This window comes from Halomonas sp. KO116 (assembly GCF_000734975.2).
GTDB classification, from domain to species: Bacteria; Pseudomonadota; Gammaproteobacteria; order Pseudomonadales; family Halomonadaceae; genus Vreelandella; species Vreelandella glaciei.
Genome location: NZ_CP011052.1, coordinates 1,035,113 through 1,091,810, shown reverse-complemented (window position 1 = coordinate 1,091,810; position 56,698 = coordinate 1,035,113). Strand labels below are relative to the sequence as shown.

54 protein-coding genes and 1 pseudogene (2 of these 55 cut by a window edge) are annotated in these 56,698 nt (G+C 55.8%); 23 read left to right on the top strand and 32 right to left on the bottom strand.

The annotated features are described in order from the left end of the window. The 4 genes from KO116_RS05110 to KO116_RS05100 all read right to left on the bottom strand — a co-directional run. Positions 1-211 carry the 5' portion of a retropepsin-like aspartic protease family protein gene (locus KO116_RS05110; protein WP_035562048.1) on the bottom strand. 314 nt of this gene lie to the left of the window's left edge, so the window shows 211 of its 525 coding nt (coding positions 1-211); the start codon lies at positions 209-211; its stop codon lies beyond the left edge, outside the window. A gap of 44 nt (positions 212-255) precedes the next feature. Next, positions 256-1,605 (bottom strand): MFS transporter, encoded by a 1,350-nt coding sequence (locus KO116_RS05105; RefSeq protein ID WP_035562045.1) that lies wholly within the window; start codon positions 1,603-1,605, stop codon positions 256-258. Positions 1,606-1,823: 218 nt separating this feature from the next. Beyond that, positions 1,824-1,970 (bottom strand): hypothetical protein, encoded by a 147-nt coding sequence (locus tag KO116_RS25435; protein WP_179916551.1) that lies wholly within the window; start codon positions 1,968-1,970, stop codon positions 1,824-1,826. A gap of 78 nt (positions 1,971-2,048) precedes the next feature. Continuing rightward, a complete protein-coding gene (locus tag KO116_RS05100; RefSeq protein WP_008957567.1) occupies positions 2,049-3,674 on the bottom strand; it encodes a BCCT family transporter in 1,626 nt (541 codons plus the stop codon). A 225-nt stretch (positions 3,675-3,899) separates the two neighbouring features. On the opposite strand from KO116_RS05100, the gene KO116_RS05095 reads away from it, so the two are divergent. Continuing rightward, a complete protein-coding gene (locus KO116_RS05095; RefSeq protein ID WP_035562043.1) occupies positions 3,900-4,274 on the top strand; it encodes a hypothetical protein in 375 nt (124 codons plus the stop codon). Between the two features lie 27 nt (positions 4,275-4,301). Here KO116_RS05095 and KO116_RS05090 read toward each other — a convergent pair whose 3' ends face one another. From KO116_RS05090 to trmB, 6 genes are all read right to left on the bottom strand, one after another. Continuing rightward, positions 4,302-5,195, bottom strand: a complete 894-nt coding sequence (locus tag KO116_RS05090) for an AEC family transporter (RefSeq protein ID WP_035562475.1) — start codon at positions 5,193-5,195, stop codon at positions 4,302-4,304. A gap of 67 nt (positions 5,196-5,262) precedes the next feature. Then, a complete protein-coding gene (gene glnE, locus KO116_RS05085) occupies positions 5,263-8,235 on the bottom strand; it encodes a bifunctional [glutamate--ammonia ligase]-adenylyl-L-tyrosine phosphorylase/[glutamate--ammonia-ligase] adenylyltransferase (RefSeq protein WP_035562040.1) in 2,973 nt (990 codons plus the stop codon). A 49-nt stretch (positions 8,236-8,284) separates the two neighbouring features. Further along, the gene (locus KO116_RS05080; protein ID WP_008957571.1) at positions 8,285-8,656 is read right to left on the bottom strand and encodes a diacylglycerol kinase; all 372 of its coding nucleotides are present in this window, start codon (positions 8,654-8,656) and stop codon (positions 8,285-8,287) included. 34 nt (positions 8,657-8,690) lie between these two features. Beyond that, the gene (gene dacB / locus KO116_RS05075; RefSeq protein ID WP_035562035.1) at positions 8,691-10,178 is read right to left on the bottom strand and encodes a D-alanyl-D-alanine carboxypeptidase/D-alanyl-D-alanine endopeptidase; all 1,488 of its coding nucleotides are present in this window, start codon (positions 10,176-10,178) and stop codon (positions 8,691-8,693) included. Between the two features lie 9 nt (positions 10,179-10,187). Continuing rightward, a complete protein-coding gene (locus KO116_RS05070; protein ID WP_035562033.1) occupies positions 10,188-10,514 on the bottom strand; it encodes a DMT family transporter in 327 nt (108 codons plus the stop codon). Then, on the bottom strand, positions 10,511-11,176 hold the full coding sequence (gene trmB / locus KO116_RS05065) for a tRNA (guanine(46)-N(7))-methyltransferase TrmB (RefSeq protein ID WP_035562031.1): 666 nt from the start codon (positions 11,174-11,176) through the stop codon (positions 10,511-10,513). The genes KO116_RS05070 and trmB overlap by 4 nt, the downstream gene beginning before the upstream one ends. Positions 11,177-11,429: 253 nt before the next feature. On the opposite strand from trmB, the gene KO116_RS05060 reads away from it, so the two are divergent. From KO116_RS05060 to KO116_RS05030, 7 genes are all read left to right on the top strand, one after another. Further along, positions 11,430-13,310, top strand: a complete 1,881-nt coding sequence (locus KO116_RS05060) for a beta-ketoacyl synthase (RefSeq protein WP_035562474.1) — start codon at positions 11,430-11,432, stop codon at positions 13,308-13,310. Continuing rightward, entirely contained in the window at positions 13,310-13,804 is a 495-nt protein-coding gene (coaD, locus tag KO116_RS05055; RefSeq protein ID WP_035562027.1) for a pantetheine-phosphate adenylyltransferase, read from the top strand. The genes KO116_RS05060 and coaD overlap by 1 nt, the downstream gene beginning before the upstream one ends. Positions 13,805-13,882: 78 nt before the next feature. Continuing rightward, a complete protein-coding gene (locus tag KO116_RS05050) occupies positions 13,883-14,131 on the top strand; it encodes a YfhL family 4Fe-4S dicluster ferredoxin (protein ID WP_008957577.1) in 249 nt (82 codons plus the stop codon). Between the two features lie 5 nt (positions 14,132-14,136). Then, on the top strand, positions 14,137-15,426 hold the full coding sequence (locus tag KO116_RS05045) for an MATE family efflux transporter (RefSeq protein ID WP_035562024.1): 1,290 nt from the start codon (positions 14,137-14,139) through the stop codon (positions 15,424-15,426). Positions 15,427-15,572: 146 nt separating this feature from the next. Then, positions 15,573-16,883 carry a short-chain fatty acid transporter gene (locus tag KO116_RS05040; protein WP_035562022.1) on the top strand — a complete coding sequence of 437 codons (1,311 nt, stop codon included), beginning with the start codon at positions 15,573-15,575 and terminating at the stop codon, positions 16,881-16,883. 77 nt (positions 16,884-16,960) lie between these two features. Beyond that, positions 16,961-17,500, top strand: a complete 540-nt coding sequence (locus tag KO116_RS05035; protein WP_035562020.1) for an acyl-CoA thioesterase — start codon at positions 16,961-16,963, stop codon at positions 17,498-17,500. Positions 17,501-17,534: 34 nt separating this feature from the next. Further along, positions 17,535-18,539: a hypothetical protein gene (locus KO116_RS05030; protein WP_035562017.1), complete on the top strand. Its 1,005-nt coding sequence runs from the start codon at positions 17,535-17,537 to the stop codon at positions 18,537-18,539. 1 nt (position 18,540) lies between these two features. On the opposite strand, the gene KO116_RS26180 is transcribed toward KO116_RS05030, so the two are convergent. Together KO116_RS26180 and KO116_RS05025 are read right to left on the bottom strand one after the other, a co-directional pair. Next, positions 18,541-18,975 carry a hypothetical protein gene (locus KO116_RS26180; protein WP_327050448.1) on the bottom strand — a complete coding sequence of 145 codons (435 nt, stop codon included), beginning with the start codon at positions 18,973-18,975 and terminating at the stop codon, positions 18,541-18,543. Then, positions 18,960-19,934 carry an aminotransferase-like domain-containing protein gene (locus tag KO116_RS05025; protein ID WP_327050447.1) on the bottom strand — a complete coding sequence of 325 codons (975 nt, stop codon included), beginning with the start codon at positions 19,932-19,934 and terminating at the stop codon, positions 18,960-18,962. The genes KO116_RS26180 and KO116_RS05025 overlap by 16 nt, the downstream gene beginning before the upstream one ends. A gap of 98 nt (positions 19,935-20,032) precedes the next feature. On the opposite strand from KO116_RS05025, the gene KO116_RS05020 reads away from it, so the two are divergent. Beyond that, entirely contained in the window at positions 20,033-20,638 is a 606-nt protein-coding gene (locus KO116_RS05020; RefSeq protein WP_035562010.1) for a LysE family translocator, read from the top strand. Here the strand turns inward: KO116_RS05020 and KO116_RS05015 are convergent. Continuing rightward, entirely contained in the window at positions 20,635-21,006 is a 372-nt protein-coding gene (locus tag KO116_RS05015) for an I78 family peptidase inhibitor (RefSeq protein WP_035562007.1), read from the bottom strand. The two genes, KO116_RS05020 and KO116_RS05015, sit on opposite strands and share 4 nt — an antisense overlap. Before the next feature lie 103 nt (positions 21,007-21,109). Beyond that, positions 21,110-21,241, bottom strand: a complete 132-nt coding sequence (locus tag KO116_RS05010) for an entericidin A/B family lipoprotein (RefSeq protein ID WP_027958626.1) — start codon at positions 21,239-21,241, stop codon at positions 21,110-21,112. Between the two features lie 173 nt (positions 21,242-21,414). On the opposite strand from KO116_RS05010, the gene KO116_RS05005 reads away from it, so the two are divergent. Then, entirely contained in the window at positions 21,415-21,834 is a 420-nt protein-coding gene (locus KO116_RS05005) for an HIT domain-containing protein (protein WP_035562004.1), read from the top strand. An 8-nt stretch (positions 21,835-21,842) separates the two neighbouring features. Here the strand turns inward: KO116_RS05005 and KO116_RS05000 are convergent. From KO116_RS05000 to KO116_RS04985, 4 genes and pseudogenes are all read right to left on the bottom strand, one after another. Further along, positions 21,843-22,880: pseudogene (locus KO116_RS05000) on the bottom strand (nickel/cobalt transporter). Positions 22,881-22,959: 79 nt separating this feature from the next. Next, positions 22,960-23,619 carry a DUF1007 family protein gene (locus KO116_RS04995; RefSeq protein WP_035562002.1) on the bottom strand — a complete coding sequence of 220 codons (660 nt, stop codon included), beginning with the start codon at positions 23,617-23,619 and terminating at the stop codon, positions 22,960-22,962. Continuing rightward, positions 23,616-23,975, bottom strand: coding sequence for a hypothetical protein (locus KO116_RS04990; protein WP_035562000.1), 360 nt, complete (start codon positions 23,973-23,975; stop codon positions 23,616-23,618). The genes KO116_RS04995 and KO116_RS04990 overlap by 4 nt, the downstream gene beginning before the upstream one ends. Next, positions 23,972-24,526, bottom strand: a complete 555-nt coding sequence (locus KO116_RS04985; protein ID WP_035561998.1) for a hypothetical protein — start codon at positions 24,524-24,526, stop codon at positions 23,972-23,974. Before KO116_RS04985 ends, KO116_RS04990 begins: the two co-directional genes overlap by 4 nt. A 106-nt stretch (positions 24,527-24,632) precedes the next feature. On the opposite strand from KO116_RS04985, the gene KO116_RS04980 reads away from it, so the two are divergent. After that, positions 24,633-25,766: a glycerate kinase gene (locus tag KO116_RS04980; protein WP_035561997.1), complete on the top strand. Its 1,134-nt coding sequence runs from the start codon at positions 24,633-24,635 to the stop codon at positions 25,764-25,766. Between the two features lie 231 nt (positions 25,767-25,997). Beyond that, entirely contained in the window at positions 25,998-26,474 is a 477-nt protein-coding gene (locus KO116_RS04975; RefSeq protein WP_035561994.1) for a Dps family protein, read from the top strand. Between the two features lie 92 nt (positions 26,475-26,566). Here the strand turns inward: KO116_RS04975 and KO116_RS04970 are convergent, their stop codons facing one another. Both KO116_RS04970 and KO116_RS04965 read right to left on the bottom strand, forming a co-directional pair. Continuing rightward, complete coding sequence (locus KO116_RS04970) at positions 26,567-28,033, bottom strand: aminoacyl-histidine dipeptidase (protein ID WP_035561992.1); 1,467 nt, start codon at positions 28,031-28,033, stop codon at positions 26,567-26,569. A gap of 28 nt (positions 28,034-28,061) precedes the next feature. Then, positions 28,062-30,260 (bottom strand): tRNA(Met) cytidine acetyltransferase TmcA, encoded by a 2,199-nt coding sequence (locus tag KO116_RS04965; protein ID WP_442905819.1) that lies wholly within the window; start codon positions 30,258-30,260, stop codon positions 28,062-28,064. Between the two features lie 352 nt (positions 30,261-30,612). Between KO116_RS04965 and dctP the strand changes: the two genes are divergently transcribed. The 4 genes from dctP to KO116_RS04945 all read left to right on the top strand — a co-directional run bounded on the left by dctP (position 30,613) and on the right by KO116_RS04945 (position 35,497). Next, positions 30,613-31,716, top strand: coding sequence for a TRAP transporter substrate-binding protein DctP (gene dctP, locus KO116_RS04960; RefSeq protein WP_035561979.1), 1,104 nt, complete (start codon positions 30,613-30,615; stop codon positions 31,714-31,716). Between the two features lie 64 nt (positions 31,717-31,780). After that, complete coding sequence (locus KO116_RS04955) at positions 31,781-32,284, top strand: TRAP transporter small permease subunit (RefSeq protein WP_008957595.1); 504 nt, start codon at positions 31,781-31,783, stop codon at positions 32,282-32,284. After that, complete coding sequence (locus KO116_RS04950) at positions 32,281-33,615, top strand: TRAP transporter large permease (protein WP_035561976.1); 1,335 nt, start codon at positions 32,281-32,283, stop codon at positions 33,613-33,615. The genes KO116_RS04955 and KO116_RS04950 overlap by 4 nt, the downstream gene beginning before the upstream one ends. A gap of 196 nt (positions 33,616-33,811) precedes the next feature. Continuing rightward, complete coding sequence (locus tag KO116_RS04945) at positions 33,812-35,497, top strand: ABC transporter permease (RefSeq protein WP_035561973.1); 1,686 nt, start codon at positions 33,812-33,814, stop codon at positions 35,495-35,497. 7 nt (positions 35,498-35,504) lie between these two features. Here the strand turns inward: KO116_RS04945 and KO116_RS04940 are convergent, their stop codons facing one another. Continuing rightward, on the bottom strand, positions 35,505-36,608 hold the full coding sequence (locus KO116_RS04940) for an ABC transporter ATP-binding protein (RefSeq protein WP_035561970.1): 1,104 nt from the start codon (positions 36,606-36,608) through the stop codon (positions 35,505-35,507). Between the two features lie 229 nt (positions 36,609-36,837). Here KO116_RS04940 and KO116_RS04935 point away from each other — a divergent pair, with 229 nt between their 5' ends. Continuing rightward, positions 36,838-37,863 (top strand): Fe(3+) ABC transporter substrate-binding protein, encoded by a 1,026-nt coding sequence (locus KO116_RS04935; protein WP_035561967.1) that lies wholly within the window; start codon positions 36,838-36,840, stop codon positions 37,861-37,863. A 52-nt stretch (positions 37,864-37,915) separates the two neighbouring features. Here KO116_RS04935 and cydC read toward each other — a convergent pair whose 3' ends face one another. The 6 genes from cydC to polA all read right to left on the bottom strand — a co-directional run bounded on the left by cydC (position 37,916) and on the right by polA (position 47,150). Continuing rightward, on the bottom strand, positions 37,916-39,655 hold the full coding sequence (cydC, locus tag KO116_RS04930; RefSeq protein ID WP_035561964.1) for a thiol reductant ABC exporter subunit CydC: 1,740 nt from the start codon (positions 39,653-39,655) through the stop codon (positions 37,916-37,918). Beyond that, a complete protein-coding gene (cydD, locus tag KO116_RS04925) occupies positions 39,643-41,358 on the bottom strand; it encodes a thiol reductant ABC exporter subunit CydD (protein WP_082072551.1) in 1,716 nt (571 codons plus the stop codon). Before cydD ends, cydC begins: the two co-directional genes overlap by 13 nt. Next, positions 41,342-41,461, bottom strand: a complete 120-nt coding sequence (gene cydX / locus KO116_RS04920; RefSeq protein WP_035561958.1) for a cytochrome bd-I oxidase subunit CydX — start codon at positions 41,459-41,461, stop codon at positions 41,342-41,344. The genes cydD and cydX overlap by 17 nt, the downstream gene beginning before the upstream one ends. Positions 41,462-41,473: 12 nt before the next feature. Then, the gene (cydB, locus tag KO116_RS04915) at positions 41,474-42,616 is read right to left on the bottom strand and encodes a cytochrome d ubiquinol oxidase subunit II (RefSeq protein WP_082072550.1); all 1,143 of its coding nucleotides are present in this window, start codon (positions 42,614-42,616) and stop codon (positions 41,474-41,476) included. Beyond that, a complete protein-coding gene (locus KO116_RS04910; protein ID WP_035561952.1) occupies positions 42,613-44,184 on the bottom strand; it encodes a cytochrome ubiquinol oxidase subunit I in 1,572 nt (523 codons plus the stop codon). Before KO116_RS04910 ends, cydB begins: the two co-directional genes overlap by 4 nt. 182 nt (positions 44,185-44,366) lie before the next feature. After that, positions 44,367-47,150, bottom strand: a complete 2,784-nt coding sequence (polA, locus tag KO116_RS04905) for a DNA polymerase I (protein ID WP_035561949.1) — start codon at positions 47,148-47,150, stop codon at positions 44,367-44,369. Between the two features lie 175 nt (positions 47,151-47,325). Between polA and KO116_RS04900 the strand changes: the two genes are divergently transcribed. Further along, positions 47,326-48,285: a homoserine kinase gene (locus KO116_RS04900; protein WP_035562468.1), complete on the top strand. Its 960-nt coding sequence runs from the start codon at positions 47,326-47,328 to the stop codon at positions 48,283-48,285. Next, positions 48,282-50,222, top strand: coding sequence for a biosynthetic arginine decarboxylase (speA, locus tag KO116_RS04895; RefSeq protein WP_035561946.1), 1,941 nt, complete (start codon positions 48,282-48,284; stop codon positions 50,220-50,222). The genes KO116_RS04900 and speA overlap by 4 nt, the downstream gene beginning before the upstream one ends. A 160-nt stretch (positions 50,223-50,382) precedes the next feature. Here the strand turns inward: speA and KO116_RS04890 are convergent, their stop codons facing one another. The 4 genes from KO116_RS04890 to KO116_RS04875 all read right to left on the bottom strand — a co-directional run bounded on the left by KO116_RS04890 (position 50,383) and on the right by KO116_RS04875 (position 53,835). After that, positions 50,383-51,048, bottom strand: coding sequence for a fumarylacetoacetate hydrolase family protein (locus KO116_RS04890; RefSeq protein WP_035561943.1), 666 nt, complete (start codon positions 51,046-51,048; stop codon positions 50,383-50,385). A 106-nt stretch (positions 51,049-51,154) separates the two neighbouring features. After that, positions 51,155-52,186: an ectoine hydroxylase gene (thpD, locus tag KO116_RS04885; protein WP_035561940.1), complete on the bottom strand. Its 1,032-nt coding sequence runs from the start codon at positions 52,184-52,186 to the stop codon at positions 51,155-51,157. 171 nt (positions 52,187-52,357) lie between these two features. Then, positions 52,358-52,999: a hypothetical protein gene (locus KO116_RS04880; RefSeq protein WP_035561938.1), complete on the bottom strand. Its 642-nt coding sequence runs from the start codon at positions 52,997-52,999 to the stop codon at positions 52,358-52,360. Positions 53,000-53,028: 29 nt separating this feature from the next. Next, entirely contained in the window at positions 53,029-53,835 is an 807-nt protein-coding gene (locus KO116_RS04875) for a Crp/Fnr family transcriptional regulator (RefSeq protein WP_035561935.1), read from the bottom strand. A 408-nt stretch (positions 53,836-54,243) separates the two neighbouring features. On the opposite strand from KO116_RS04875, the gene KO116_RS04870 reads away from it, so the two are divergent. The 3 genes from KO116_RS04870 to KO116_RS04860 all read left to right on the top strand — a co-directional run bounded on the left by KO116_RS04870 (position 54,244) and on the right by KO116_RS04860 (position 56,025). Beyond that, a complete protein-coding gene (locus KO116_RS04870) occupies positions 54,244-54,558 on the top strand; it encodes a hypothetical protein (protein WP_035561933.1) in 315 nt (104 codons plus the stop codon). Between the two features lie 24 nt (positions 54,559-54,582). Further along, positions 54,583-55,599 (top strand): IS30 family transposase, encoded by a 1,017-nt coding sequence (locus KO116_RS04865; RefSeq protein ID WP_035565389.1) that lies wholly within the window; start codon positions 54,583-54,585, stop codon positions 55,597-55,599. Between the two features lie 66 nt (positions 55,600-55,665). After that, positions 55,666-56,025, top strand: coding sequence for a hypothetical protein (locus KO116_RS04860; RefSeq protein WP_035565242.1), 360 nt, complete (start codon positions 55,666-55,668; stop codon positions 56,023-56,025). Between the two features lie 94 nt (positions 56,026-56,119). On the opposite strand, the gene KO116_RS04855 is transcribed toward KO116_RS04860, so the two are convergent. Further along, entirely contained in the window at positions 56,120-56,506 is a 387-nt protein-coding gene (locus tag KO116_RS04855; protein WP_052703728.1) for a c-type cytochrome, read from the bottom strand. A gap of 123 nt (positions 56,507-56,629) precedes the next feature. Between KO116_RS04855 and KO116_RS04850 the strand changes: the two genes are divergently transcribed. Then, positions 56,630-56,698, top strand: the beginning of a protein-coding gene (locus KO116_RS04850; RefSeq protein ID WP_035565241.1) for a cytochrome c oxidase assembly protein. 771 nt of this gene lie beyond the right edge of the window; 69 of the gene's 840 nt are visible here — the first part of the coding sequence; its start codon is at positions 56,630-56,632; its stop codon lies beyond the right edge, outside the window.

Here is a 56,698-nt window from a genome sequence, read left to right as displayed (position 1 = left end):
CGGGCGCCTCAAAATGACCAGCACGATTACGCTTTAAGGTAATCGGCTCACCCGCAGGCAAGGTATGCACGATGTTGGCGTTGGGGCGCATCATCTCCTCCAGGCCACCGTGTATCCACCACGTCCCAACGGCCATTAACAGCACCCAAAACAACAGCATCATGACGATGCCACCACGCTGTGCTATTGGCGTTGCTGTCTGCGTCACCATCGTTCACCTCGCAGAGGTAGGGGCGTAGGGGCACCCAGCTATCCCTATTGTGTGTTTTCCCAGGCAAGCGCAGCCTCCCGGCCGCGGCGCTCGTTGACCTTAGCGCAAATTAGCATCGCGATAACGAACAAGGCCACACATAATAGAATAGACGCTTGCAAGCCAATGAGCGTTTGCAACACACCCAGCATGACGATACCAAACACCCCCGCCAACTTATTGGCCAACCCCCAGAAACCGAAAAACTCAGCTGATTTTTCCAGCGGTGAAAATAGACCAACCAGTGCCCGGCTGGCAGATTGGCTAGAACCAAGGCTCAGCCCCGCCAAGCAACCCACAACCAAGAATACGTACTGGGCCTGCCACTGCACCTCAAACTGTTCGTTGATCCACTGGGTAAGCTCCGGGGTTGCCCAGATGGCAATAATCGCCAGCACCCAGAGCGCCAGCGTCATTTGGTAAGTGTGCTTGGCACCTAGCCGATCCTGTAACCAACCAAACCCCAGCGCCCCCGCCGCCGCGGTAACTTGAACAATAATAAACATGATATTGCGTACACTCTCGTCCCAGCCAATCACTTGGGCACCATAGATAAATGCAAACGCGATAATGATGTAAACACCGGCCATTGAGAACAACAGCGATATTAAAAACACGGCCAGGTCTTTGAAATAACGCAGTTCATGCAGCGTGGATGTCACCCGCTTCAAGGCAATATGACGGTACGAGACGCCACGAGGCTGAGGCGTACCACGCTCTTTTAGCCATAAAAAAGTGGGAATGGCGGTAATCAAGAAAAAGCCGGCGGCAAAGGGACCCACCCAGCGTATACGTTCAAAATTATCCGCGCTTGCCTCACCTAGCACCACCAGAGTAAAGCCTGCTGCAAATAGTCCGCCAATGTAGCCTAACGCCCAGCCAAAGCCGGAAATTTTACCTAGCGACTCTGGCGGCCCCAGTTCAGGTAAAAAGGCGGCTATAAACGACTCCCCCATGGAATAAGCGTAATTAGACAGCACAATTAATAGCAGGCCAATAATGACGTAGCCGGGTTCAACAAAGTACAGCATGGCCGTCGTGACCACGGTGGCAAGATAGCTGATGAGCAGAAAACGCTTTTTCTCAGCCCGGTAGTCCATCACCGCGCCACACAAGGGGGCCGTGATCACTACCATCAGATAGCTGATAGCCAGACCAAGGCTCCATAAGAAGTTGGCAAGTCGGAAGTTATCACCCCGATCCCCGACGATGACCGTGGTAAATAGCTCGCCAAAGACCACGGTAATTATCAGTAGCGTGTAAGCCTGGTTGGCAAAATCAAACATCGCCCAGCCGAAAATCTCTCGACGCGATGCGTAGCCATTCATCGCCTTAGCAGTAGTAGCAGGCAGCATTAGTTTACTCTCACAGAGGAAGTCGTAAGCCTAGCAGGTGGAGCCAGCAATATGCCACGGCTTGCGTTGGCATATTAGAGAAGGTGAAGATTAGCCTAGTTAGCTTACCAAACGCCGGGGCCGGAACCGGGTAGAGACACGCAAATGCCCGGCTTAAAAAAGCCGGGCGTTGTGATACGACCAGTGCGAAGAACTAACTTTGCAAAGAGCTAGCAGCGTTAGAGCAACCAGTGGGCAGCCACCGCGGTCAAGCCAATGACCATGGCCGTCAGTACGGCTACGGTCACCACCCGGTCGAGCCAACGATCAAAGGCAACCCCTTTGGGCTGCCTTCGCGTTGCGCCATGGCGTCCTTGCCGAGCCATTAGCCTGTTCGCTCCATGTATCGTGCTCCTGAAATAGCAAGCTCCCGCAACAAAAAAGCTTGCCTGTCCCTAGCGATGCTAGCTATTAATTCGCCGGTTGACCACATTGGGGGCACGACGAAGACGCTCTTCTTCCCCTAATAGCTCGGCTTCAAAGGCGTCAGCCCCCACTGGTGTTTCCCCATGGCGACGATAAAGCTGCGTCAGCATCGCCTTGCGGTCTGCGCGCAGTTCCTGCACTAAAACAAACACCATCATATACAGAATAAAGGTGAAAGGTAGTGCCGACAGCACCGATGCGGATTGCAGCCCCGTTAAACCACCGGATGCAATCAGTGTCAGGCAGATGGCGGCGATCAGCACACCCCAAATGACGCGCTTATAGAGCGGCGGATTGATCGAACCATTATCGGTCATTTGCGCCACGATATACGAGGCTGAGTCAGCGGACGTGACCAAGAAAATAAAGATCAACATCATCGCGACAACCGACAGCGCGCCCGTAAAGGGCATCAGTTCAAACATCTCAAACAGGGCGACCGTTATATTATCCTGAGTCGCGGCAGCTAGGCCGATATCGGTACCATTCAACTCCATATGTAATGCCGCGCCACCAAACACGCCAATCCACAAACAGGCGAGCAGCGGCGGTACGAACAGCACCCCAAACACATACTCTTGAATGGTACGTCCGCGGGATACGCGGGCAATAAATGTACCCACAAACGGCGACCAGGCAATTACCCAGGCCCAGTAGAAAATCGTCCAGCTGCTTGCCCACTCGTTATCGCTATAGGGGGAAATACGCAGGCTCATACCGATAAAGTTCTGCAGGTAATCGCCAATGCCCACCGTAATGGTTTCTAATATCGCCACGGTAGGTCCAGTGAACAATACATACAGCATCAACCCAATACACAAAATCATATTGAGGTTAGAAAGACGTTTAATGCCTTTATCCAAGCCCGACCAGGTCGATGCCATATAAGCGCAGAACATGACGAACAGAATCACAAACTGCCAAAAACCATTTTCTGGCAGGCCAAACACGGCGTTTAAGCCGCCATTCATCTGCAGCACCCCTAATCCAAGCGACGTAGCGACCCCCATGACCGTGGCAACCACCGCAAAGACATCCAACCAGGAAGCATAAGGGCGAATTTTAGGGTTTTTAGCCGTTATCGACGACAACACCGAAGATACCAGCCCGGCCTGCCCTTTGCGGAACTGAAAATAGGCAATGATCAACCCCACAATCGAGAAGGCTGCCCACTGATGAATGCCCCAGTTAAAATAGCTGTATTGAATCGCGTAACGGGCGGCTGCTTCCGTTTCAGCGGTTCTGTCACCATAGGGGGGCTCTATAAAGTGAAACATGGGTTCAGCCATGCCATAGAACACCAGTCCGACACCAAAACCAGCGGCCAGTAGCATGCTGATCCATGAGAAAAACGTATAGTTGGGGCGGCTGTCCTGAGGACCTAAACGAACTTTGCCGTATTTACTCAGTGCCAAACCAAAAAGAAAAATCACAAAGCCAAAGACAGAAAATAGATAAAACCACCCAAATAGCTCGGTAACGGTCGTCAGCGCTCCCTCTGCCGCGTTGGCAAATCCTTCAGGAAATGACGCCCCGACAACTACCAAGCCAAAAATAATCACCACTGATGCGATGAATACCGACTTGCCTCCATGATTAGCCATATAACCGTCCTGTTAGATGAGCTCTGTTTAGATAAGCACTGCGTACTAAGCGCATGCTTGTACAGCCAAACTTGTTTTGTACAGCTTAATGGTAACAGTTGGAAAACCTAATCGCACTGCCAGTGGAGCATGCCCCGCCGACGACGCATTTCGTCCTATCGCCATGCAGTGAACTTGCTAGACCAACTGTGTTCCAATGGATGCGAATAACCGATGGAGGCTCTCATGCCACAGATGAATCGCGACCAACGCAACGCAGCATGGCAAGCGGCAAACCAATGGCGTGCCCGTGCAGCGCAAACCCAGCCCACCGGCCTAGTAGGTAGCTTAAAGCTGCTGTTTACATGGTTGGCCTTTGGCGCGTTGATGATAGTAGGTGTGGTACTCGGCCTATTTTTCTTATTGATTGGCTGGGCAATGATGCCGTTTATGCGTCATAAAATGAAAAAACGTATGGAGCAAATGCGTGCTCAGCAGGCGCAGGATATCGGCGGTGGTTATTCTCGCGGAAATACCTCTGCGAACAGCCATCCAGGTCATCAGGACGCATTAGAAGGTCACTATAAAGTTAAAGACAGTGAAGTTAAAAATGGTCGTTAAATAGGTAGTCACTGATCGCGCCGCCTGTTAAAGCGGTGCATGTATCCACGTGAATGTTGCCGCTAGCGTTAGCGGCATTACCACCAAACTCCCCAGGTTGCCAATCAGTACCAGCGACGCCACTTTTTGTGGCGCCAGCTGGTACTGCTCTGCCACCAAATAATTCAATACCGCGGGAGGTAGGGCTGCAAACACCAGCAGTACGGCCATTTGCATGTTATTAAGTGGCAGTAGCCACATTAATGGCAACGCAATCACTAACCCCGACAGCGGACAGAGCACCGCCCCCAGCATCCCCGTGCGCCAATCGCTAAAGTCAATTTCCAGCAGCCGCACCCCTAGCGCAAACAGCATTAAGGGGATACATACTTCGCCCAGCATACGCATAGCCTCCAGCAGCCAGCTTGGTAGCGGCAGTCCACTGGTGTTCACCCCCAGCCCCGCCAAGCTCGCCAACACGATAGGCATGCGCAGCATCCGCCATAGCGAAGTACGCGGGTTTAGCATATAAAGCCCTACCGAGAAGTGCAGCAGCATCTCAACAATAAAAACCACTACAGCGGCAGGCAGCGCGTCAGGGCCGAATGCAAGTACCAGTAACGGCACCCCCATATTGCCTGAATTGTTGAACATCATAGGGGGAAGAAAGGTTTTAATATCCAGCTTAAGCCACTTAGCCACCGGCCACAGCACAACCCCCGACCCTAGCACCACCGCAACAGCCGCCGTAGCAAGCCAGGCGTATTCAGCAAGTGGCGCCTGGCGGTCGGCCAGCACGGCGAATACCAATAGGGGAACGAACAGCTCCATATTGAGCGTATTCAGGCTACGAATGTCGGGTCTCCGATAGCGTCCATAGGCAGCGCCACAACCGGTGATTAAAAAAACGGGCAATAGCGTGGCCAGAATATGTCCAATCATGCGGGCCACCCCGCCTGACTCCATGGCTTCATTGTTTCTTCCTAGTCAGAGTGACCCGTTTGCCGGGCTAGTTATTTTCAGTGGCTGGTGACTCAAGAAAGCGCTGCCAGAGCGCGGTGACTACATCGCGATGTTGCCTAAACTCTTCACCATCGGTGAGCGCTTTTTCACCGGTGAGCGCCGCTCGATGGGTAGCGCTGCGATAGGCCAGATAAGCTTCTCTCAGTCGCTCCGCTTCTTCATAAGGTAAGTGCCCACTCTCCGTCAGGCTCTCTAAAATACGGATATTGTCACTATACGTCAGTAGCGCGGGGGTTTGGTGAGCGAGCGCTAACACCGCGTATTGGCAGAGGAACTCAATATCCACCATACCGCCCGCATCTTGCTTAATGTTAAACGTATCACTGGTCGCTTTACTGCCCAGATGGTCGCGCATTTTCTGGCGCATTTTGACCACTTCTTCGCGCAGCGCGGCTTTATCACGCTCATTGCTTAAAATATCGCCGCGCAGCTGGGCGAATTTTTCGGCCAGCACATCGCTCCCCGCCACGACACGGGCGCGCACCAACGCTTGGTGTTCCCACGTCCAGGCGTTCTGCCGCTGATAGTCTGCAAAGGCTTTAAGCGATGTTACCAATAGCCCTGAATTCCCCGAAGGGCGTAGACGCATATCCACTTCATAAAGCGTGCCGGTGGGGGTTACCGCGGTAAGCAGGTGAATAATACGCTGGCCCAAGCGGGTGAAAAATACGGGTGTATCAATGGGCCGTGGGCCATCCGTCGCGCCTTGTCCATCACTATCATGCAGGAAAACAAGATCTAAATCGGAGCTGTAGCCCAGCTCGATGCCGCCCAGCTTGCCGTAGCCGACAATCAGAAAGGCTGCCTCGCGGGTATTCAGGCCCTCAGGAACGCCATGCTTGCGGGTAATATGTTTCCACGCCATGGCCAGTACGGCATCAAGGATGACTTCAGCGATAAACGTTAAGTAATCACTTACTTTCATCAGGTGCCGAGTGCCCATGATATCTGACGCCGCGACATGAAGCGTTTGCGCGTGCTTAAAGACACGCAGCGCCTCCAGTTGCGCCTCTTCGTCATCCTCTGGCAAGCGGTTCAGCGTTTGGCGCAGCTCATCGGCCAGGCGCGCTTTATCGGCCGGGGTGTAGAGCGTTTCCGGCGTCAGCAGCTCGTCGAGTAGGATGGGGTAACGCGCCAGCTGTTCGGCAATCCATGGGCTGGAAGCACACAAACGCATCAGGTGTTCAAGCGCCTGAGGGTTTTCGCGCAGCAGGGCAAGGTAAGCGGTACGCCGTAAGACGGACTCAATCAGTGGCTGCACCCGCGCCAGCGCGGTATCCGGCACCTCGTTGTCGGCCACGGCATCCAGCAGTAGCGGCATCAACGCATCCAATCGTTCAAAGCCAATCCGCTGCATGCTTTGCACTTGCCGGGAGTGGTAAAGACTCTGCAGACGCTTTAAGGCTTTTTCCGGCGCACCGAAGCCCGCCTCGGCAAGGTGCGCAGTGGCCTCCTCCGCCTCTAGCTCGCCGCGCCAAATCAGTCGCCACTGGGCCAAGCCAAGCTGGCTGTCATCGTTGGCCTCATCCACGTCCTCTTCAGGGTCCGCGATCACTGCATCAAAGTGCTGGCGCACGCGCTCGCGCACTTCATCAAGCTGGGCAATCAGCCCCGGCCAGTCTTCATGGCCCATGGCGAAGGCTACCCGCTCACGGTCGCTATCATCGCTGGGTAAGGTTTGCGTCTGGCGGTCTTCCAGCGCTTGAAGGGCGTGTTCGACGTCACGTAAAAAAGCGTAATCGGGCAGTAGCTCATCAACCACTTCTTGCGGCAACAGGCCTAGCTCGGGCAAGCGGTTGAGCGCGGTTTTCAGCGATGTCACTTGCAGTTCGGTATCACGGCCGCCGCGAATCAGTTGGAACGCCTGCACCACAAATTCAACCTCGCGAATGCCGCCGGGGCCGAGCTTGATATTGCTCTGCATTCCTTTGCGCTTCACTTCGCGGTTAATCATCGCTTTCAACTCACGCAGCGACTCAATCGCGCCGAAATCAAGATATTTGCGATACACAAAGGGGCGCAGCCCGGCCAGCAACTCATCACCTGCGTCTAAATCACCCGCCACAGGCCGCGCTTTCAGCATTGCGTAACGCTCCCACTCGCGGCCTTGATCCTGGTAGTAGCTGGAGAGCATGGAAAAACTGCCCACCAGCGGCCCGCCGTCGCCTAAAGGCCGCAAGCGCATATCAACGCGGAAGGCGAAACCGTCCGCCGTGATAGCATCTAGAGCACCGATGAGCTTTTGGCCAAGCTTGGTAAAGTACTCCTGGTGCGCTAATGGCTTGCGCCCGCCCTGGGTTTCGCCTTTTTCGGGGAAGGCAAAGATCAGATCAATATCGGAGGAAAGATTCAGCTCACCCGCACCCAGTTTGCCCATACCCAGCACAACCAAGCGCTGGGGCGAGCCGTCTTTGCGTGGCGCGGGCTCACCCCAGCGCGGCGCATAAAATTGCTCAAGCCAACTCAACGCGGCTTCCAGGCAGATTTCGGCAAGCTCAGACACCGCCTTGGCGGTATCCCACATAACGTAGCCGGGGGCACGGTTAAGGTCACGCCAGATAATGCCGACCATCCGCTTGCGGCGAAAACGGCGAATCACCCGCTGCATGGCCTCTTCGTCATCGGCGCTCTCAAGCGACTCGTTCAACCAGCTAGCCAGTTCATCCCGCCCAGGATTTGCGTCCAATTCACCGGCAATATCCAACTCAGCCAACCACTGGGGGTAGCGGGCCAGGGTATCCAGCGCGAAGGTTGAAATGGCCAACACTTTAGCAAGCGCCTCGCGGCGCTGCTCAGAAAGCCCCTGCCAACTGCTTGAAGGCAGCTCTTGCTGGGTCATCTCAGCAATATTATCGGCTTGGGTCAGCGCCTCAATTAAGCGCTGCCAAGCGGCCTGGGTAGCTTTTTGTAACGACGCTGGCAGCGTCGACAACGGTAAAAAATCGTCGTTCACTTGCATAACTACCTCGCTGTCCAGCGTGTTAAAAATATTCAGCTCTTAAACCAGCTTAGCTATAAAACTTTTCCCAACCCAATAGCCCCCAGGTAAGGCCAGCCATCATCAGTGACAGCATAACAGCGGCGGAGCCAATATCCTTGGCCCGGCCAGAAAGCTCGTGGTGCTCAGTGCCAATGCGATCAACCACGTTTTCAATCGCACTGTTCAAGAGCTCGACGATCAATACGAAAAACAGGCTACTCACCAGCAGTAGCCAACTGATGATGCTGTCCCCTATCCACCAGGCGAAGGGGAGTAACAACGCAGTAATCACGACTTCTTGGCGAAAGGCTGCCTCGTTTCTAAACGCGGCCTTAAGCCCCTTCCACGAATAGCGCGTGGAGTGGACCAAATGGGTTAAACCGGTATGCCCTGGTTTCATGCAGGTCGCCTCACCTTGTGAGCGTAAAGGGAAATCAGTTCGCTAAAATCATGGCGTCCAAATCCAGTGATAATGGATCCAGCACCTCAGTCCAGCTTAAATACGGCGTACTGCCGCTACCATTGACCATGACACTAAATACTCCCCAGCGTCCTTGCGCGGTGCGAAAATAGCCCGCCGCGGCGCGCACAGCAAAGGGTTGATTCAGCGTACCGGTTTTTAACATGACATTGTTTTGAAACGTGGTTGAGCCACGCCGAATAAAGCGCATAACGCCGTTGGCTGGCGATTGGAAAGCGGCCACAAAGCTTGGAAACAGCGCGCTCTGCCGAAACATGTCTTCCAGCATCACGTTAATCCCCTGAGCCGATGTGCGGTTTTCCGTCGTCAGCCCGCTGCCGCTATACAACGTTAATGGCCCATGCCCAGGAAGACGCTGCACATAAGACTCAATGGCTTGGCCTGCCTGGCGTAACTGCGCCTGGGGCGTTTCTACCAGATCAAGCGCCAGTACATCGGCCATGTAGTTATTGGAGTAGTTCATGATGCGCAGCAATATTTCTTGCAGAGGCTGGCTATCGACGGCGGCCAAGCGCTGTGCCGTGCTGGGCGGCTGGGTCGAACTGACGCGCCATGAGTCGCTTACCTGAATCCCTGCCTGATTCAGCATACCCATCAGCACTTGTGCAGTTTTCTCGGCCGCATCGCCCGCGCCACGATAAACATCCCGGGCAGTGGCATTGGTCGAAATCTGTCCCGTCAGGCGCATCACGTCACCACGTTCATCGGTGATACGTTCAGCACTAATCTCGGTGCCGCTATTGGCTGGGCGAGTGACGACTTGATTATCAATGGTGATCAGCGAGGTCTGGCTATCGCACAGCCCCACCCGGGCTGGCTCACCTGCGCTAGCAGCGGGGGCGACATTGACACACCAACTGCCGAAATTAACGCCAGCTGACGAAAGCGGCGCGCTGTAGGCGTTGGTGACCCGAGTGAGGGCATCGCAGCGGTCGGTAGTAATACAGTCAACCGGCCCAAACCGCCACTGGCTGACCACCAAGGCGCCATCAATTTCACGCACCCCGGCTAAGTGCAAACGCTGCACCAAGCGCCATAGGTTTTCCGTGGTCAGGCCGGGGTCGCCACCGCCCTCAAACACTAAATCGCCACGCAGTACACCGCCTTCAGCTCTGTCTTCAACCCTGCCCGAGCTAACTAGCTGGCTGGTAAAACGATGCTGAGGACCAAAACGGATCAGCGCCGCCGCCGCCAGGTATGCCTTGGTAACAGACGCGGGCGATAACTGGCGCTCTGGATTAATGCTGCCCAGCAGCGCATTAGCGCCTGTGTCGGCGTCAAGCAGGCGCGCTTCAGCACTGATCGAGAAACCTTTGTTCTGCAGTTGGCTCAGGCGGTTGAAATCAGCGAACAGGCTGGCACTGGTGCACAGGGCCAGCGAGGCAATCCCGAACACCAGCGACCAGCGCCGCAGACGCTTAACAGTAAAAAAAGAACCCATTAAATTACCTCAATGCACGTTCATTTTGGAAAACACTTGCAGCAGAACCACACCCGCCACAATCAGGCTAATCCCCAGTACCGCCGGCAAGTCGGGCTTTTCACCAAACACCACAATGCCGACCAAGGTGACCAGCACAATGCCCAGACCCGCCCAAATCGCATAGGCGACCCCCACCGGCAGCGTGCGCAGCACCAGGCTAAGCAGATAAAAGGCGAGCCCGTAGCCAACCACCACAACGCTCGGCAATGGACGTGTGAAGCCCATAGATGCCTTTAATGCACTCGTAGCAATGACTTCGGCCACAATTGCCAATACCAAATAAACAAACGTCATATCCGCTCCAAATCAACCCATAACCACCACAGCGCTTGGCCACTTTGAGCATACTTCGCCTCAAACGGTGTTAAATAGTCACCTTCAGGTACAAATTCAGCCACTGCAGCCTGCTTGCCGGTTACCTGCGCCACCGCCAAGGCAAACTCTTCAATGTAAAGCGACCAATTTGAGCGCAGCTCAAGGTGCCCACCAAGCGCCAACAGTGTGGGTAAAACCGCATGGCCATGCCAGCGCATTTTGAGATGCCCTGCTTTGGGGTAAGGATTGGGGTAAAGCAAATAGTGATACTCGGGCGCCCAGCCTGCCTGATAGGCCAAACGCCAGAAATCGACCAGATCCGCGCGCACTAGCAGTGCATTATGTGGCAGTTCGCCGTGATCACGCCCCAAACGATCCTCACTGCGATCAATGCCAATCACGGCATGGCCGGGGAACTGCGCCGCTAGTTGGCGTGTCGATACCCCGACGCCACAGCCGGAATCAAGTATCAGCGGTGCCTGGCGGCTCGCCAGCCATTCGGCCGCCTGCGCAAAGTTGCGCTGCGTGTGCTCGGCGATCGGTTTACGTAATGGATGCGTGAGCGCTCGGTTGACCCGGCGCGCTAAATCCTGATGCGGGCCTGGCTGATTAGAGGTCACTGGTCGAGAATTATGCTGCATGCCATCTCTCGGCTGAAAAGCGTGATTCTAACAGTCTCGAGCGCTTGCGGCATGACGCCGTTGCGTGGCCGGTGCTATGATCACGCATTAGGTACTTATTAAGCGCATCGCTTTGGTCATAATAGAGCTAGTTATAATTGACTTAGCTATAATTTAATTAGCTATGACTGGCTTAGAGCGTTGTCAATAATTGTTATTACCACCACCGCATCACGAGGAACCCGGCTTGTCACACTTACCGGTGATTGTCGGCATGGGCGGCATCAACCCCGCTGGCAGAACCTCTGGCCATCAGGCCTTCCGCCGCACTGTGCTTGATGCCCTCCCTGCTGACCAGCAACGCCAGACACTGGAAGGCTTGGCGGCGCTTATGCGCCTAGTAGAGCACTCCGAAAAAGGGTGGCACGACAGTCAAGGCCACCCCATAGAGGCCCCGGCTCAGTCGCTGCGTGATCAGGTATTGAACCACACCCTGATCCGCCGCAATGAAGACCCGCGCTTTCTAGATCCCGGCATGCCGTCTAATCGGCACGCCAGCATGCAGTTGGCCGAGCCGCTACGTTTTACCCTGCGCCGCCGCCAACTGCCTGAAAATCTGCCCGCTGATTGGCAGGTACGCGATATTGATGCCCGCGAGGTAGAAGTCAGTGTGCCCGCCGGAGTGCTTGAAGTACTGCTGCCTGACGCCCAGCTACCCAAGGTTCGCGCGGCGGCTCAGCTACCCAGCGGCTTTGACCCGGCGAGCCTCTACCGCAGTGTGCACCACCCCCGCGGCCTATCGCTGGCGGTATTTGGCGCAAGCGACTGCCTGGGCGCCAGCGGCCTCTCATGGGAGACACTGCGTCAGCAGTTAAACCCGGATCATATTGCCGTGTACGCAGGTAACTCCATTGGCCAGTTAGACGATCAGGGCTGGGGCGGCTTACTGAAAAGCCTGGTGAGCGGCCAGCGTGCCACCTCCAAGCAGATGCCGCTGGGCTATGGTCAGATGCCCGCCGACTTTTTGAATGCCTATGTACTCGGCAGCGTGGGCGGCACCGGGGCGGCTCTTGGCGCTTGCGCTAGTTTTCTCTACAACCTGCGGCTGGGCATTGACGACATTCGGGCCGGACGCCGCCGTGTGGTGATGGTAGGCACCGCGGACGCCCCCATTACGCCGGAGATTATAGAGGGCTTCAGGGCCATGGGCGCGCTGGCCGACGACGCGGGCCTGAAAGCCCTGGATGCGCTGGAGCTGCTCACCGACAGCGATTACCAGCGCGCCTGCCGCCCCTTTGCGCGCAACTGCGGCTTTACCATGGCGGAAGCCAGCCAGTTTGTGCTGCTGATGGACGATGCGCTGGCAATGGAAGTCGGCGCGGATATTCTCGGCGCGGTGCCTGACGTATTCGTCAATGCTGACGGTTACAAGCGCTCGATTTCGGCGCCGGGGATTGGTAATTACATCACCCTGGGTAAAGCGACGGCGCTGGTGCGCGATATGCTGGGTGAAAAAGCCCTTAAAGAGCGCAGCTTTTTGCATGCGCACGGCACCAGCACCCCCAAAAACCGCATTACCGAATCCCATGTATTCGACGAAATCGCCCGCGCCAACGGCATTAACGACTGGCCGGTCGTGGCCATCAAAGCCTTTATCGGTCACTCCCAAGGCTCCGCGGCGGGAGACCAGTTGGCAAGCGCCCTGGGCAGCTTTGCCCACGACTTGCTGCCCGGCATCCCAACCCTGGATGCGGTGGCTGACGACGTCTATGCCGAGCGGTTACGTTTTTCACAAACGGCGCAAACGTTTCGCGCGGACGCTGCCTTTATTAACGCCAAAGGCTTCGGCGGCAATAATGCCACCGGTGTTGTACTCTCACCTGCGGTGACCGAGCGCCTGCTGGCTCAGCGCCATGGAGCCGCCGCCGTAAGTGCCTGGAAAGAGCGTCGCGAGACTACCCGTGAAGCGGCAGCGGCCTACCTTGCTCAGGCAGACCATGGTCACTACGCACCGCGCTACCAGTTCGGTGAAGCAGTGCTGGAAGGCCCAGAGTTGGATATTCATGCCGACAGGATTCATATTCCCGGTTACGACCACGCGGTTTCGCTCACCAGTGACAATCCCTTTGGCCGTTTGGACGAGGAGACATCGTGATGAGCAGCGGCAAAATCAATATCGCCGTCTATCCAGGCACTTTCGACCCGATCACCAATGGCCACTTCGACCTCATTGAACGCGGCGCGCGCATGTTCGACAAAGTCGTTATCGCAGTGGCGGCAAGCCCCGGCAAAAGCCCCAATCTCGGCCTGGAAACGCGCATGGAACTGGTCAAAAAGGTCTGTGTGTCGTTACCCAACGTGGAAGTCATCGGCTTTTCCAACCTGCTCACCACCATGATGCATGAGCAGGAAGCGACGATTATTCTGCGTGGCCTACGCGCGGTCTCCGATTTTGAGTATGAGCTGCAGCTTGCCAACATGAATCGGGCGCAAAATCCAGAACTGGAAAGCGTCTTTTTAACCCCGGCGGTTGAAAATTCATATATTTCTTCGACCATCGTGCGCGAGATTGCCAAGCTGGGTGGCGATGTTTCTCGCTTGGTGCATCCACAGGTCGCCGAAGCGCTACGTAAGCACTACACTAGCTAGCCAACGCCATTGTTGAGTAAAACACTCGGGTATTGCGGTACAATCGCCCGAGTGTGAACGTATACGCGAGGTATGCCCATGGCCCTGATGATTACCGACGAGTGCATTAACTGCGACGTCTGCGAGCCCGAATGCCCTAATGATGCGATCTCTCCAGGCGAGGAGATTTATGTTATCGACCCCAACCTATGCACCGAATGCGTAGGTCACTATGACGAGCCTCAGTGTCAGCAGGTTTGTCCGGTGGACTGTATCCCCCTTGACCCAGAACGCCACGAAAGCCAAGAGCAGCTGATGAAGAAGTACCGCATCATCACGGCCGCTTAAGCCTAATGCGGATTTGGGCTCTCGCCTGGCCAATCATTCTTTCTAATATCACCGTTCCGCTACTTGGGTTGGTCGATACCGCCGTGGTTGGGCATCTGCCCGACTCTCGCTATCTGGCAGGCGTTACCCTGGGTGCGACTCTCTTCAGCTTTCTCTATTGGGGCTTTGGTTTCTTGCGCATGGGCACCACGGGATTAGTCGCACAAGCCATGGGCCGTGAGAGCGACACGGATGTGCGCAACCTGCTGGGACAGTCGCTGATCATGGCACTGGTGATCGGTACCCTGCTGATTGTGTTTGCCTCTCCGCTGATTACGTTAGGCTTGTGGCTATTGGATGGTAGTGAAGTAGCCACCGATTTAGCGCGTGAGTACGCCCACATCCGTCTCTGGTCAGCGCCAGCGGTACTTGCCAACTACGCCATTTTGGGCTGGTTTTTGGGGCAACAGAACTCACGCGTCACGCTGATGATTCTGCTGCTCACCAATAGCGTCAATATCGTGCTGGATTTATGGTTTGTGGTAGGCCTGGGGATGACCAGTAATGGCGTAGCGTGGGCCAGCGTGATCGCCGACTATAGTGCGCTCGCGTTTGGCAGCTATTTAGTACTGCGCCAATTAACGAGGCTAGAAGGACATTTTTTGCGCGAGCGTTTGCTTGCCCTAGCGGCTTATACAGCCCTATTCAACGTTAACGCTAACCTGTTTGTGCGCACGCTTGGCCTGCTGTTTGCCATGGCGTTCTTTACCGCCCAGGGCGCCCGCCAAGGCGACACGGTGCTCGCCGCCAATGCCGTGCTACTGCAATTTATCATGCTCACCAGCTATGCCCTGGATGGCTTTGCCCATGCGGCTGAATCCCTGATTGGGCGCGCCTATGGGCGCAAAGATTGGCGTGAGTTTGCCGCTACCGTGCGCGCCGCTGCGGTTTTTTCTTTCTGGACGGCTGGCGCTGCCGCTTTACTGTTCGCACTAGGCGGCAATGCGCTAATTGCGCTTCTCACTGGTCTTGAAGAGGTACGTACGACGGCAGCACACTACCTACCATGGATGGTGATCATGCCGCTGATCGCCGTATGGAGCTATCTACTCGATGGCGTATTTATTGGCACCACCGCCGTTAGTGAAATGCGCAACAGTATCTTTATCGGTCTTGCCGCTTATCTACCCACTTGGTGGATCACTCAGGGACTGGGTAACCACGGTCTATGGCTTGCATTCATGCTCTTTACGCTGGTTCGCTCGGCAGTACTCATTCATTATTATCGACGCTACCGGCGCACACACTGGTGCTAAGATGGCCGCCATTAATGGCAGTTGCGTTAACGTGAGATGTAGCGGGCAGCTTCAACGTGAAAAACAGCGCGCTCGCCCGTATATTAGCTATGCACCTCCTAGACACTGACTAGGCACTTTCTAATAATGAATAAAGAGAGCATCCCATGCTTAAAATGATCTCAAAACCGGCCGTAAAGCTGGTGGAGCGCTATCTACCCGACCCGTACATTTTCGTTCTGCTGCTGACGTTAATTGCCGCGGTCGCCGCGATCGCCATTGAGCGCCAAACACCGCTAGCGGTTCTGCGCTTCTGGGGCGATGGCTTCTGGGGTTTACTGACGTTCTCTATGCAGATGCTGCTGGTGTTGGTTACCGGTTTTATGCTGGCTAGCTCCCCGCCGGTAAAACGTATCCTGCAAAAAATCGCTGGTACGGCTAAAACGCCCGGTGGCGCCATCATTCTGGTGACGCTGGTTTCCTTGGCGGCCAGCTGGATTAACTGGGGGTTTGGTCTTGTGGTCGGCGCGCTGTTTGCTAAAGAGCTGGCCCGGCTGATTCGCGTTGACTATCGGCTCCTCGTTGCCAGTGCCTACTCGGGTTTTGTGGTGTGGCACGGCGGCTTGGCAGGTTCGATCCCCTTGACCATCGCCACCGAAGGCCATTTTACCGCTGACCAGATTGGCGTCATTAGCACCGGCTCAACGATTTTCGCCTTCTTCAACCTCGCCATTGTGGTCTGCCTGTTTATCGCCATACCACTGGTGAACCGTATGATGCTGCCGGATGAGAAGGATAGCGTCTACGTCGACCCCAGCGTACTGAACGACGAGCCAGAGCCGGTAGGACGCATTACTCGTCCGGCAGAACGTCTTGAAAACAGCTTGACCCTTTCCCTACTTGTAGGGGTGCCTGGCGTGCTGTTCTTGCTTGATCACTTTTTGCTGCGCGGCGGCGGCTTGAACCTTAACGTCGTTAACTTCCTGTTTCTGTTCCTTGCTATTGTTCTGCATCGCACGCCACGCAACCTTCTCAACAGTTTGAATGAAGCGATCAAAGGCGGTGCGGGTATTGTTATTCAATTCCCCTTCTACGCTGGCATCATGGCCATCATGGTTCAATCAGGGCTGGCTGAAAGCATGTCTGAGTGGCTGATCTCATTTGCCACCGCCAGCTCACTCCCCTTCTGGTCATTTATCAGCGCTGGGATTGTGAACCTGTTTGTCCCTTCTGGCGGCGGCCAATGGGCCGTACAAGCACCAGTGATGCTCCCTGCGGCTCAAGCGTTAGGTGCCGACATTTCACGGGTGGCCATGGCAGTCGCTTGGGGTGATGCCTGGACCAACCTGCTGCAACCCTTCTGGGCGCTACCGGTACTCGCTATTGCCGGGCTGAAGGCAAAAGACATTATGGGCTTCTGCCTGATTCAGCTGTTTATTACCGGCATTATCATTTCAGTTGGCCTAATGTGGTTTTAAAAAACAGCCAATGACTGCCCGCCGCTCAGTTTGCCCGGCATTTGGGCGGCGGGCAGTGATAACAGAAGGAACACCGCATGTCCGAGACGGAAACCAGCGCGAGTACCGCTATCAATACTGCCCTGCCTGGGCAGCACGAACTCTCCATGACGGTATTAATGACACCTGACATGGCGAATTTCAGCGGCAAAGTGCATGGTGGCGCTATTCTTAAAAAGCTCGATGAAGTCGCGTTTGCTTGTGCTAGCCGTTATTCAGGTCACTATGTGGTGACACTGTCGGTAGACCAAGTCCTGTTTAAACAACCGATCCATGTGGGTGAACTGGTCACTTTCTTAGCCTGTGTCAATCATGTTGGCCGCTCATCAATGGAAATTGGCATTAAGGTCGTGGCCGAAGATATTCGCAATAAGCTAATCCGCCATACCAACAGCTGCTACCTCACCATGGTCGCGATTGATGCTGAGGGCAAACCCGCCAGCGTACCGCCACTCACGTTGGCAACACCGCTGCAGAAACTACGCTTTGAAAAAGCAGCGCTGCGCAAAAAGTTACGCAAACAGGCGGAGCAAGAAGAGCTGTTGACCCAACAACAGCATCAGTCGCAGGCTCAGTAACAACCGTTGTAACGCCCCACCATAAGGAGTTCGCATGCCTGCCAGGGAACGCTACCCGCACCTGCCTAAAGCGGTCGAATATGCCCATATCGGTTGGGATTTTTTCATTTTAACGCTTGTGGTGATTAACCTCTCGCTACTGCTGTTTGACTCACTGTTTTTGCTTGACCCTATCAACCAAGGTATCGCCAACATCGCGCCCGGTTTTCATACTTTCTACGATGAGGTGATTCATAGCCGCTTTATCACCATCGACTTGGTGTTTGTCAGCTTTTTTATCGCCGATGTACTGTTGGGCTGGTCAATTGCCATTGCCGAGCGGCGCTACCACCGCTGGTTTTTCTACCCCTTCGTGCACTGGTATGACGTGCTGGGCTGCATTCCCCTCGCAGGCTTCCGCCTGCTGCGTATTCTACGCGTGGTATCGTTAATCAATCGGCTGCATCGCCTCGGCCTTATTGATGTTACCCACTGGTATATCTATCAATTTGTTGCCAAGTATTACGATATTCTGCTGGAGGAGCTTTCTGACCGTATCGCGCTACGGCTATTGGGCAATGTACAGCAGCAGATACGCGCCAGCGATTCGCTGACCGAGCGCGTGATTGAGCGTGTGATCATGCCTCGCAAGTCGCAGCTGATTCATGAGATTGCGCAGCGGTTGGAGAGCACTATCGGCAAAGCGTACCAGCACAACCGTCAGTCCATTATGGCGGCGATCAGCGATTTGGTTAGCCGTACGCTCCGGGAAAGCCCCGAGATTCAGCGCCTTAACCGCCTGCCCATGGGGCAGCAGGCCACCAGTGCTATGGAGGCATCTCTCAGTGGCGTCGCCCAGCGACTAGTCGATGAGCTGCTGTTAGGTATTCATTCCGATGAGTTTAGGCAGTTAGTTGAGCGCACCGCCGACAGCGGCTTCGACACTTGGCTAACGGTTGACGAAGGCAGCAATCGCGTTACCGAGCAGGTGATGTATGACATTCTTGAAATGCTTAAAGACCAGATAAGCCATCAAGCCTGGAAAGACCGCTATGAATAATTCACAAGGTGGCGGGGGCTAACGGACGCTCGCCCAAACAGGCGGCAACAATGCCCAATGCCTGAATGAGCTCGCTGCGATCCGCCGCGGCCCCAACACATAGACGGATGGCTTGGGGTGCTGGCGTGCTGCCCACACAAAAAGGCTCCGCGCTGCTTACCTTAACGCCCCGCTGCAGTAGCCGGTCACACAGCTCTACGGCCCGGCTTCCCTCAGGCAGCGTCAACCATACATTACTGCTGTGGGAGCGCCCGCTTAGGGTAAACCCTTGCAGCCATTGGGCGGCCAACTGTTGACGCTCCGCTAACTCTTGAGTCTGCCAGGTAAGTAGCTTTTCCGCCGCGGCTTGGTTAATCCAGTGGCAGACCACGTCGACCATTAGCGGCGGCACCATCCAACTCTGGGCGCGCAGGCCAGTCGCTAACCGCTCGTGCAAACTTTTAGGCGCCCGCAGCACGCCAATTCGCAGCCCCCCGCCAACACTTTAGCGGTGCTAAACACAAACAGTGTGCGTTCTGGCGCAAGCTTGTAAAGAGGCGTACCACGCTGCTCAGCGGGTAGATATTGCACGCCGTCTTCAATCAGCCAAATATCATGGCGCCTCGCCAGCGCCACCAGCTGTTCACGACGCGGCGCGCTTAAACACGCGCCGGTGGGGTTGTTCTGCTCCGGCGTAAGATAAATCGCTCTCGGCGGCTGCCGGGCACACTGCGCCTCCAGCAGATCCATGCGCATCCCTTCGCTGTCTTGACCAATCCCTACCAACTTGAGATGAAATTGCTGCGCTGCGCTGATGGCACCGGGGTAGGTCAAGGCATCGGCAGCCAGTAGCTCGCCCGGCCGTAGCAAGGTGCTGAGCGCCAAACTAATGCCGTGTTGGCCACCTTGGGTGATCAGCAGTTCATCAGCCATCAGAGGCATGCCTAAGGTATTTAACCAGCGAGCCAGCACCTCACGATGCTCGCGACGCCCCTGGGACTCTTGGTAGGTCACACCCCGCGCTAATGCTGCCCCGGATTGGCTTAAGGCGAACAGCGCTTCGCTCAACAGCGACTGTCGCAACGGGTGGGGCGGAGGCAGACTAAGACTTAAATCGATCACACCGACCGTTTCATCAGCGGGAAACGTCAGGCTAACAGCGTTGTCTTGCGTTTTGCTCCTCACATAGGTGCCGCTACCCACCCGTGCCGAGACCCAACCGCTGCGTTCAGCTTCAGTGTAACCCCGGGTTACCGTGCCGATGGTCACCCCTAGCGCATCGGCCAAACGGCGCTGGGGCGGCAAGCGCTCCCCAGGCAGTAGTTCACCTGCCTGGATAGCGGCTTCAATGGCGCTGGCAATAGCGCGATAGCGTGAACCAGAAAACTCAGCGAGCGAAGGCACCCACATTGTCATGGTGACAATAAAACCTTTGACGTTAATTTAAACCCCATTATGCTAACAATAGTCGCCTTAAAGCAACCCTCAACCACAAATTGTATGGATACAATAAAATGAACAGCGAATGGGTAATCCTCGGTCCGGCCGCGCTCTATATGATGTCGATGACGCTTACCCCTGGGCCAAATAACGTTATGCTTACCGCTTCTGGCGCCAACTTCGGCTTTAAGCGCACGCTGCCGCATATGTGGGGAATTTTAGGTGGCTGCTTTTTACTCTTTGCGGGCATAGCACTGGGCTTGGGCGTGCTGTTTGAACGCTACCCGGCGATTCAAACCGCGTTGCGCTGGGTTGGCAGCGCCTACTTGCTCTATTTGGCATGGAAAATTGCCAGCGCGCCGCCGCCCAATCTTAACGTCCAAGCCCATAGCGTACCGTTTACGTTCTGGCAGGCGGCGGCTTTTCAGTTCGCCAATCCTAAGGCGTGGGTAATGGGGCTGGCGCTGATGGCAGGCTTTCTACCCGAGAGCGGCCCGCCGATAGTCAACGCACTAGTGCTTGCGGGCTTTGCCGAGCTAGTGGGACTACCCTGCATCGCTTTGTGGGCCGCCTTTGGCAGTGCGATTGGGCAGTGGATCAAAAGCGACGGCGCATGGCGGGCGTTCAATATGACGATGGGGGTGTTGACCGCCGCCTGCGTCGTACTGATCTTAGGTTAGCCGCAGCGAAGTTCCTCGATGACATCCTGATCATCAAGGTGGATATTCAAACGATCCGGACGGTGGTCCATGGTGGCGGCCTCACCAGGGCGCAATACGCGCGCTTGACGAGTGCTGCTCTCACTTTGTAACTGCGACCCCATTGCTTCATCGAACGGTTCGCCGATGGCGTATTGGATAGCCTCAAGATCGCAGGCAGCTGCCTGTTCTTGATTAGACCCGTTTGGCGTTACCGTTGGCGGCGGTGGTGCAGCGTCTACGTCGTCGTTGGCTGGAGAAATCGGCATTTGCGAGCTAGCGCAGGCCGTTAGCAGCATTGCACAAGCGCCAACAGCAGCGAGCTTAGCCAGAATAATACGGGGTTTCATCCTTGAATCTCCAAAAGTAGATTATGAGGGTAGGCTATAAATCCAACGGGCCAAGCGTTAGCCTGGCCCGTTGGATAACTCTTGCTTTAAAACGCAGTCTTACTTATTCAGCTGCATCTTGGACGGCTTTACCGCCCTCTTGCACATCTTGGCCAGCGCCAGAGATGGTATTACAACCCGTTAGCACACCCGCTGTCATCAGCAGCATAAAGCTCATGGCCAATAATTTTTTCATTTTCCGTTCTCCTTAACGAGTTATTCAACATCGGGAAACTCCGCGGGCAACTTAATTTGCCACTTGGGAGTTTTTTCAGGGTAACAGCGTTTTGGCAATCGCGCTCGTTTTCCCTACGTCACTGCGCGGCTGCTATGCTAACAATCATCTAACCGCTGTGTGGAGCCTATCATTTGATCAATTTCGAGCTAGATGAACGCCTTGCCGCCGACACCTTACCTATCGCCGACCTCCCATTAAGCCGCGTGCTGCTAATGAACGACGCGCGTTATCCCTGGGTGATTCTAGTACCGCGCCACGCTTCTATCAGTGAAGTGTTTGAGCTTTCTGCCAATGACCAGCAGCAGCTTTGGCGCGAGGCCACCCAGCTAGGCGATGCAATGAAAGAAGCGCTGGGTGGGGACAAAGTTAATATTGCCGCGCTCGGCAATGTGGTTAGCCAGCTGCATGTGCACGTTGTTATTCGTCGGCACAGCGATGCAACCTGGCCTGCCCCTGTTTGGGGCAACGGCTCACCTAAACCTTACGATCTGGATGAGCAAGCGCAGTTACGCGACCAACTGCTGGCGCTTATCAATGGACTGGATGTGTAGCCTACCCGTTACCCCGTTAATGGATGGCCTTGCCGCGCAGGCGGCTCGTCGAGAAGTGGCCCACTCGCAGGCTGGGCGATACCCGCAACGCTAAGTGAAATACCCAGTACGACAATCAGCGCACCACCGGCCAGGGCCACCCAGCCGGTGGCTTTTTGCACGCTGCGCTGGCTGTGCTGCTGTTTAGACAATCGCCGCTGCGCCCAGCCACGGGCTAAAATACTGGCCAGTGCGAGTGCTGACACCGTGAGCCCCGTGCCCAGCGACATCGCCACAACAGACGCCACGCCGACTGCGAACTGGCCGAGCAGGCTAGCCGCCCCCAACATTAACACTGCCCCACTGCATGGGCGCATCCCTATGGCACCGACCGTCATTATCGCCGTGCGCCACTCTAACGCCTGCTGCGGCTCAATATGGTGAGCACCGCCGCAACAGTGGCTATGATCATGGCTGTGGCTGTGGCTATGTTCATGGTCTTGATGATGCTCGTGGCCTGGGCTGTGCGCATGAGCCCCTCGCTCAGGCTGATAGGCTCGCCGCAGTTGCTTGACGGCTCGCCAGCATAGCCACGCCCCTAGCGCCGCCACCAGCAGAAAGCTGGCCTGCTCCACCCAGGCAACGCTACCCATGGCCTGGCGAGTGATCCAGCCTAGGCCGTAAACCAGCACCACAACCAGCGCAATGGCGGTCACCCCTTGCAGCAAAGAGGCGGCAAACGACAGCCCCAGGGCGCGCTTTATCGCACCACCGTGGGTGGCTAAGTAGGTCGCCAGGACGGCTTTACCGTGCCCCGGACCGGCGGCATGAAAGACGCCATAGGCGAAGCTAACACTCAGCAAGCTCACCCACGTTGCCATACTGGGGGTGCGTGACAGTTAGGTAATCGCCAGCGTTAGCGAGCGGTGCAGATCACGCTGCCAGCCAAGTAGCTGATAGCTAACGCTCTGAAAACCGCCTTGCCAAACAATGATAAGCACTGCTGCGACTAGCAACAGGCCCAGCATTAACCCTAAGTGACGTGTGAAGGGCCTTGTTAAGGACATCTTAACGCTCCAACGCAAAAAATGTTACAAGATAACATAGCTATAAAACAGCACGCCACTGCCTGTTTTCGAACAGCACCTAGCGACAATCAACTTGGCCGGTTTCGGCAAAATAGCGCCCCAGGCCTGGCTCACCACTCTCATCCTTGTCGAGCAGCGCCGCTTGCATCACCAGTTCAGGATCCGGATCCGCGGGGAGAATAGCCAACTCACAGGCAGGCTCGCCGTGCAGTATCAGCGCATCATCCCGAGGCTGACCGCCCGCCTCCTCGTGCACCACTTCGATGTAGTAGGTGGGATCAAACACCTGGTAGCTAAGCAGGGCGTCTGTCAGCGGCTGCGGCGTTTCCAGCGGCAGGATAAACATAAAGGTCAGCCGCCCATCGCGCTCCATGGCGGTATACTCGCTTACCTCGCCCAATGCCTGGCGTTCATCGTTAATACGCACTTCAGTTAAGTAGTGCTGCGCGGCAAGGTTATCGCGAATCTCTTTGCCTAGCTGGTCGAGCCCCTGTTCGAGGCTGGCACCCTCTACCTGCTGGAGCTCTTCAAAAACCACCAGGCTATAAAAAGGGTCCATACGCCAGGTTTGATGCAGGCCACTCACCACGCCCTGATCATCGGTGATGACCCGTACACTCAGATCGATCCAACCGTGAGGGTGGGCATGGGCACCGGGGCTGACCAGAACGCTACTCATGCCCAAGCAAACGGCGACTACGCTACCTGCCCACTTCATGGCGCGACACCCAGTTTATGCTGCAAGGCGACCAGCCAAGGGTCGAGCAAATAGGGCGGCAGCGGCTGGTTGCCCCTCAACGCCGATACCCGCACACGGCTGCCACTGCCCTCTTCACTCACCTGCAACTGCAGCCGATACTCCGGCCAGCGAGCAAGCGATGCCTCAGCCCGCCCCAGCGATAGATCCGCATGGCGAACCACATAGCCCTGCTCCACCATCAACTCGACGGCTTCGCGGAAGGTTTCTTCTGATGAAGTGCTATAAGCCAACTCACGGGGCTCCAAGGGCGTGGTCGTTGCACAGCCGACCAATCCACCCAATAGCCCAATTAACAACCAGTGGCGAAGCGTCATAACGGCCTCCCGGTGGCGGGGACGGTTTGCGTAAAGCGGGTTTGAAAGCGCTGACAGAAATCGTCGTTGCTGGCACTGTAGGATTCGCGCAGATCACCCCAGTGATCGAAGCGGCGGATATCGCGGGATATGCGTATATGCGTATCGTCGACCAATAGCGACACACGCTCAACCTCTACCGGCTGCTGGCCTACGCCACCGCCAAAACTGCTCCCTATACCGAACCCGACACCGGAACCTCGTCCGATACCCAAGCCACCAAAGACCCGCATTCCACGCCCATAGCCGTAGGCATCATCGTAAGGATCATAATAGCCGTGTAGCGCACGTTCCCGACTGGCGCTAATCAAACCCAAGGCGGTATCAGTAGAGTTCAGGGTAAAGCCCCATTCGGTGAGCACCTCAACACTGGTTTCTAACGCCCGCTCATGGTTGGCGGGAAAATAGCACGCAGCCGCAGGCGCTGGTTCCGCTTGCGGCAGGCGATCAGGAATCACTTGGCAGCCAGCCAGTGCTAGCAGACAGGTTAAGCTTATGGGTATCGACTTCATGTTAGATCCTCTAACGGACGAGGCCGCTGGTTTAGCTCGCCGAAGCTAGTCATGCTTAAATGAAATGACATTGTAGTGAAGACACTGTTTTGTGGAGAACGTGCTGATGAATGTTTTACTTTGCCCCGACAGCTTTAAAGATGCGCTGAGCGCCCAAGACGCCGCCGCGGCCATGGCGCGGGGCGTCAAGCGCGCCCTGCCAAGTGCCCAAGTGCAGGCCTGCCCGTTGGCTGACGGTGGCGAAGGAAGCCTAGATGCACTGATCGCCGCAACAGGTGCTGAGCGCCGCCAGCTGGATGTTCAGGATGCCCTGGGGCGCTCAAGAAAAGCCACCTGGGGCTGGCTTAGCGCCCAGCGTACCGCGTTTATTGAGCTGGCAGAAGCCAGCGGTTTACAGCACCTTACCGGCGATGAGCGCAACGCGCTGCATACCTCTACTTTCGGCGTGGGTGAACTGCTACTGGCAGCGTTGGATCAAGGCGCTGAAAAAGCGCTGCTACTACTCGGAGGCAGCGCTACCAATGACGGCGGTGCCGGTATGCTGCAGGCCTTGGGCACTCGCTTTTTGGATCAAAACGACGAACCATTACCTCCTGGCGGTGCGGCGCTTAGCCAACTGACCCGTTTAACACTGGATGGGCTAGACCCGCGGCTGGCTAGCCTCACCCTTGAGGCGGCCGTGGATGTTGATAACCCGTTGCTGGGGGTACGCGGTGCCAGCGCAGTATTTGGTCCTCAGAAAGGCGCCTCACCTGAGGAAGTCGAACAGCTAGACCGCGCGCTGGGCCACTTTGCTGATATTAGCGCTCAGATACTCGGCGAGGACTACCGGACGCTACCGGGCGCCGGGGCGGCAGGCGGCATAGGGTTTGCAGCCAAGGCCTTTTTAAACGCCACGTTAAAACCCGGTATCGAAATGATTATGCAACAGGCTGACATGGCAACGCTTTTGGCTAACGCGGATCTAGTGATTACCGGTGAAGGCCGCCTGGATGGCCAGAGCCTGGCGGGTAAAACGCCTATCGGCGTTTCCCGTGCCGCCAAGCGCCTTAACAAACCCGTTATCGTGCTGGCGGGCAGCCTCGGCGATGGCTGGCAAGCCTGTTTTGATGAAGGCGTCACGGCCGCCTTCGCGTTAGCCGATGGCCCCACGACGTTAGCTGATGCACTACCACGCACCGCCGAGCTACTCGAAGCGCACTGTGAAAATCTGCTGCGGCTGTGGGTGCATAAATTTTGAAATGCATAAACTTTGAAAAGCGTGCAGGCCTTGAAAAGAGCTCTCAGCGCCAGCATTTAAACTGTAGTAAAAGGGTAACGGCAGGCATCTAATGTCGTAGCGCTATGGCGGCGATGCAAAAAACCTGCTGTGCACTGAACCAAAGACGCCCTATTCTGAACAGATATTCTCAAGATTTGTGCTGAAAACGCATTAACCGCCGCACGTTGCGGCATAAAGAGGGAGCAGGATATGACTGACACTAATAGCATTGGCCTACACGAAGGTAGCGCTAGTCAACTCGCCGAAAAGCTCAACCACCTGCTAGCCAACTACCAAATTTTCTACATGAACGTGCGTGGCTACCACTGGAATGTACGCGGTAGCGACTTTTTCGAGCTGCACGCCAAGTTTGAAGAGTTCTACACCGACCTGTTAGCCAAAGTGGACGAAGTGGCCGAGCGTATCCTAACCCTGGGGCACAAACCGGTACACGCTTACAGCGACTACGTAACGCTATCGCGCATTCAGGAAGATAAAGACGTTCACGACGGCATCACCTGCGTTAAAGGCGTGCTGAAAGGCTATCAAACGATCATTGAGCTACAGCGCGAACTACTGGCGCTCGCCTCTGACGCTGATGATGAAGGCACCGCGGCACAAGCCGGTGACTACATTCGCGAGCAGGAAAAAACCGTTTGGATGCTTAATGCCTACTTGAGCAAGTAAGTGTTAAGCAGATAAAGGCGTTCGCTTAGCGTAAAAACGGCACCACTTGTTGGGTGCCGTTTTTTTATGCGCGGCCATTCAAACGAGGAGGACTAGCGCTGATCGGCAAGATCCTCGATCAACGCCCGCAGCATCGCCCAAAACTCTTCAACCGATGCAAGCTCCACCCGCTCATCCGGCGAGTGAGCACCGCGAATTAGCGGGCCAAACGAGATCATGTCCAGGTGCGGATACTTGCTGCCCAGAATACCGCACTCCAGCCCGGCATGAACCACCTTCACCTCTGGCTCACGGCCCAACAGTGCCGCGTGGCGCGCTTTAAAGGTCGCCAATAACTCGCCATTGGGATTGGGCGCCCAACCTGGGTAGCTGTTTTCCACTTTTACCCGCGCGCCAATCAAGCCAAACAGCGCTTGAAAGCGATCCGCCATAGCGACCACGGCACTGTCGTGCAGCGAGCGAACCAATGCGCAGAGGTGCAGCCGCCCATTTTCCAGGCTTAATACGCCTAGATTATTGGACGTTTCCACCACGCCCGGCACATCGGCACTCATCCGTTCGACCCCACAAGGGGCCGCGTGAAGCGCGGCCAACAGCATGACACTGGCATCCAGCGTTAGCGGTTCTGCTTCGGGCACCTCAGTCAGTTGTTGGGCGCTGATTTTAAGGCCGCTATCGCCACTGCCCAGCTCTCTTAAAAGAATGGTTTCCAGCCCGGCGATGGCCACCAGCGCGGCGTCTACTTCATCGGCAGGCAGCGCCACCTGAGCAAAGGCTTCACGGGGGATTGCATTACGCAACGTGCCGCCGTGGTAGCTGATCAAGCGCGCATCAAAGGCTTCTAACGTCCTTAACACTCTAACCAGTAGCCGGTTGGCATTGCCCAGCGGCTTGTGGATATCGACACCCGAGTGACCGCCTTTCAGGCCAGTCAAGGCAATCTCAATGACCTGTTCGTGATCGCCAGCAGCGGCGCTCGGCAGTTGGGCATCAACTTCTACATCAGCCCCGCCCGCGCAGCCAATATAGACCTGCCCACGGTCTTCACTGTCCAGATTGAGCAGCAACGAGCCTTCCAGCCAATTCTCAGCCAGGTTCAGCGCGCCACCCATGGAGGTCTCTTCTTCCAGGGTAAACAGCGCTTCCAGCGGCCCATGGCGCAGCTCTGGGTCTTCCAACACGGCGAGAATAGCCGCCACACCCAAACCATTATCAGCGCCTAAGGTGGTGCCTTCGGCGTGCAGCCAGCCGTCGGCAACATAGGTGCTGATCGGGTCGCGAGTAAAATCGTGCGCATGATCGCTATTGGCCTGGGCTACCATGTCCAGGTGGCCCTGAAGCACCACGCCTGGGGCTTGTTCACAGCCCGCGGAAGCCGGTTTACGCAGCCGTAAATTGCCAAAAGCATCGCGGTCGTGCGTCAAGCCTTGGGCATCGGCCCACGCTTCGAGGATGGCGACGAGCGCCGCCTCATGCCCAGAGGGGCGTGGCGTATTACAAAGGGTTCGAAAGTGGCGCCAAACCAAGGAAGGCGCCAGCGCTTCAAGATGTGCGTTCATTAAAGACTCTTCGTTATCGGCAATCGGCCTACTTTACCTCAATGAGGTTATTCACGGCGAGGCGCAGGGCCTTCAACGCGTCATTGTGGGCCATCGCCAGGGGTATATTTTGAAACGCCCACGCCGCAACTTGTCGATGTGACTGCTGTTGCGCTTCCGTTAAGGGGCAGTGGCTGGCTTGCCGGGCCAAGGCTTGCAAGGCCGGGCGAGCAAGAACAGGATCACGATGGGCGGTCGCCACATCTTCAATATCCTGCCAGTCGCGCGCACTAAGCGAAACCCTCGGCATCTGACCGAGCAACAGTACGACGACCGAGGCAGGCAACGCCTTCACTTCAAACGCCAACAGGCCCGCTAATGCCGCCTGAAAGCGCTCATTCAGGTCGGCAAGCACCACTTCACCCTGTGTGTTTAACGCTTTCGCCACCATCACAGCAAACTCACCGGTGGAGGCCTCACGGGTAATACCTAAACGTACTGGCGTAAACCCCAGTGCCAACCAAAACCGTAACAGCGACGCCTCCGCACCAAAGGTGGCGCCATAAAGCGCGATACCCTGCTGCTTGGCGGCGGCCATATCATCATGCAGCAGCGCTTCCCCCAAGCCTTCGCGGCGCCGCTCTGGGTGCGTCGCGATCCTCACCACCCGCCGCCAGCGGGCGGTCAACGCCTCACGGCTGCCGGCGTGAGTGGCCAGCGACTGCGCCAACAAATGCCCCTGAGGCCGACGTTCACCGCGGGCGACTTGATGGGCAAGGGTGGCCTCAAAACCGCCCTCTTCCCGTGTCACCAGCACCGCCTGAGGCTCACTCGCCTGCTCGATCACGCGCAATGCCGTGCCGGGGCCGTCAAGCAATTGGCGCAGGTCGTTAGGGGAAGTACGGTAGTGCGACTGCACCAGCAGTCCAAACAGCTTTTCCAGTGCCGCGTCTTGCTCGGCAAGCCAGGCACGATCAACCACTTTTGTTATCACGGCCCTGTCATTCGGTTGAGCAGTAGGCAGCACTGCTTTTAACAGCAGCAGTTGATTGACCAGCGCTTCCAGCGGGTCGCCACCATGCCAGCGAATGGGCGACTCAAGCGCCAGCGCTTTCCAATGGGGCGTCAGCCGGTCAAGTGTGTCGCGAAAGCGCAGCGCGAATCCACGCCCGGAGCCCTCATAACCATGCACCGTCGTGGCAAAGGCAATGCGCGGAAAAGCCACCAGCCATTGCCCCAAAAGCGCAGCGGGAATTGCCGCCGCCTCATCCACCAATAAATAACTGCCATCGCCGCCCTGCGCCTGCGCATTGACCTGTTCGGTCAAGTCATCCGGGGATAAAAAAATCAGCTCGCGGCCCTCGGCCAGCACAAAGTGATCCTGGGCGACCCGACGACCTGCCGGACAAAGCGCAGACAGCCGTTCAAAAACGCTCTCCACCGCACTTAGGTGCGGCGCGGTCAGCACCACGCGCTGGGCTTTGTCCATTAACAGCCGGGCGCAAGCGATACCCAAGGCGGCGCTTTTGCCGCGCCCACGGTCGGCGGTTATTACCAGCGGGCGACGCCGCTTTAGGCCCACCAATCGCTTTACGGCGACTGCTTGATCTGAGGTTAGGCAGTCGCTATCACCACCGCTGGGATCGCCTGCTTCACGCGAAGCTAATTGAGACAATTGAGGCAACTGCAACGCCTGACCTGCACGCCAGCGCACTACCTGAGTTGACTCTTGCAGTTGACGCGCCAAGCGCGCCAGGTAATGGCAGCTCAGTTGCGACCAATGCCAGGGGTGATCAGCAAAACGCGCGTAGTCCGGATCAGGTGCTTCACCCCACGGCTGCGGTGTGAGCAATATCAGTAAACCACCCGCCGTGATCGTTCCCGCCAGCGCCCCTAACGCTTCAGGATCAAAGCCTGTGCTGTGTGTATCGATCACGACCAGTTGATGCTCAGCCCCCAGGCGTGCCCGTGCCTTGCGCGGTGAGAGAATAGGCGCGGAAAACAGCAGTGCAGTGTTCTCATTGGCCACCCACAAAGGCGCCTGCCAGGAGAAGGCTTGCCATACGTCCTGGGCGATTGAGCGACACTGCTCTGCCTCACCGCTTAACCATACCAACTGGCGCCAGCCGCGGCGATTGAGACGCTGCGCGTGATGAACTAACGCTGCCACCCTTCGCGGTGGGTGTTGGCTTTCTGACAGCTGATTATTTAGCAAATAATTGCCTACTCCGGCGCGCCTGTTTCCCATCACGTTACCCTATAAAGTGTTCCGCTGAGCCTCTTATGGCGTGCCTTCTGCTTACAACTTTGGTTGAATAATTTAACTACTTTCAACGTTTCTGCACTACATTAACACCTCATTTCGACATTAAAAAAACTATAACTCTCTGTTTTATTTAAATATATAGAATTTACTTAAAAAACGATGGAAGAGCTTTTTTACATTACTGATATTGCGCTGCAGCGGGGTTGGTGTGCTAGTTTAGCTCTGTAGCGCTTAAATTCCCTTGTTTACGTAAACGTAACCCTGTAGCGCTGCACTTTCCTGACTCCAGGTATCCAACACTAACAACGTCACACGCCAAACCAGGAAACACACCATGAAAAAAACGACCAAATTTTCCCTCACCGGCCTTGCCGCTGGTATTGCTTTCGCAGCCTTCACGACCACCGCTCAAGCACAAGAAGAATGGACGATGACCTCTACCTGGCCAGAGAATCTTGATCTTATCAAGATCGACCAGCACTGGGTGGAGCTGGTCAATAAGCTGGCGGGCGAAGAACTACAAATTAATTTCCGCGCGGGCGGCACGCTAATGCCCGGCACTGAAGTCTTTGACGCCACTGAAACGGGCAGCATTGAGGCCGCAGGCGACTGGCCGGGCTACTGGGCCGGCTTGAACCCCGCCTTCTCGCCGCTAGCCACCACAACGAGCCTGTTTAATGGTGTTGACTACCTCAACTGGATTCAACAGTGGGGCGGCCGCGAGCTGTACGAAGAGATCTATGGCCAGTTCAACATGGTCTATCTCCCCTACGGCATTACCAACAATGAATCGGGCTTTATGGGCCGCACCCCTATTGAGAGCATTGCCGATTTAGAAGGCAAACGTCTGCGCCTTTCGGGCCGTGACCAGGGCCGCGTGCTTGAAGAGCTGGGCGGCTCCCAGGTCACGCTAGCGGGCGGTGAAGTCTACCAAGCCATAGAGCGCGGTGTTATCGACGCGGGTGAGTTTTCGACCCCTGGCGTTGATTTTAACGCCGGTTTTGCCGAAGTGGCTGACTACTGGGCCACGCCGGGCTGGCATCAATCGGCCAGTGTCTTTGGGGTAATGATCAATAAAGATGCTTGGGATGCGCTCTCAGAAGAGACTCAAGAAACCCTACGTATCGCGGCGGACGCCACCATGGCATGGTCGCTAGCCTGGTCTGAACGCCAGTCTACCGAAGCTACGCAGAAGTTTATTGACGCAGGGGTCACGATCAACCAATTCTCTGAAGAGGACTTGGCGCGCATTCAGGAAGTTACCAACGAGGTGATTCTGCGCGGTGCTTGCGAAGATACTGACCACGCCAAGGTCTACCAGTCTATGATTGCCTACCTTGAGCACTACGCGACGTGGCGTGATGTTTCCGCACCTTACAACATGAGCCGCGTGATGGATAATCTGCCCTCACTGGAAGAGATCGAAGCCTGCCTGTAAGGCGCTTCTGTGCCGCCTCGGTTTTACCGGGGCGGTTTTTTTGTGCTGACCGCGGAGATCTTCCATGAATGCGATTGCCAAGGCGATCGATGCTATCAATGAAGCTTTTGGGCGCGTCATCGCGCCATTGATTGCCATCATTACCCTGATTGTTCTATACGACATTGCGTCACGCTTTCTGTTTGGGCGCCCTAGCGACTGGGCGTTTGACGTTACCAAGATGCTGTTTGGCGCCCATTTTATGCTGATGGCGGCTTACGGACTCCGCCACCATGCCCACGTGGAAGTCGACGTATTGAAACGGCTGCTATCACGTAGGAAGCAAGCCGTGCTTGAAGTGCTCGGTTACCTAATTTTCTTTGTGCCGTTTATCTGGATGCTGATCACCCTGGGCTGGAGCTTCTTTGAACGCGCGTGGAGCCGCGGTGAAACCACTTATGGCATGGTCTCAATCCCGGTCTACCCGATTAAAGGCGTGATTGTGGTCGCCGCCATCCTGATTCTGCTGCAGGCAATTGCTATTGTGCTGCGTGCCATCATGCAGCTTCGCGAGGAGACATCAGCATGAACCTAAGTCCTGAAATGCTCACGCTGGTGATGTTTGGTGGCCTGATGGTGGGCCTGTTTATGGGCCATCCGCTGGCATTTGTGCTGGGTGGTGTCGCGGTTATCGGCGCTTTTCTCGGCCCTGGCGAGCGTATCCTCGGCACCCTGATTAACAATATTTTCGGTAACGCCATGGACAACTATGTGCTGGTGGCGATACCGCTGTTCATTTTGATGGCGAGGTTCCTGAACGACTCCGGTGTTACCGAGAAGATGTTTGATGCCATGCGGCTGTTGCTGGCTAACCTGCGCGGTGGCCTAGCCCTTACCGTGGTTATCGTGTCGGTGCTGCTGGCCGCCACCACTGGTATTGTCGGTGCCTCGATTGCCGTCATGGGCATGATCGCCCTGGTGCCGATGCTCAAGTATGGCTACAACAAAGAACTGAGCGCGGGCGTCATTATGGCCAGCGGTTGTCTGGGCATTTTGATACCGCCCAGCATCATGTTAATTCTGATGGCCAGCTACTCACCGGTTTCCGTGGGCGCACTGTTTGCTGGCGCACTGATTCCGGGCCTGCTGCTCGGCGTTATGTACGCCCTTTACGTGTTGATCATCTGCTATATCAAACCCAGCTACGGCCCCAAGGTACCGGTAGAAGAACGGGCCGAAGTCAGCACCAAACAACTGCTGATCATGCTGGCCAAGTATGTGGTTCCCCCCATGTCGTTGATTCTGGGTGTGCTGGGTGCGCTGTTTACCGGTATCGCTACGGCGACCGAGGCCTCGGCCATCGGCGTGTTTATCGCGTTCATTCTGTTTTTGATTTTTGGTGATCGCAAAATAAGCACCTGCTTCTGGACGATGATAGAAGCGGGTAAGACCACCACCATGGTCATGCTGGTATTAGTCGGCGCCACTGCCTTTACCGGCGTGTTCTCCCGCGGCGGCGGCATGACCGTGATCAGCGAGTTAGTGCTGGCAATGCCTGGTGGCACGGTGGGCGCGCTGATCCTAATGCTGTTCCTGGTGTTCGTGCTGGGTATGTTCCTGGATTGGACCGGCATCGTGCTGCTGAGCTTTCCGATCATGCTGCCCATCGTCGAAACCATGGGCGTCGATATGCTCTGGTTCGTGGTGATGGTGGCGGTAGTGCTACAAACCTCGTTCCTGACCCCGCCCTTTGGCTATGCGCTGTTCTACTTAAAAGGCGTGGCACCGCCAGGGGTAGAAATCGTCGATCTGTATAAAGCAGTAGTGCCTTTCGTCGCCTTGATTCTGCTGGCGTGTACGTTGATGGCGTTCTTCCCATGGCTGATCACCGGTCTGCCAAGTATGATGCTGGATTACTAGGCCTTTCCCAAAGCTTATCGTCCAACCATTATGGCCCGCTCCGGCGGGCTTTTTTTTGTATTAAAGAAGAGTCTGCAAAGCTGCAGTAGAACAGCGCCAATGCTACTATTCACGCCCGTCACTATTTCGCATTCAGTGCGCTGCGCCACTTTCCGGCTTTCCTCGACTGTTTTCCGTCAATCCAAGGAGTGTTCGCTTGTTCAGATCCAGCTATCGCGGGCTATCCGCCGCCACCTCTGCGCTTGGCCGTCGTGCCAGCCCCTGGTCGATAGCCTTGATCGCGGTGGCGTTCGTGGTTGCTCTGCCAGTGCTGGTGGTGTTTGCCCATATCGCGATGCCCACCGATGGCGTATGGCAGCATTTGGCTAGCACGGTCCTGGGTCGCTACTTGAATAATACGTTCTGGCTGGTGGTGATCGTGGGCCTCGGCACGTTGGTCATCGGCACCGGCACCGCCTGGCTGGTGGTGATGTGTCGCTTCCCCGGTAAACGGATATTCGAGTGGGGGCTGCTGCTTCCACTGGCGGTGCCTACCTATGTCATCGCCTACGCCTATACCGACTTCCTCCAATTCGCTGGCCCGTTACAGAGTCTGCTACGCGAGACGTTTGGCTGGGAGTATGGCGACTACTACTTTCCCAATGTGCGCTCGCTGGGCGGCGCGGCAACGGTGATTACCCTGGTGCTTTACCCTTACGTCTACCTGCTGGCTCGCGCCTCATTCCTGGAGCAGTCGGTGTGTGTGCTGGATGTGGGCCGCACGCTTGGGCGCGGCCCTTGGCGGCTGTTCGCCAGCGTCGCCGTACCGCTGGCTCGTCCGGCGCTGGTGGGCGGGGTATCACTGGTATTGATGGAGACGCTAAACGAGTTCGGCGCTGTGCAGTTCTTTGGTGTCGATACCTTTACTACCGGCATTTACCGCACCTGGTTCGGCATGGGCGAACAAGTCGCGGCGGCGCAGTTGGCAGCGTGCCTGCTTACCTTCGTGATTGTGTTAGTGCTGCTGGAGCGCTGGTCGCGGGGCAAGCGCCGCTATTTCCATACCACCAACCGCTATCAGCAACTGCCTGAATACGCGCTGCACGGCTGGCGTGCCACCGCAGCGATGCTGGCCTGCCTTTTCCCCGTGCTGGTGGGTTTTCTACTCCCCAGCGGCATCCTGCTTAATTTAGCGCTGCAGGGGGGCGATTCGCTGTGGGGCTCGCGCTTTATCGGCTATGCCTGGAACAGCCTGGGATTGGCAACCGTCGCGGCGCTAATCGCCGTGGGCCTGGCGGTAGTGCTGAGCTATGGCGTGCGCATGCACGACACGACGTTTGCGCGGGTGGCTGCCAGGGTCGCTTCCATGGGCTACGCGATTCCCGGCTCGGTCGTCGCAGTGGGTATTCTAATTCCGTTTACCTGGCTGGATAACGCACTGAATACCTGGCTGAATAATCATTATGGCTACATTATCGGCCTGGTGTTCAGTGGCTCGGCGTTTATTCTGCTGTACGCCTATGTGGTGCGCTTTTTGGCTGTCTCGTTCAATGCGGTAGAAGCCAGCTTAGGCAAGGTGACGCCCAGTATGGATGCCGCCTCGCGCACCCTGGGCCAAACCGCAGGCGGCACGCTACGCCATATTCATACGCCGATGATGCGTAGCAGTTTGTTAGCGGCGGGGATTTTAGTCTTCGTTGATGTGATGAAGGAGCTACCGGCGACGATTATTCTGCGCCCCTTCAACTTCGACACGCTGGCGGTGCGGGCGCACAACTTGGCCTCTGACGAGCGGCTGGCCGAGGCATCCACATCGTCACTGGCAATTGTAGTCGTTGGCATTCTGCCGGTGATTCTGCTCAGCATGGCCATGCGCCGCTCGCGTCCCGGCGCTAAGTCGTGAGGAAATCCTAGGACGAGAGCGGAAAAACAAACACCTGGGAAAGGTCGAGATGGATATCCACCGGCTGCCCCTCCGCGGGTAGAAACACCCCCGGTACGCGCGCGTGTAGGTGAGCCTCAAGGCCGTTTTCGCTATGGGCACACAGGTGTAGCAGGCTGGTACGTCCGAGTAGCTTCGCCATTACCACATGGCTATGGCGATGGGCATCAGCAGGCAGATCTCGCTCAACAATACGCAGCGCCTCGGGGCGTATCATGATTTGCGCGTCGCTACCCTCCGCTAATCCGGGGGCAGGCACCCGCCCAACAGGCGTGCTCACAGCGCCATTATGCACTTTGCCCTTTAGCTCATTGACGTCGCCGAAAAAGGTCACCACAAAGGGGTCTTGCGGCGCGCAGTAAAGCTCTCGCGGCGTTCCCGTCTGCACAATTCGCCCATCGCGCATGAGCGCGATGCGATCGGCCATAAACATGGCTTCTTCAGGGTCATGGGTCACCAGTAGGGTCGCCGCCCCGACCTTTTTCAATACGTGCAGCGTATCGTCGCGGATACGGTCGCGCAGGCGCGCATCCAGGCTTGAGAAGGGTTCATCCAACAGCATCAGACGCGGTGACGGCGCCAACGCCCGTGCCAGAGCTACCCGCTGCTGTTGCCCACCCGAGAGCATGTGGGGGTAGACATCGACATAATCAGCCATGCCCAGTTGTTCGAGCAACTGTTTGGCCCGCTCGCGGCGCTGACCGGAGGCCAAGTGCTTGAGCCCAAAGGTGACATTTTCCAGCACGGTGAGATGGGGGAACAGCGCCGAGTCTTGAAACGCTAGCCCTACATTGCGCTTTTCCGGCGGCAGGTGGCGCTGGCCCGGCGCAGCAATCGTAATATCGTCCAGCGCTACGCTGCCCTCTTGCAGTACTTCCAGCCCCGCTGCAATGCGCAGCAGCGTGGTCTTGCCGCACCCGGAGGGGCCCAGCAGGCAAACCACTTCACCCGGTGCAACGCTTAAATCCACCCCTTTGACAACCGCATGGCCGTCATAGGCATGGCACACATTGTGAAGGGACAACGACGTTGTACTGGGCACCAACGGGGCGACCTTGAGGGTTGCTGTCATATATCACCACTGTTAATTAACACGGTTCAGGTACGCAAACCGCGCCTGTCAAAACCTAAACGCGGATTCAATACGTTTGAAAGTTGTTTGCATTCTATTTTTTATTCACTGGTTATGCACGTAACACCTTTTACGTAGACGCTAAGCCTTGACGTCAGGCAGTCAAAACGCTTCAATAAAGATGTTAATAATGCAACTTATTATCATTCAATAAATAAGGATGTGCTCGATGAAAACTGTACGCTTTGTTGCTCCAATGGCAGCGATGATGGTGGGCGCTACGTTTGCTGGTCAGGTCGCTGCAGATGAACTCAACCTCTACTCTGCTCGCCACTATGACTCTGACGAACGCCTCTACGATGCGTTCACCGAAGAGACCGGCATCGAAGTCAACATCCTTGAAGGCGACTCCGACCAGTTGATCGAGCGCATTCAGCGCGAAGGCGTGGCAAGCCCCGCTGATGTCATGATGACCGTCGATGCTGGCCGCCTATGGCGCGCGGAAGATGAAGGCATCTTCCAAAGTGTCGAGTCAGACGTTCTCAACGAGCGGCTGCCCGAATCCATGCGCCACCCTGACGGCCTGTGGTTTGGCTTTAGCCAGCGCGCGCGGGCGATTTATTACAACCGCGAAAACTTCGATCCAAGCCAGATTACCAGCTACGAAGACCTTGCCGACCCGCAATTTGAAGGCAAAGTGTGCATTCGCTCTTCCAACAATATTTACAATCAGTCGCTGCTCGCCGCGATGATCGAGCACCACGGTGAAGAGGGTGCCGAAGAGTGGGCCCAGGGCGTGGTTGATAACATGGCCCGTGACCCCGAAGGTGGCGATACCGACCAGCTTCTCGGCGTTGCCAGCGGCGAGTGTGACATCGCAGTGGCCAACCACTACTACTATGTGCGCCTGCTAAAATCCGACGACGACGCCGAGCGTGAAGCGGCCCGCAAAGTGGGTATTATTTTCCCCAACCAGGATGACCGCGGCACTCACGTTAACGTTGGCGGCGCCGGTGTCGTAGAAGGTGCACCTAACCGCGAAAACGCGGTGCGCTTCCTTGAGTACCTGGCTTCCGACACCGCCCAGGAAATCTTTGCCTCTGGCAACAACGAGTTCCCGGTGGTTGAAGGCATCAAGAAAGACCCAGTCCTGGAATCCTGGGGCAACTTCAAAACAGATGACGTAAACATCAGCGTACTAGGTGAGAACAACCCCGAAGCGATCCGCATTTTTGATCGCGTCGGCTGGCGTTAAGTGAATTAACGCGTACTAAAAACCCCCGCAGCTACGCTGCGGGGGTTTTGCGTTATAGCGCGTCTAAGCAGGCGAGCATGGGGGTCTGCCGGGGTCGGCCATCTTCCTTGATATAGAGGCTACGCACCCGGCTTGCTGGCAGCTCTAAGGGCACGTGACTGACAATAACCACGATCCCATCCCTTGTACGGCGCGCAAGGCTAGCAACCACTTGCTGCCGTGTAATGGCATCCAGCCCGGCTAATGGCTCGTCAAGCAGTAGAATCGGCCGTCGCGCCAGCAGCACTCGCCCCAGGGCGATACGCCGCGCCTGCCCGCCGGAAACGGCGGCACCATATTCACCCAAAGGCGTCTCCAGGCCCTGGGGCAAGTCGCGTGCCCAAGTGCCCAGCGCCAGATCGTCGAGAATGCTCCATAGCTCGCTATCGCTGGCATCGCGGTCACCGAGGCGTAGGTTTTCCGCCAGACTCATATCAAACAAGTCCCACTGCTGGGGCAGATAGCCGACGATATGGTGAAACGACCTCTGCTCAATAGAGTGGCCGTTAAGGCAACACTCCCCGCTAAGCGGCAGCAGCTCGCCGGCCAACACCTGCAACAGGGTCGATTTCCCGCAACCTGAGGGGCCATGCACACAGAGTATTTCACCGCTCTGCAACGCCAGACTAATACGCTGCGGCCCCACCAGTGCACCGGGCAGGCTGGCGGTTAATTGGTTGACGTTCAGATGCCAAGCAGGCGGTGTGGTATCAGCGAACTCAATGCCAGCTTGCCCCCTTGGCGCTACCTCCACCAGGGCATTGAGACGATCCCGTGCGGCAAGGCTCGCCCCCAAGGCTAGAAAACTGTTGGCCAGCGGCGCCAAAATCTCCCCTAATGCCAGGATCGCCAATACCGCGGCTAATAGCATCGGCACCGTCAAATGGCTAGCCGCCAATAGCCCTTCTGCCTGCCATAGCACGCCCACAATGGCGCCTCCCAACGCTACCTGCTGCAACGCGGTGGTCAGGCTAGCCAGGAACTGCTGCCGCTCCTGGTGGGCCAGATAGTCGGCATCGTGATTTTTCACTCGTTGCGCCATATCCGCCCATCGCCCCCATAACACCAACGAGGTAATGGCTGCCAAAGGCTCAATCAGTGCCACCCGACGATGCTCGGCAAACTCAGCACTCTGGCGTGCCTGACCAATACCGCGCCATAACGCCAGTAACGGCAGCCCCAGCCAGGCTAACATTAACCCCGGCGCGGCGGCCCAAAGCAGGGGTTCACTCAACCAGTAAAGGCCAGCCATAACGACCATCACCATTAGCCCGGCCCAGCCCCAGGGCAGCAGTGCTCGCAAGACTACCTGATCAAGCTGGTCGATATCACTGACCAGCCGATGCATGGTACTGGCCGTGCCGTAGTGCGATGAACGGGAAGCCGACTGTAAAGGCGTTTGTCCCAATGCCATAAAAAGCCGACAACGCAGGTCTTTTAGCAACCCCAGGGCGGCATCGTGGGAGGCCAGGCGCTCTCCGTAGCGCCCGGCCGTGCGAACGATGGCACATAGACGAATCAAAGCCGCGGGACGAAAATAGTCGAAGCCGAAGGCGCTCGCTGTCACCGTCCCGGCCACCGCCGCGGCGGTAATAAACCAACCCGAGATAGCCAGCAAACCAATAACGGCCAGCAGTGTGGCGGCGCCCAGCAAGAACGCCAGCGACCAGCCGCCGCGCCGAAGCAACAGCAAATCACGCAGCCGGATAGTGGGAGGTTGTTCCGCGGAGGAGGTCTTGTTTAGCCGCAGCATGCCATGGCCTCTCTTGATGTCAGCTCTATTGTACGGTCGACCCATTCCAACCCCGCCGACTCGTGACTGACGATAATCACGCTACGCCCGAGGCTAAACTTGCCGATCAATGCATTGAGTTGCCAGGCAGCCTCTGGATCCAGATGGGCCGTAGGCTCATCGAATAGCCATAGCGCGGCATCGCGAAGCAGCAACTGCGCCAACCCCAAGCGTTGCAGCTGGCCGCCGGAAAGCCCCTGCCCGCGCTCACCCAACTGCGTGGCAAGCCCATTGCCACGAACCAGAATTGGCCAAAGTCCGACCTGGGTGAGCACTTCAATAAGCTCTGCATCAGATTTATCTGGGGCCGCCAAGCGCAGATTCTCCGCAATGCTGCCGGACTGTATCGGCGGTTGCTGACTAAGGTAGCCAAGCTGGCGTTGCCAGGCTTCGCGAGGCCATTGGGAAAGCTCGCAACCCTTCGCCTTGAGGCTGCCCTGGTAGGCGGTAAACCCCAGCAGCGCTTGTAAAAGACTCGACTTGCCCGCCCCACTCTCGCCCTGCACCAACAGACGTTCGCCCGCGGCCAGCGTCAGATTAAGCGGCGCCAGCCGCAGACGCCCGCCCTCACCACTAACGCTTAACTCGCGGCATTCAACAGCAAGAGACTCACCGCTTACCGCTGCTGGAGAGAGCGGCGACCCTTGGGGCTGCCAAGTGTCCGCTTCCAGCAGAGGCGACAACGCCTGCATCGCGCCCTGCGCTTCGGCACGGGCATGATAATCGCTGCCCAATTGGCGTAGCGGCGCATAGAACTCGGGCGCCAGCAGCAAAATGAACAGCGCTCCCTGATACGGCACCGGAACGTCTGCTTTCGCCCAGGGCAATAGGCCAAGCAAGCCCAAGCCTAGATAGAGCGCCACCAGGGCAATCGCCAGCGCGGCAAAAAACTCCAGCACCGCGCTAGATAGAAAGGCCAGTCTAAGCACCCGCATGGTACGCCCACGGTAGGCGTCACTTGCCTGGGCGACCTTGGCCTCCGCCTGGTCGGTCGCCCCCAGGCGCTGCAGCGTCGCCATCCCTCGAACCAGGTCGAGAAAGCGGCCACCCATACGCGCCAGTGCCGTGAACTGCTGCTGACTGGCACCCGCAGCGGCTCGGCCCACAAGGATCATAAACAGCGGCACCAAGGGTGCGGTCATCAGCATTAATCCCGCGGCCAACGGGCTATGCAACGCCACCACCGCCGCGATTAGGCAGGGAACGACAACGGCCAGCAGACTCTGTACCCGATAGCGACTAATGTAGCCGTCCAGGGCGTCCACCTGCTCCAGCACCTGAGTTGCCAAGGCACCATCGCTGCCAAATTGGCGCCTCACCGGCCCAAGACGGCCAAGCTGCGTTAATAACTGGCTGCGTAAGGCGACACGGGCATGCCGACTGGCTTGGCGAGATAACCCTTCACGGCCAGCGTGGAGCAAAGGGCGGAGCACCATGCATACTGCCAGCCCTGCTAACCATGCCGACGGGTGGCCCAGCGACTCCCGGCCCTGCCAGAGCAGTAACCAGTGATGGAACAGTGCCGCCAGCAGCCAACTCTGGGTAATCAGCAGTACCACGCCGATCAGCGCAAGCAGTGTGGCGCCCCGCAACCACCAGCGTTGCGGGGCCAGGCAGCGGTTCAGCCGCTGCCCCGGGTCAATAACGTCAGTCGCTCCGCTCATGCTCGGCTTCGCCTTCATAACCATTCACTTCAAGCCGCATGGCGATAAGAACAGTGACGACAGCTGCCAGCGTGACACCCAAAATCCAGGCGAAATACCACATAGGATCATCTCCTCAGTAAAGTGCTTTGTCGTTATCACGAATAAACTGCTCATTTAGGCGACCGCGCATGACCCAATAACTCCAGGCGGTATAGAGCAATATCAACGGCACGAAGATACACACCACCACAAACATGATCTTGAGCGTCAGCTCACTCGCCGTGGCATCCCACATGGTGAGGCTATGATTAGGGTTGAGTGTCGACGGCATCACGAAAGGGAACATCGTCACGCCAGTGGTGACCACCACCATGGCCATAGCAATGGCCGAACTGGTAAATGCCAGCGCATGCCGCCCCAGTTTCATGGTCAACGAGCAGAGTACAAAACCCAATACGCCTACTATCGGCAGTAGCCATAACAGCGGGAAGCGGCTGTAGTTGGTCATCCAACCGCCAACACTGACCGTGACGATTTTGCCAGTGGTATCGTTGTAGCCCTGGGTGTCGATCACGCTGGCCACCTGGTAGCCATCAACGCCCCATAGCAGCCAGACCCCACCCAGCACGAACAGTGCCGCGCACACCAATGCGGTGAGGCTGCCGATGGCCGCACTCCGCCTGCGTAGCTCACCCTCGGTTTTGAGCTGCAGCCAGGCCGCGCCGTGGGTGACAAACATCAGCAGGCTCAACAGCCCGGCCAACAGCGCAAACGGATTCAATAGCCCCAGTAAGCCGCCCTGATACTCCAAACGCAGATAGTCATCGAACTGGAAGGGAACGCCCTGGAGAAGATTGCCAAAGGCGACACCAAAGATCAGCGCAGGAACGGCGGAGCCGATCGTCAGCCCCCAGTCCCAGCGACTGCGCCAGGTGGGGTTGTCCAACTTGGAGCGGTAATCAAACGCTAAGGGGCGCAGGAAAAGCGCGAACAGCGTCAACATCAAAGCGAAATAGAAGCCGTTGAAAGCGGTTGCGTAAACCGGCGGCCAGGCAGCGAACAGTGCGCCCCCGGCGGTCACCAGCCAGACCTGGTTGCCGTCCCAGTGAGGCGCCATGGAGTTGATCATCACCCGACGTTCAAGATCGTTGCGGCCAACGACCTTAAGCAAGGTGGCAACGCCCATATCAAATCCATCGGTGACCGCGAAGCCGATCAACAGCACACCGATCAGCACCCACCAGACAAACCTAAGTGTTTCGTAGTCCATCATCATGCCTCCCGTGGCGGGGTGGAAATTAGGTAGCCGGAATCGGCTTCATCATCCAGGTAACCGCTACCGGAAGGCCCCTTGCGGGCAAAGTGCTGCATCAACCACATTTCAATGATGACGAAGGTGGTGTAGAGGATGCCGATGGCAATCAGGGTAGTGAGTACCTGCTCGGCCGTTAGGCTGGAAATAGCCAGGTGCACCGGTAGGATCTCGCCGATGGCCCAGGGCTGGCGGCCGTACTCGGCCACGAACCAACCTGCTTCACAGGCGATCCAGGGCAACGGCAGGCTGAACAGCGCAAAGCGCAGTAACCAAGGGGACGTCTCAGGCTGACGGCGCAGACTATGCCAGAGGGCCAGGGCAAACAGCAGCAGCATGCTAAAGCCAGCGGCTACCATGGCCCGAAAAGACCAGAACAGCGGCCAAACCTTGGGAATCGACGCCTCTACGGCCTGGTTAATCTCGGCGGCCGTCGCATTGGCCACATCGTCGCTATAAGCGCTAAGCAGCAGCCCATAGCCGAGATCGCTGCGCACCTGCTCGAACCGGGCCTGATCCCCTTCGCGCTCTTCACCGCTGCGCAGGCGCTGCATAAGGGCATAGGCTTCCTGGCCGTTGACGATGCGTTCGCGGTGCTCCGCCTTAAGCTCGCGGATCCCCATCACTTCGGTATCCAGCGAGCGCGTAGCGATCAAGCCCATCACGCCAGGTATCTTGATGGCTAGGTCGGTGCGCTGTTCAGCCTCGTTGGGCAGCCCAAACAGGGTAAAGGCAGCCGGTGCAGGATGGGTTTGCCATTCGGCCTCGATGGCGGCCAGTTTGACCTTTTGGACGTCTCCCAGCTCATAACCAGACTCGTCGCCCAGAACAATCACCGACAGTACACTAGCCAAGCCAAAAGCAGACGCAATCGTGAAGCTGCGCCGCGCAAAGGCGATCTCGCGACCCTTGAGCAGGTACCAGCTTGAAATCGCCAGCACGAAAACCGCGCCGGTGACGTAGCCCGCCGACACGGTATGCACGAATTTGACTTGGGCAACGGGGTTGAGCAGCACTTCAGCAAAGCTGGTCAGCTCCATACGCATGGTGGCAAGGTTGAGCTCTGATCCCACGGGGTGCTGCATCCAGCCATTGGCTACCAGAATCCACAGGGCCGACATGTTGGTCGCCAACGCCATCAACCAGGTAACCGCCAGATGTTTCTCTTTTGACAGGCGATCCCAGCCGAAAAAGAACAGCCCGACCAGGGTCGACTCAAGGAAGAACGCCATCAAGGCTTCTATCGCCAGCGGCGCGCCGAAGATATCGCCGACATAATGGGAGTAGTACGACCAGTTGGTGCCGAACTGAAACTCCATAGCGATGCCGGTGGTTACCCCCAACGCAAAGTTAATACCGAACAGCTTGCCCCAGAACTTGGTCATCTGACGATAAATGGTCTTACCGGTCATCACATAGACCGTCTCCATAACCGCCAGCAGTATCGATAGCCCTAGCGTTAAAGGTACAAACAGGAAATGCACCATCGCCGTAAAGGCGAACTGCAACCTGGATAATTCAACAATGTCCATGAGTGACTCCCGATGGATAGCTTAAACACACCCCTCACCCCACCGGGAAGCCACTGACTGGCGCTCACCCAGGCAAAGGCGATGGGTATAAGGTTATGCCTCCACCCGAGCCAAAATTTTGATCCTGGTCAATTCCTTATCTATGCATGGTGCGGTTGCGACAAAATGCCCTTATCACCTGGCTAGTGCGCCTCATCCCAGTTCGCGCCGCTTTCCGCTTCGACAATCAGCGGCACTTTCAACTCCGCCGCGCCCTGCATGCGTTTTTGCACCTGCTCAATAAATACCTCGACCTGCTTCTCGGCCACCTCAAACACCAGCTCATCGTGCACCTGCATCACCATCAGCGCATCAAACTCGCCTTCCGCTAACCACGCATCCACGTCGATCATCGCCTGCTTGATGATATCGGCGGCCGTGCCCTGCATCGGCGCGTTAATCGCGGTGCGCTCTGCGCCTTGGCGGCGGTTACGGTTTTGCGACTGGATTTCCGGCAGGTAGAGCCGCCGACCCAGGACGGTCTCTACAAAGCCGTCCTCTGCGGCTTCGGTGCGAATACGGTCCATGTAGCGGGCAACGCCTGGGTAACGGTCAAAGTAGCGATCAATATAGGTTTGCGCCTGGTTGCGCTCGATATGCAGCTGGCGGGACAGCCCCCAGGCACTCATGCCGTAAATCAAACCGAAGTTGATCGCTTTGGCGCTACGGCGCTGGTCGCCAGAGACCTTTTCTAGCGAGGTACCAAACACTTCTGCCGCCGTGGCGGTGTGGATATCGCGCCCCTCGGCAAAGGCTTCCAGCAGCCCTTTGTCTTCAGATAAGTGCGCCATAATGCGCAGTTCGATCTGGGAGTAGTCGGCGGCGACAATGCGGTAGCCGGGGCGGGCGATAAACGCCTGGCGAATTTTGCGTCCCTCTTCGGTACGAATGGGAATGTTCTGTAAGTTGGGGTCCGACGACGACAGCCGCCCGGTGGCGGTAACCGCTTGATGGTAGCTGGTATGCACCCGGCCAGTGGCTTTATTGAGCAGCCTTGGCAATTTGTCGGTGTAGGTGGATTTAAGCTTGGCCAGCCCCCGGTGCTGCATAATCACCTTGGGCAGCGGGTAGTCCAGCGCCAGCTCCTCCAGCACGCCTTCCGCGGTAGAAGGCGCGCCTTTGGGCGTTTTCTTAAGCACTGGGATCTTCTGCTCTTCAAACAGAATCTGGCCTAGTTGCTTGGGTGAGCCCAAATTAAATTCCCGCCCGGCCAGTTCAAACGCTTCGCGCTCTAGCTCGCCAATACGCTTTTCTAACTGCTGGCTCTGCTTGTGCAGTAGATCCGCATCCACCGCCACCCCATTACGCTCAATGCGCGAGAGCACTTTGATCAGCGGCAGTTCGATATTATCCAGCACTTCTGCCAAGCGCCCCTCGTTTTCGACCTGTGGGCGTAGCGTTTGCTGCAGCCGTAGGGTGATATCGACATCTTCGCAGGCGTAAGGCGCCGCCTGCTCCAGGGCAATCTGGTTAAAGGTGAGCTGCTTGGCGCCCTTACCGGCAATCTCTTCAAAGGAGATGGTCTTTTCGCCCAAATACTTCAGCGCCAGCGAGTCCATATCGTGGCGGGTGGCCGTGGAGTTGAGCACGTACGACGCCAACATGGTGTCGGCAAACGGGCCCGCCACTGAGATGGCGTAGTTGGCCAGCACCGAAATATCGTACTTGAGGTTCTGGCCAATCTTGGTTTTGGTCGGGTCTTCCAGCAGCGGCTTTAGCGCCGCCAGCACCGTTTTGCGGTCAAGCTGCTGGGGGGCATCCAGATAGTCGTGGGCCAGCGGAATATAGGCCGCCTCCCCCGCTTCCAGCGACAAGCCGACGCCGACGATTTCTGCATCCATATAGTTGAGGCTGGTGGTTTCCAAATCAAAACAGAAGCGCTCGGCGTTTTGTAGCCTATCCAGCCAGCGCTCAAAGTCTGCCTGTTCGAGGATGACGTGATCTTCACGGGCACTCCCATTGGCAGATGCCTCTGTGCCCTCGGGCTCGCTATCGTCAGCGCTGGCAGGGACAGGCTCGCCGCCTTTCACATCATCCACGCCTTCATCTTTGCCTTCCAGCAGCTCACCTAGCCACTGTCGGAACTCCATCTCTTTATACAGCGTGACCAGCGCTTCACGGTCGGGATGAGCGATATCCAGGTCATCCAGGCCCACCGGCAAATCGCAATCGACCTTGATGGTCGCTAACTGATACGAAAGGAAGGCCTGATCGCGATGCTCTTCAAGTTTCTTGGGCAGCGTTTTTGCGCCCCGGAAAGTAAGCGTTTTGACCCGTTCTAAATCGCTATAAATGGTCTCCAGGCCGCCGCCCATGCCTTGCAGTAGACCAATCGCAGTCTTTTCACCCACGCCGGGCACGCCAGGAATGTTATCGACCTTGTCGCCCATCAGGGCGAGAAAATCGATAATCAGCGCAGGGGGCAGGCCGAACTTATCCTCCACGCCCCCCTCGTCCAGGGTTTCATCCTTCATGGTGTTGACCAGCGTGATATGGGCATTGACCAGTTGCGCCATATCCTTGTCGCCGGTGGAAATGACCGCATCGCGCCCTGCTTGGGTGGCGTGGTGGGCCAGGGTGCCAATCACATCGTCCGCCTCCACCCCTTCAATGCACAGCAGCGGCAGGCCCAGCGCTTTCACACAGGCGTGCAGCGGCGCAATTTGGCTGCGCAGGTCATCGGGCATGGGGGGGCGGTGGGCTTTGTAGTCGCTGTACATCTCATCGCGGAAGGTTTTGCCCGGCGCGTCGAAAACCACCGCCATGGGGCTTTCGGGGTAATCCTTAATCAGCCGCTTGAGCATATTCAACACGCCCTTCACCGCGCCTGTCGGCTGACCACTGGAGGACGTTAGCGGCGGTAGCGCATGAAAGGCACGGTAAAGATAGGAGGAGCCATCGACGAGGACGATCGGAGCGCGAGCCATAACCAAGTTCCTAAAGAGAGTCATAAAAAAATAAGTGCTAAAAAGAGTTACTCACATGATACCCGCTGCGCAGGCGGCCTGCAGAGTCAAACTCTATTCTGTTATCACAACAACGCTGCCAACTCAGCGACCAAGCCGCTACAATAATGGGCTTAGCAACCTGGGCGAGACTCTCATGGCTGTATTTACCCCGCTTAGCGACGCACAGGTCGCCGCGTTTTTAGAAAAATTTGATGTTGGCAGTTTCGTTTCCCTACAGGGGGTGGCGAGCGGCACCGAAAACTCGACGTTTTTTGTCACCACTGACCGCCGCGAGCTGGTGTTAACCCTGTTCGAACAGGGCGAGCATGAAGAGCTGCCGTTTTTTGTCGAACTGCTCGACTATTTAGACGAGCACCGCCTGCCGGTGCCCGGCACGATTCATGACCGCGAAGGCGTTGCCCTGCATAGCCTGGAAGGTAAACCGGCGCTGCTGTTTCCACGCCTGCCCGGCCGTCATCCGGAAGCGCCCAACTTGGCTCAGTGCCACGCCCTGGGCGATACCCTGGGCCGCCTGCACGTGGTTTCAAAACGCTTTCCCGGCCACCGTCCGAATCCGCGGGATATCAACTGGCTGCATGTGATGCACCACAAGGTGCTGAGCTATCTAAGCCCAGCAGATCAAACCTTGATGAAGGATGAAGTCGACGATTTTGAGGGCGCCTTTATTCAGCACAATGAGCTGCCGCAAGGCGCTCTGCACGGCGACCTTTTCCGCGACAATACCCTCTTTGAGGGTGATCAGTTGGGCGGTATTATCGACTTTTATAACGGTTGCACCGGCGATCTGCTGTTCGACCTGGCGATTGTAATCAACGACTGGGCTTCCAACGACGACGGCACGCTTAACGCAGAGCGCTATGACACGCTATTGAGCGCCTATCTGGCACGCCGACCATTAACGGCGGATGAGCGCGAGCTATGGCCCACCATGCTGCGCATGACGGCGCTGCGTTATTGGTTATCACGTCTGCTGGTGGTTTACGTTGACCCGCCAGCGCATGATTTAACGCCCCACGACCCGGAGCGTTTCCGTACTATTTTAACCGCGCGCATTGCCCACGGTGCGCTGCCGCTGCCTGAGGTAACTGCATGAGTGTGACGGCCACTACTAGCCCTGCGTTGCGTGCTCGGCGCACCTGGAATATCGATCAATGGGGCAGCGGCTACTTTGATGTCGATGACCACGGCCAAGCCCTTGTCCGCCCGCTGGGTAGCGATGCAGAAGGCCCGGCGCTTCCGCTGAGTGCGCTGGTGCGTCAACTACAAAGCGCCGGGCTACGCCTGCCGGTACTGGTGCGCTTTAGCGATATTCTCCATGACCGGGTCGAACAGCTGTGTGGCGCCTTTGATGCCGCCATGAGTGATTGCGACTATCAAGGTGGTTACACCGCCGTTTACCCCATCAAAGTGAATCAACAGCGCCGCGTAGTGGAAGAAATTCTGGCCACCGCCGAGCGCGGGAGTGGCCGCGTGGGGCTAGAAGCGGGCAGCAAGCCGGAGTTGCTGGCGGTGCTGGCGCTTTCCGATGGCGGCTCCTCGCTAATCGTTTGTAATGGCTACAAAGACCGCGAGTACGTGCGTCTGGCGCTGCTGGGGGAGAAGCTCGGCCATAAGGTTTATTTGGTGGTCGAGAAGCTCTCAGAGCTGCAGATGATCCTGGAAGAGGCCCGCGAACTCGACGTTACCCCGCGTATTGGCCTGCGCGCCCGCCTTGCCTCGGTGGGCAAAGGCAAATGGCAGAATACCGGCGGTGAAAAATCCAAGTTCGGGCTGACCGCCAGCCAGATTCTCGAGGTGGTCGACACCCTTCGTCGCGAGGACGCGCTGGAAAGCCTGCAACTGGTGCACTTCCACTTGGGCTCGCAGATCGCCAACATCCGCGATATCCAGCGTGGCCTGCGCGAGTGCGCCCGTTTCTATCAAAACCTGATGCAGCTGGGCGCGCCCATCGATACCGTGGACGTTGGCGGCGGCTTAGGAATCGATTACGAAGGCACCCGCTCGCGCAGCTTCTGCTCGGCCAACTACTCGATGCGCGAATACGCGCGCAATGTCGTCAGTGCCTTTGCCCAGCTATGCCAAGAGGCCGACCTGCCCCAGCCGCATCTGATCAGCGAGTCCGGCCGCGCGCTAACCGCCCACCACGCGGTGCTAATCACCAACGTAATTGGCGAAGAGCGTATTGATAACACGCCGCCTGAACGCTATTCGCTAGGAAAGGGCCAAGAAGAGAAACAGGAAGATGCCCAAGTAGAGCTTCTCTGGCGGGTGTTTGAGCAGTTGGCAACGCACCAAGAGCCACGCATGCTGGTGGAAGCCTGGCACGACCTGCTTCAGGCGGTCAGCGAACTGCAGGACCGTTTTGTCATGGGCCTGAGTGACATTACCGCCCGCGCGGAAGGCGAGCGTGTCTACATGGCTGCCTGCGCGAGGCTGCGTACCCAACTTGACACCCGTAACCGTGCCCACCGAGAGATCATGGACGAGCTAGCGGAGAAGCTGGCCGACAAGCTGTTCGTCAACTTCTCCCTGTTCCAATCGGTGCCTGACGTGTGGGGCATCGAGCAGATATTCCCGGTGCTGCCCCTTAGCGGGTTGGATCAAGCGCCAACGCGTCGAGCAGTGATACAGGATATCACCTGCGACTCCGATGGCCGCATCGACAGCTATGTCGATGGCCAGGGCGTGGAGAGCACCCTGCCTCTGCCCGAGTGGGCATCTGATGACGAGCGTTGGTTAGGGTTCTTTCTGGTAGGTGCCTATCAGGAAATTCTTGGCGATTTACACAATTTGTTCGGCGATACCGACTCTGTCGATGCCGCGCTTAATGCCGATGGCGAGTGGACGCTCTCCAACCCGCTAGCGGGTGATTCAGTGGCGCAGGTGCTTGCCTACGTCAACTTCAATGCCAACGTGCTTAAGCAAAAGCTCACCGACCAGTTAGCCGCCAGCGGCTTTACGGCCGATGAACAAGCCCGCTTTGCGGCAAGCTTGAGCGAAGGGCTGGAAGGCTATACGTATCTTGAGTAACGCGGCTTGAGCCACTTGGCCCTAGCGAACGTTTTTGTCGGCTAAAACAAGAAACGCCACCCTGATTACGGGGTGGCGTTTTCTTTGATCGTCACAATTTACAATAACCTTGGTGATCGCGTACTCAACATATACCTCGATGGTCTCGCAACTCGTTTAACTACTCGACTACGCTGGTTTCGATTTTCAAACCACCAGTCAAGGTTAAGCGCAGTGACGAGCCGCGAACGAGTTTTCCAACGCCTGAAGGCGTACCGGTCAAAATGACATCACCCGGTTCAAGGGTAAAGTGGCGGCTCATTTCGGCCACCAAGGACGGGATAGCAAAAATCATATCAGCCCCCTCGCCGTGCTGGCGCTCTTCACCATCAATCTCAAGCGTGAAAGCCAGCGCATTCCAATTGGGCACCCGGCTTAATGGCAAAAACGACGAAAGCGGGCAGGCGCCATCAAAGGCTTTGGCGATTTCCCAAGGATGGCCCTTCTCTTTAAGCGCCGTCTGCACATCACGTAAGGTTAAATCCATCGCCAAGCCGATACCGACAATCGCCCGCTCGGCTTCATCCATCGTGGCATGGGTTAAGGTTTCACCCACTAATAGCGCAAGCTCAACTTCATAATGCACGTCGCCGCGTGAAAACGGCGGGTCCAACGGCTTGGTTAGATCCACAACGCTGGTCGACGGCTTAATAAACAGCAACGGCTCAGTGGGAACCGGATTATCCAGCTCTTTCGCATGGTCGGCATAATTACGGCCGATGCAGACAACTTTGCCCAACGCGTGGGGAAACTCCTGGCCATCGGTGAACTGTAGAACAAAACGCATGGCGGGTATTCTCCTTCTCATTATGCGTGCCGCAGACGCAACAGTTTACCCCACCTAGACGAAGGTTCCACAACCTTCAGCCATCAATTTGTTTCCCCACCACTCGTTAGCGATACTGCTGCGCCTGCTGGTCAAGGCTGTGAGCCAAGAAGTCAGGACGCTGCTTAGCTGCCGCATAGGGCGCCTCACAACGGTTATCGCGACGATTAAAAACAAAGAACACGTTGCTACGTGGGTCAGGCGAAAGGTTGGCATTCGACGCATGTAGCGTATTGCAATCGAACAGCAACAAGCCGCCCGCTTTACCCTTCGGTGCTTCAATACCGTGTTCAGCCACTAGCTCGGTTAACGCTTCTGGGCTTGGCACGCCCACTTCCTGCGCTTTCAGCGAGCTTTTGTGGTTATCCTCCGGCGTTTCCCCCAGGCACGGCACAAACTTGTTGTGTGAACCGGGAATCAGCATTAACGGCCCGTTGAACTCGTGGTTGTCGGTCAAGATTAGCGAAGCACTCACTGCATGCATCGCCGGCATGCCATCTTCCGCGTGCCAGGTTTCAAAATCGGAGTGCCAGTTAAAGCCCTTACCGGCAAACCCCGGCTTATAATTGATCCGCGACTGATGCACGTAGGGGTCATCGCCAATAATTTGACGCGCAGCGCCCGCTACCCGCTCGTCGCTGGCCAGTTCACCTAAGCGTTCAGAGAGGAAATGCACCGCAAAGAGTGAGCGGATTTCCTGGCTTTCTGGCTCTGTCACGCTGAATTCTTTATTGCGGTACTCATCGTTACTCATCAGCGCCGTCATTTCTTGACGTAGCTCATCAAGCTCCGCGCCTTCAATGAGGTTGGGAATAAACAGAAACCCTTTGCGCTCGAACTCATCAAGCTGCGCTTGGCTTAAGGGGCCGGAAAGCTGGCGACCTTTCACGACCGCCTCTTGTCGCGGCAGCCAGGTTTTCTCAGGCGTATTGGCCAAGCGCGATGGGTAGACATCCTGTACCTGTTCACTTTGAACCTGTTTGCTTTCAACCTGGGCGCGCTGAGCTTCTGTTGTGCGCTGAACACTAGGGGAATCCGCCATTTCGCTATATTGCTTATGGGCGTTTACCGCATTTAGCGGTGTGCTTTTGACTGTCATCTAATCCACTCCTTGTATGATTAGGTTTCAGATCGAATGATGTTGCAGGGCACAGCGTAGACAAACAAAATCAGCATGCAAGGGTTAATAACGTTTTTCATAACGTGTGTTACGTGAAAAAAATTGAAGCTTTCTTTATATGCGTTATCTGCGCTAATTAAATCTTCTACGTTAGCTAAACCCTGGGTAATCTTCTCTCTCCTGCTTTAAGGTTCGAATCAATTTTTTCCGCTCATGAACAGTTGACCAAGAGGTTGTATTCCAACTTAACGGGTTAAAAAAATCGCCTACTGACGTTTGAAAAAACTTAAAATGCCGAGAAGCGCCTAACAACCGCTTATCTGCCCCATGAAAAAAGACAACGAATATATTAATATTGTCGCCCGGTTTAATATGAATAACATCGTGTCTAGCTTCCTCTTCCTTCTTTGAAAGGCAAGGATAAAATATTCCACCCACCTCTAGCTTGACACAACTTCCAGGAAGAATAGTGCCTTGATATTCCCACTTATCGCTACCATCAACTTCTTTTTTAAAAAGCCCTTCTCCATGTAAATTATCAAGATTGTAAACTTTCTTATTCTCACCACACTCAATAATAAAGAATACATTCCTTACATAAACAGGCTCAGCCGCCATATTCGTAAATGCAAGCTTCATACTGCTACAGTCGTAGCCTTCCGTATGAATAATAAAACGAGCACGCCGCTGGCGCTTAAACGTTAGAAAAAATAGCTGGGCAAAAACCACCCAGATTAAAAAAGTGCCTACTTCAACAAACGCCATCACCAATTCATAATAATTCTCTATCATAGGACTCTACTTATTCAAAGCGAACAAACTCAAAACAAGCGGAGATGACCATAAATTATATTTTCATCAAAACCAGTATACTCTGCCAACAACTCTGGCTCTAATAGCTTAATACTATTCCTACTCTTCCTAATCATTTTTTTTTGTTCTAAAGAAGTCATGCACCTGCTAACGTGAACGCTTGTGATACCTAACAGCTCGCCTACCACCTCTTGAGTAATAGGAAAAGAAAACACATTTGAATCATTCAGCTTTTTGAAATTATATCTTGCATATATTTCAAGCAAAAAATGCGCAACGCGCTCTTCAGCCTTATGGTGAGTACAACTTCTAAGCCTTTCAATAGTAATGTTGTCATTCACCATGATATAAGAAACGACAGCTCTTCTTATATCTGTATTTTCTTTAAATAAATCATGCACTTCGTCAACAGACACTTTATCTAACTGACAGTTCTGCAACCCCAGTATCGTAATATCATGATTATCGAAAAAACTTTCTCGCAAGCCAACGATATCGCCCGGCATGTAGACATTACATATATCTTGCCCATGACTTTTAAAAGTATGGCACAAGCTTACCCAGCCTTGTTTTACAACAAATATTTCTGCCCTTCCCTGGCACAAAGAGTATAGCTTTTGGTTTCTTTTCAACTCCATACTTTTAACATTAGCACTCGACAAAAGACCTATAGAGTCAGTCCCAATCTCTGCATAATGGCTGAGTATATTGCCAAGATTAATGTCCTTGGCTTGCAAGCCTATCACGCTGGGTAACTGAGCATAATGGTCGCTCCCTTTAAAAACTTCACTGTGCATATCAATTGCATTGCTCATCTTCTCTACACTCCTTTGTAGTTAGACAAAACCTGACTCGCAAAGAAAAACCTTACAATCTATGTACATATAAAAAGTTAACAAAGAGGTAGAATAATAGTTAATACGTCGCGTTTCCACAAGCTTAGCCACCATTTTTAAGAGTCATTTCTTAACATACGTTAACTCTCACTGCATAAAAAAATTAGCAGGCTAAATAAAATAGTAATATTGGGTTATAACGTGTAAATATAAGTTATTATTGATATTTATTAAATATAAAAACAGCCGAACCAGTTATAACATATGTTATTGATACTGAAAGAAATGATCTTGAAGCTCTATAATCCCTTATGCACTTTTTAAAGCTCATTAGTGCTTAGTTACGTCATTATTTTATTGCTACTTTTAACTTTCAAGGACGTCATCATGAAAAGGAATATTTTCATAGTAGCCTTAGAAGATAAGCAAAAAGCCATGCTTGAAACGTTGCGCCAGTCAAAAGAGCTGGAGATACACGGCCTGCTCACGGTCGATACAGCGGTTGAAGCAAAAAAGTTCTCTTTTAATGAAGTGCTGGAATCCGCAAGAGAAGAACTCGCTAGCTATCCAGGCACCGTAGACGCCATTATTGCACAATGGGACTTTCCTACCAGTGTTTTAGTCCCCATTCTATGCAAAGAGTATGGAATCCCCTCACCTTCTGTGACCAGCTTGGCCGCAAATTCTGAGTGCAACACCTGACCAAACCGGTAAGGTGTTGACCCCATGTCATATTCTGAACTTTGCATAGAAGAGCGTGCGACGATCCAAGTCAGCCTCGCACAAGGCTTGAGCATCAGGAAGATAGCAGCCCTGCTTGAGCGGTCCCCGGCGACGATCAGTCGAGAGATACGGCGCAATGGATCGTCCGATGGCCATTACCGCCCGTCACACGCGCAACAGCGCCGTCATGACCGCCGAGACAATTGTCGACCAAGGCGAAAACTGTTTCCGGGCAGCCCTCGGTTCGCACTGATTCAGTACATGCTGCGTCGGCGCTTGTCACCCGAGCAGGTTAGCGGCAAGCTCAGGAATATGAATATCCCTGACCTCCGAGACGCCTACGTCTGCCGTGAAACGATCTACAGTGCTATCTACGCGTTGCCCGTCGGTGAGCTGCGAAAGGAACTGATTCACTGCTTGCGGCAAGGAAAATCCACCCGTAAGCCCCGACGTGGGCAAGTTGATCGACGCAACCAGATTCCTGATATGGTCAGCATCCACCTCCGCCCTCCCGAGGTAGAGAAACGTGAATTTCCCGGGCACTGGGAAGGCGACCTGATCAAAGGCAAGGGCAACGCATCGGCTGTCGGAACCCTGGTAGAACTGAAAAGCGGTTACCTGATCCTGGCGAAGATGAACGATGCGACCGCCACCTCGGCCGTGGAAGGCTTTAGCGCTGCGCTGAACCGGATGCCATTGGCTGCGCGGAAGAGCATGACGTATGACCAGGGGCGCGAGATGACGCAGCACGCCAAGATTACCCAGAATACCGGTATTGCCATTTATTTTTGCGACCCACATAGTCCGTGGCAGAGAGGCGCCAACGAAAATATCAATGGTCTCATACGGCAGTACTTGCCCAAGGGAACGGATCTATCGGTCTATACCCAGCAAGAACTGGATGAGATCGCACTTGAGTTGAACATGCGCCCCCGAAAGCGCTTCGACTTCAAGTGCCCTATTGAGGTGATGAGCGAGCAGATGGCGAAGTACCATGAGGCCCTGTCATCTATACATTGACGGTGTTGCACTCAGTGTCTGCATCCGCCCAGTGTTTTAAAGTGCGAGCATAAACTCTGGAGCCGAATGGAGCAGCAAAAAGTTATTCCAGAAGTAGTGCCTCGCTTTTGCGGTGTTGACCCCTTTTCAGAAACGCCATTTGATCAAGTCACCTTAAACTATCCCTTCTGGATTAAGCCTGTAAAAGCTTTTTCCTCCCACCTTGGCTTTAAAATTGAGAATTTCGAGCAGTTTGAAGCAGCGATAGAAGAGATAAGAGAAAATATTAACCAGCTAGGCTATCCATTTAATGAGGCGCTGGAATACGCTGATAGCCCGGAAGAAATTAAGCAATTAGGTGGCAATGCTTGTATCACAGAGGAAATTATCAGTGGTGTACAAGGCGCCCCTGAAGGCACCATGTTTCAAGGTGAATTCAGGTCTTAAAAGCTAATTTTGAACTAATAGCCAGGCTCACAAGCCGTTGCTTTCACACCTCGCCGCCCGAGTACATCCTTAAAGAGCGGCGTAGTTTTTAAGCCTATTCAGTGAGCGTTTCAAGATACGCCGCTATATCTCTGGCGTCCTGCTCCGTGACCTCCAGGTCTGGCATCGCAGTAAGAGGGCCCACTTGGGTGGGATGACGAAGCCAACGCACCCTATTATCGTTGTTATTGGAAAGCACCCCTGCGATGTAGCGGCGCTCTCCCATTCCCGCCAAAGGTGGACCAACATCGGCTTGTGGCCCAACTAACCCTGGAATCCGATGGCAGGCAATACAGGCATAACCATACATCGCCAGGCGCCCTCGTTCGGCATTGGGAAACTTGACGCCTATCGCCAACCACCGCTTGTTACCGCGATTGACCCTTGGGCCAGCGGCATCCATGGTGATACAGCTCAGTAATGGCAACCAATGCTGGGCCATAAAAGCGGCGGCGTCTCACCCGAGGGCGGCCAAGCTGCGGCATGCGTAGCCAGATACAGGCTGATCGGGAAAAATTTTCTGTAGTGTCTATCCTTACCAAGGTGCTGCTATTTAGGAGGTGTAATGGGGGAGTTCGACAGTAGCCTTGCTTATCTGCTGCCTTGGGAATTCTCCCCTAGCTGGACTCTCGCC

Coding starts and splice junctions, on each gene's coding strand:
- KO116_RS04865 (WP_035565389.1), top strand. CDS start 54,583: ATGTCATATTCTGAACTTTGCATAGAAGAGCGTGCGACGATCCAAGTC.
- KO116_RS04970 (WP_035561992.1), bottom strand. CDS start 28,033: ATGAACGCACATCTTGAAGCGCTGGCGCCTTCCTTGGTTTGGCGCCAC.
- KO116_RS04855 (WP_052703728.1), bottom strand. CDS start 56,506: ATGGCCCAGCATTGGTTGCCATTACTGAGCTGTATCACCATGGATGCC.
- KO116_RS04940 (WP_035561970.1), bottom strand. CDS start 36,608: ATGACAGCAACCCTCAAGGTCGCCCCGTTGGTGCCCAGTACAACGTCG.
- KO116_RS05010 (WP_027958626.1), bottom strand. CDS start 21,241: ATGAAAAAATTATTGGCCATGAGCTTTATGCTGCTGATGACAGCGGGT.
- dacB (WP_035562035.1), bottom strand. CDS start 10,178: ATGGGTTCTTTTTTTACTGTTAAGCGTCTGCGGCGCTGGTCGCTGGTG.
- glnE (WP_035562040.1), bottom strand. CDS start 8,235: ATGCAAGTGAACGACGATTTTTTACCGTTGTCGACGCTGCCAGCGTCG.
- KO116_RS04860 (WP_035565242.1), top strand. CDS start 55,666: ATGGAGCAGCAAAAAGTTATTCCAGAAGTAGTGCCTCGCTTTTGCGGT.
- KO116_RS04965 (WP_442905819.1), bottom strand. CDS start 30,260: ATGGGAAACAGGCGCGCCGGAGTAGGCAATTATTTGCTAAATAATCAG.
- KO116_RS05040 (WP_035562022.1), top strand. CDS start 15,573: ATGCTTAAAATGATCTCAAAACCGGCCGTAAAGCTGGTGGAGCGCTAT.
- KO116_RS05095 (WP_035562043.1), top strand. CDS start 3,900: ATGCCACAGATGAATCGCGACCAACGCAACGCAGCATGGCAAGCGGCA.
- dctP (WP_035561979.1), top strand. CDS start 30,613: ATGAAAAAAACGACCAAATTTTCCCTCACCGGCCTTGCCGCTGGTATT.
- KO116_RS05045 (WP_035562024.1), top strand. CDS start 14,137: ATGCGGATTTGGGCTCTCGCCTGGCCAATCATTCTTTCTAATATCACC.
- KO116_RS04975 (WP_035561994.1), top strand. CDS start 25,998: ATGACTGACACTAATAGCATTGGCCTACACGAAGGTAGCGCTAGTCAA.
- KO116_RS04880 (WP_035561938.1), bottom strand. CDS start 52,999: ATGATAGAGAATTATTATGAATTGGTGATGGCGTTTGTTGAAGTAGGC.
- KO116_RS05105 (WP_035562045.1), bottom strand. CDS start 1,605: ATGCTGCCTGCTACTACTGCTAAGGCGATGAATGGCTACGCATCGCGT.
- KO116_RS04935 (WP_035561967.1), top strand. CDS start 36,838: ATGAAAACTGTACGCTTTGTTGCTCCAATGGCAGCGATGATGGTGGGC.
- KO116_RS05025 (WP_327050447.1), bottom strand. CDS start 19,934: ATGACAATGTGGGTGCCTTCGCTCGCTGAGTTTTCTGGTTCACGCTAT.
- KO116_RS05060 (WP_035562474.1), top strand. CDS start 11,430: ATGGGCGGCATCAACCCCGCTGGCAGAACCTCTGGCCATCAGGCCTTC.
- thpD (WP_035561940.1), bottom strand. CDS start 52,186: ATGACAGTCAAAAGCACACCGCTAAATGCGGTAAACGCCCATAAGCAA.
- KO116_RS25435 (WP_179916551.1), bottom strand. CDS start 1,970: ATGGCTCGGCAAGGACGCCATGGCGCAACGCGAAGGCAGCCCAAAGGG.
- cydD (WP_082072551.1), bottom strand. CDS start 41,358: ATGAGCGGAGCGACTGACGTTATTGACCCGGGGCAGCGGCTGAACCGC.
- KO116_RS05100 (WP_008957567.1), bottom strand. CDS start 3,674: ATGGCTAATCATGGAGGCAAGTCGGTATTCATCGCATCAGTGGTGATT.
- KO116_RS05050 (WP_008957577.1), top strand. CDS start 13,883: ATGGCCCTGATGATTACCGACGAGTGCATTAACTGCGACGTCTGCGAG.
- KO116_RS04910 (WP_035561952.1), bottom strand. CDS start 44,184: ATGGACATTGTTGAATTATCCAGGTTGCAGTTCGCCTTTACGGCGATG.
- KO116_RS04875 (WP_035561935.1), bottom strand. CDS start 53,835: ATGAGCAATGCAATTGATATGCACAGTGAAGTTTTTAAAGGGAGCGAC.
- cydB (WP_082072550.1), bottom strand. CDS start 42,616: ATGATGATGGACTACGAAACACTTAGGTTTGTCTGGTGGGTGCTGATC.
- KO116_RS05030 (WP_035562017.1), top strand. CDS start 17,535: ATGCCTGCCAGGGAACGCTACCCGCACCTGCCTAAAGCGGTCGAATAT.
- KO116_RS04950 (WP_035561976.1), top strand. CDS start 32,281: ATGAACCTAAGTCCTGAAATGCTCACGCTGGTGATGTTTGGTGGCCTG.
- KO116_RS04955 (WP_008957595.1), top strand. CDS start 31,781: ATGAATGCGATTGCCAAGGCGATCGATGCTATCAATGAAGCTTTTGGG.
- KO116_RS04890 (WP_035561943.1), bottom strand. CDS start 51,048: ATGCGTTTTGTTCTACAGTTCACCGATGGCCAGGAGTTTCCCCACGCG.
- KO116_RS05070 (WP_035562033.1), bottom strand. CDS start 10,514: ATGACGTTTGTTTATTTGGTATTGGCAATTGTGGCCGAAGTCATTGCT.
- KO116_RS05015 (WP_035562007.1), bottom strand. CDS start 21,006: ATGAAACCCCGTATTATTCTGGCTAAGCTCGCTGCTGTTGGCGCTTGT.
- KO116_RS04995 (WP_035562002.1), bottom strand. CDS start 23,619: ATGAAGTGGGCAGGTAGCGTAGTCGCCGTTTGCTTGGGCATGAGTAGC.
- KO116_RS05090 (WP_035562475.1), bottom strand. CDS start 5,195: ATGATTGGACATATTCTGGCCACGCTATTGCCCGTTTTTTTAATCACC.
- trmB (WP_035562031.1), bottom strand. CDS start 11,176: ATGCAGCATAATTCTCGACCAGTGACCTCTAATCAGCCAGGCCCGCAT.
- KO116_RS05080 (WP_008957571.1), bottom strand. CDS start 8,656: ATGAAACCAGGGCATACCGGTTTAACCCATTTGGTCCACTCCACGCGC.
- KO116_RS05035 (WP_035562020.1), top strand. CDS start 16,961: ATGTCCGAGACGGAAACCAGCGCGAGTACCGCTATCAATACTGCCCTG.
- KO116_RS04990 (WP_035562000.1), bottom strand. CDS start 23,975: ATGACGCTTCGCCACTGGTTGTTAATTGGGCTATTGGGTGGATTGGTC.
- polA (WP_035561949.1), bottom strand. CDS start 47,150: ATGGCTCGCGCTCCGATCGTCCTCGTCGATGGCTCCTCCTATCTTTAC.
- KO116_RS04870 (WP_035561933.1), top strand. CDS start 54,244: ATGAAAAGGAATATTTTCATAGTAGCCTTAGAAGATAAGCAAAAAGCC.
- speA (WP_035561946.1), top strand. CDS start 48,282: ATGAGTGTGACGGCCACTACTAGCCCTGCGTTGCGTGCTCGGCGCACC.
- coaD (WP_035562027.1), top strand. CDS start 13,310: ATGAGCAGCGGCAAAATCAATATCGCCGTCTATCCAGGCACTTTCGAC.
- KO116_RS05020 (WP_035562010.1), top strand. CDS start 20,033: ATGAACAGCGAATGGGTAATCCTCGGTCCGGCCGCGCTCTATATGATG.
- KO116_RS04985 (WP_035561998.1), bottom strand. CDS start 24,526: ATGAAGTCGATACCCATAAGCTTAACCTGTCTGCTAGCACTGGCTGGC.
- KO116_RS04980 (WP_035561997.1), top strand. CDS start 24,633: ATGAATGTTTTACTTTGCCCCGACAGCTTTAAAGATGCGCTGAGCGCC.
- cydX (WP_035561958.1), bottom strand. CDS start 41,461: ATGTGGTATTTCGCCTGGATTTTGGGTGTCACGCTGGCAGCTGTCGTC.
- cydC (WP_035561964.1), bottom strand. CDS start 39,655: ATGCTGCGGCTAAACAAGACCTCCTCCGCGGAACAACCTCCCACTATC.
- KO116_RS04900 (WP_035562468.1), top strand. CDS start 47,326: ATGGCTGTATTTACCCCGCTTAGCGACGCACAGGTCGCCGCGTTTTTA.